Here is a 55,634-nt window from a genome sequence, read left to right on the forward strand (position 1 = left end):
TACTCCCGGATGCGCGCCGCCGCCCAGGCCGCGGCGACGGGCGCCGAGTGGTACCAGGAGTACGTCGACGAGCTCGGCGTCCTCCCCGCCCACCGCCGCGCCTCGCTCTACACCGACGAGTACCGCTCGCTGATCGCGGGCACCGACGCCATCCCGGCGGACGCGCTCACCCGGCTCCGCTCGGGCGAGGGCACGGTGCTGGAGCGCATCACCGAGTTCGAGCTCGGCCAACGGCTGCCCGCCTACCACCTGCGCCGCGTCGACCACTTGAGCATGGCCAGCTCCGTCGAGGCCCGGCTGCCGTTCTGCCAGCGCAGCGTCATCGCGCCGGGCCGGGCCCTGCCGGACGCGCTGCGCATCCGCGACGGCAAGGTCAAGCGGTCCCTGTACGCGGCGGCGGCCGGTCTCGTCCCCGACGACGTCCTCAACCGTCCCAAGCAGCCCTTCACCCTCCCCATCACGGCGATGCTGGCGCCCGGTTCCGCGCTGTGGGAGTACGCGCGGGACATGCTCAGCCCGGGCCGGCTCAAGGACGCGGGCCAGCTGGACGTCCAGGCCGTCGAGCGGCTGTTCGCCGTCCAGGCGGAGCGGCCGGACGACACCACGTCGCTGACCCTGTGGGCGCTGCTGGTGCACGAGGTGTGGCGCGAGCTGTTCCGCCGCGCGGCCCTGGGGCCGGTGGCGGCGGCCGGGCGCACGGCGGTCCCCGCATGATCGGCCATCTCGCCTACGCCTCGGGCAGCCCCTGCCCGACGGTCGTCCTCGACGCGGGCCTGCTGGGCCCGGACGAGGAGGCCATGCGGCGGGACCTCACCGCGGTCCGGCGCTATCTGACGGAGGCGGGCGGCGCCCACGTCCTGAAGATCGCGCTCGTCCGGCCCTCCGAGCACCCGATGTTCGACCTGGACTACCGCTTCGTGCAGGCGCTGCCCGGCGGCCCGGACCGCTTCGACTTCCGTGGCTCCTGCGGGCATTCGATCCTCTCGGCGGTCGTGGCGGCCTCCCGTTCGGGGATGCTGCCGAAGCTGACGCCGGGCGGCCGGGTCCGGGTGAACGTCCTCAACAACGGGGACAGCGTGGTGTGCGAGGTGGACGCCGTCGACCGGGACGAGGTCCGCTTCACCGTCTACTTCGTCCAGCCGGGCGGTGTCGCGGTCTCGCGGCTGCTGCTCACCGGCGAGGCCCGCACCGAGCTCGCGGTGGACGACGGGAACGTCACGGTGTCCCTGGTGTCCTCCGGCAACGCCTACGCGTTCGTGGACGCGCGGCAGTTGGGGATCGCCGACCACACCGCGCTGTTCTCCGCCGGGAGCGAGCTGTTCGACCGGATGGCGCGGATCCGCGCGGCGGCCGCCGCCCATCTGGGCTGGTCCCCCGAGGGCGCGTTCCCCAAGATCGCGGCGATCGTGCCCATGGAGCCGGGCCGGCTCGCGGCGCGCGCCATCTCGGTGCCGTCCTGGCATCCGACGATCGCCCTGACCGGGGCGGTCTGTCTCGGCGCCGCCACCCGGGTGCCCGGCACGATCCCCTGGGCCATGGCCCGGGAGCAGGGCCGCGCCGACGGACTGATCGACATCACCACACCCGGCGGTGACACGGCCGTCACCGCCACCACGCTCGAGACCGCCGGGGAGCCGGCGCTCACCTGGGTGGGCGTGGGACGCAAGCGGGTCGTCTTCCAAGGCTCGTTCGTGCTCGAACCTCTCGCCCATCTGCAATTCGAGGAGATTGCCCAATGCCTGGCACTGTCAGCGACGTCCGCATGAGGACGGAGATCACCCCGGCCCTGCGGGCGCGGCTTCGCGAGTCCGCGGAGCAGACCGCGCTGAGCGGGGCCCCCGACCACGAGGTGCTCGCCGAGCTGCGGGCCTCGGGCCTGCTGGCCACGGCGGTCCCCGCCGAGTACGGCGGCGCGGGCGCCGACGCCCGGGAGATCAACCGGGTCGTCGAGGAGATCGCGACCGTCAACCCCTCGGTGTCCATCATCGCCTTCCAGCACTTCGCGGTGAGCGCCCGGATCGCCGAGTGGGGCACCGAGGAGCAGAAGCGGGAGCTGCTGCCGCGGCTCGCCGACGGCACGTACCTGGCCGCCTCCGCGTGGAGCGAGACGGGCGCGGGCGCCGCGAAGCAGAAGCTCGCGAGCACCGGCACCCGCCGCCCGGACGGCACGTGGGTGCTGAACGGCGCGAAGTCCTTCACCACCGGCGCCTCGGTCGCCGACATCTACCTCGTGCTGGTGCAGACCGAGGAGCCGGAGGCGGACACCACCCGGGTGTACGGCTCGGTGGGCCAGACCTTCTTCCTCGTCATGGGCGACAACCCGGGCCTGGTGCCGGACCTGAGCCTGGACCTGGTGGGCATGCGCGGCTCGGCGACGGGCTTCGTGTCGCTGGTGGACTGCGTGGTCGGTGCGACGGACATGCTGGGCCCCGAGGGCCGGGCGCCGGAGATCATCGCCGGGGTGCGGGAGTCCGGGGCCACCCTGGGCGCCGTGGCCGTGGGCACCGCCCGGGCCGCCCTCGACCTGGTCGTCGACCACGTCGAGCGGCGCGGCCTGCTGGAGAAGGCGACCGTGCGGCACCGGCTGGTGGGCCTGGCCACCCGGCTGGAGTCGGCGCGCGCCATCGTCGAGCGCGCCGGCGCCCGGACGTCGCAGACCCCGGGCCTGACGACGCTCCACAGCAAGCTCCACGCGTCCACCGAGGCGGAGGAGATCTGCCTGGAGGTGGCCCGGATGCTCAGCTCCGCCGGCTACGTCACCGGCTCGCGGCTGAACCGGCTGCTGGCCGACGCGCGCGCGGTGGCGCTGATGGGACCGACGAACGACCTCGCCCGAGAGCTGGTGGCTGTGTCATGGCAGAACTGAACGAGGCAGCGCTGAACACGAACGTGGAGCTGGTCGTCACCGCTCGTCGGCTGGTCACCCCCGAGGGCGTCCGCCCGGGCCGGGTGCTGATCGCGGGCGGCCGCGTCCTGGCCGTCCAGGGCCTCGACGAGGCCGACACCGTGCCGGCGTCCGTGCCCCGGATGGACGCCGGGGACCACTACGTCCTGCCCGGCCTCATCGACTCCCACGTGCACTTCCGCACCCCCGGTCTGACGCACAAGGAGGACTGGGAGCACGGCAGCCGGGCCGCCGTCGCCGGCGGCTTCACCACCGTGATGGACATGCCCAACACGGTCCCGCCGACCCTGACCGAGGAGGCCGTCCGCGAGAAGGCCGCGATGGTCGCGGGCCACTCGCTGGTCGACCACCGCTTCCACATCGGCCTCGACCCCGAGCGCCCCGAGCTGCTGGCCACACTGGACCCCGAGGTCGCCACGAGCGCCAAGGTGTTCATGGCCGGGCACCACACGGCCCCGACCGTGGTCCGCGACCCCGTCGCCCTGGAGAAGGCGTTCGTCGCCGCCGCCGAGGGCGGGGTGCAGCTGGTCCTCCACGCCGAGGACGACCTGCTCTTCCAGCTCCTCGACGGCTGGTGGGGCGACCCGGAGAACTACCGCGAGTACGAGGCCCGCCGGCCGCGCAGCGGTGGCATCGCCGCCGTGGCCCGCGTCATCGAGCTCGTCCGCCGCCACGGCACGAAGGCCCACATCCTCCACCTGTCCAGCGCGGAGGAGGCCGACCTGGTGAGCGCCGCCCGGGCGGCCGGGCTGCCGGTCAGCTTCGAGGTCACCGGCCACCACCTGTCGTTCACCGACGAGGACACCAAGCGGCTCGGCGCCCGCACCCGGCTGTCGCCGTCCATCCGTCAGCAGTCCGACCAGGACCGGCTGTGGGAGGCGCTGCGCTCCGGGCACTCCGCCACGATCGGCAGCGACCACGCCCCGCACACCGTCGAGGAGAAGACGCAGACGGTCCAGAAGTCGCCGCCCGGCCTGCCGGGCGTGCAGGAGCTGGCCGTCGGCGTGTGGACGGGCATGCGCCGCCGCTGGCCGGACGAGGACCCCGACGTGGCGGTCGCCCGCCTCGTGCGGCACCTCGCCGAGGGCCCGGCGGACCTGTTCCGCCTGCCGGGCAAGGGCCGGATCGTCCCGGGCGCCGACGCCGACCTGGTGTTCTTCGCGCCGGACGCCACCTGGATGCTCTCCGCCCACGACGTCCGCGCCAAGTGCGGCTGGTCCGCGTACGAGGGCTGGACGATGACCGGCCGTGTCGAGCGCACCCTGCGCGCCGGCAAGGTCGTCTGGGACGCCGCCACCGGCGAGTTCGGCGACTACGACGGCCGCTGGCTGTCCTGCGCCCCCGCCCCCGCCGCCACGGAAGGAGCGTGACGAGCATGGAGCGCAAGCGCACAGTGATCGTCGCCGGCGGTGGCATCGGCGGTCTCGCCGCCGCCGCGGCCCTGGCGGGCGCCGGTCTGGACGTCACGGTCGTCGAGCGTGCCGCGCACATCGGCGACGTCGGCTCCGGGCTGATGGTCTACGCCAACGGCGTCCGGGCGCTCGACGCGATCAGCCCGAGCCTGGGAGAGCGCGTCCGCGCGACCGGTCACCCGACGGTCCCCGGCGACGTCCGCCTGCTGATGGACTCCGCCGGGAACACCCTCTCCGAGGAGCCCATCGGCGACATGGGCGAGCGCCTCGGCGCCCCGCAGATCCCGATCCTGCGCACGGCCCTCCAGACGGCCCTGCTCGACGAGGCGCTCGCCGCCGGAACGGTCCTGCGGCTCGGCACCACCGTAGAGGGCCACACCGGCCGCGCGGACGGGGTGAGCGTACGGCTGTCGGACGGCAACACCCTGGAGGCGGACCTCCTGGTGGCGGCCGACGGCATCAAGTCCGTCATCCGGCAGGCGATGCTGGGCGACGGCGCCCCGACGTACCGCGGCTACACCTCCGTCCGGGGCCGGACGACCGGATCGCCGCTCTACCCGCGGCCGTTCGTGGCCAACGGGCGGGGCATCCAGCTCTTCGTCGCCCCCGTCGGCGCCGACACGATGTACTGGGCGGCGAAGATCACCGCCGAGCCGGGGGTGTGGCCCGCGAAGGGCCGCGACGTGGCCCTGAAGGAGCTGGTGGCGGCCCTCGACGGCTGGCACGAGCCGTTCAGGCGGCTGATCCTGGACGCCGACCCGCAGGACGTCGCGGTCACCGACATCCACGACCGCGACCCGGCCCCCTACTGGGTCGACGGGCGGGTCGCCCTCCTCGGCGACGCCGCGCACCCCATGGTCCCGGCCATGGGCCAGGGCGCCAACATGGCGCTGGAGGACGCGGTCACGCTGGCCGCCGCGCTCGGCGCCCACCAGGACGTGGACACCGCCCTGAGCGTCTACCAGGAGCAGCGCCTGGAGCGGACCTCCGCCGTCGTGCTCCACTCGCGCCGCCAGGGCGCCCTCGACCAGGGCGCCAGCCGGGACGAGGAGCGCGCGCGGAACGACTTCATGCGGTCCCACGGCCGCAAGGACGAGGCGATCTTCGACGTCGTCGCTTGGCGTCCCGAGGACATCCGGCTCGAAGCCACCCAGCCCCTGCCGGCAGCCGGCTGAGGGACACAGCACACACTTCATGGAAGGTTGCCGCAGCGTGCAGACGCCACACATCGTACTGATCAGCGGGTCGCTCCGGGCCGGGTCGACCTCCGACCGCATCGCCGACTGGTGCGCGCGGGAGTGCCGGGAACAGGGCGCCACCGCCCGGACGTTCACCGGCGGGGAGATCGACTTCCCGTTCTACCGGCCGGGGATCTCCGGGGACCACGAGGGGATCACCGAGTTCCTCGACGAGCTCGGCCGGGCCGACGGCGTGATCCTGGTCTCGCCGACCTACCACGGCACGCTGTCGGGCCTGCTGAAGAACGCCCTGGACTTCGTCAACGACCTCGCCGGGCCCCGGCCGTTCCTCGACGGCCGCGCCATCGGCTGTGTCGCCGTCGGCGCCGGCACCCAGGGCGCGGTGACCACCCTGGAGACGCTGCGCACCATCGGCCACTCGCTGCGCGCCTGGCCGACCCCGCTCGGGGTGGTCCTGCCGAACGCGGGCTCGCTGAGCGCCGAGGGCACCCCGGGCGAGCCGCACCACCGGGAGAAGATGATCGAAATGATCTCCCAGGTGCTGACGGTGAGCCGGGCCCGGGCGATGGACCAGGACCGCGTCCCGGCAACGGCCGCGGCCTGAGCCTGACAGCACTTCACCGCCTTTCCACCACTTACCACTTGAGATTCAGGGAGACAGAACATGTCCGCAGCCGACGCCCCCGCACAGCCCTACTCCATCGGCCCGATCTGGCGCGACTCGAACGTCCGCTCCGGCCCGTCCCTGGAGAGCCCCGTCCAGAAGCTGCTGCTGCCCGGTGACGGCGTGAGCTACGACGCGGTCGGCTGGGTGACCGGCGACGAGGTCGTCGAGGGCGAGAACCCCAAGGGCGTGATCATCAGCGACATCTGGTTCGAGCTCGCGATGGGCGGCTGGTGCAGCGCCGTGAACTTCGACCAGGAGACCGTCGCCCGGGTCGTCGCCGAGCACTGAGGCGCCGCCTGACCTCGACGAACAGCGCGTGTCGCCGCGCCGCCCCCGTGCGCGGCCGCACGCGCTGTTCGCGCACCCTTTAATTGGACTCTCAAACTCGCATTAACTAGGGTGAGCGATGTGCGACTGACCAAGAGCACCGACATCGCCCTGCGCATCGCCATGCGCCTGGCCGTGACGGATGACGCGGGGGACTCCGCGGCGCCCACCACCCGCGAGGTGGCCGGGGCCGTCGGCGTGCCGTACACCCACGCCGCCAAGGTGGTCAGCCGCCTCCAGCACCTGGGCGTCGTCGAGGCCCGCCGGGGTCGCGGCGGCGGGCTCGCCCTCACCCCCGCCGGGCGCGGGTGGTCGGTCGGCCGCCTGCTGCGCGAGCTGGAGGGCACGGGCGACGTCGTCGGCTGCGAGGACGACCCGCCGTGCCCGCTGCGCGGGGCCTGCCGGCTGCGCGGAGCGCTGCGCGAGGCCCAGGAGGCGTTCTTCGCGACGCTGGACCCCCTGACCATCGAGGAACTGACGGCCCCGCCGACGGGCCCGCTCCTCCTCTCCCTCACCACCCGCCCGGAGCAGTAGAGCCCCGAGCCCGCACCACCCCCCCCTCACACCCTCGCCCCCTCACACCCACCCCCTCGCCCCCTCACACCCAAAAATACGAATCTCAGATACCAATTCAAGGATCGCAGGAGGAGCCCCAGATGCTGTCCCCGAAGTCGACCGAGATCGTCCGTGCCACCCTGCCCGCCGTCGGCGGCGCGATCGGTGACATCACCACGCTCTTCTACGACAAGCTCTTCACCGCCCACCCGGCCCTCCTGCGCGACCTGTTCAACCGCGGCAACCAGGCCGAGGGCAGCCAGCAGCAGGCCCTCGCGGGCGCCGTCGCCGCCTTCGCCACGGCCCTGGTCGAGCGCCCGGACACCCGCCCCGACGCGATGCTCTCCCGCATCGCCCACAAGCACGCCTCCCTGGGCATCACCCCGGACCAGTACCCGATCGTCCAGCGGCACCTCTTCGCCGCCATCGCCGAGGTCCTGGGCGACGCGGTCACCGCGGAGGTCGCCGCCGCCTGGGACGAGGTCTACTGGCTGATGGCGAACGCCCTCATCGCCCTGGAGGCCCGCCTCTACGAGCAGGCCGGCACCCCGGACGCCGACGTCTTCGTCCCCTGCCACGTGGTCGCCCGCCGGGCGGAGACGCCGGAGGTCACCACCTTCCTCGTCCGCCCGTCCGACCACCGCCCGCTCCCGGCCGCGCGCCCCGGCCAGTACGTCTCCGTCCAGGTGACCCTCCCCGACGGCGCCCGGCAGATACGCCAGTACAGCCTCTCGGGCCACCCGGACAACGCCCTCCAGTTCTCCGTCAAGCGCGTGACCGGCGACCCCGCGGGCGAGGTCTCCAACCACCTCCACGACCACGTCGCCGTGGGCGACACCCTCACCGTCAGCGTCCCCTTCGGCGACGTGACCCTGGCCGACGGCGACTCCCCCGTCCTGCTGGCCTCGGCGGGCATCGGCTGCACCCCGATGATCGGCATGCTCTCCCACCTGGCCGCGACCGGCGCCACCCGCCGCGTCCTCGCCGTCCACGCCGACCGCAGCGAGTCCACCCACGCCTTCCGCGCCGACCTCCACCAGCTCGTCGCCAAGCTCCCGGACGCCGCCGCCCACGTCTGGTACGAGCACCCGGAGGCCACCCACCCCGCCGACCGCACGGGCCGCGCGGACCTCACCACCCTCGACATCCCCACCGGCACCGTCGCCTACCTCTGCGGCCCCCTCCCCTTCCTGAAGACGACCCGCGCCCAGCTCCTCACGGCGGGCGTGGCCCCGGCCGACATCCACTACGAGGTCTTCGGCCCGGACCTGTGGCTGGGAGCGGACGCCTAGGGCGACAGCCCCTAGGGGTGCGCCCCCGTGCCCGGCATCATGGTGACCGGTTCCGCGGGGGCGACCTCGACGGCCTCCGTCTTGGGGCTGCGGCGCTGGCGCTTGGCGGCCCAGGTGGCGAGCCAGGAGAGCAGCATGCACATCCCGATGTAGATCGGGGAGATGATCATCACGACGGGGATGAACGGCAGGTCGTAGTCGAGATTGCTGGCGATCAGTTTGCCGGCGTGAAGGAACTCCTCGTAGGTGATGAGGAAGCCCAGCGAGGTGTCCTTCAGGGCGACGACCAGCTGGCTGATGATCGTGGGCAGCATGGCGCGCAGCGCCTGGGGGACGAGGACGTGGGTCATCACCTGGGTCTTGTACATGCCCAGGGAGTACGCGGCCTCCCGCTGGCCGCGGTCGACGGCGTTGACGCCGGTGCGGAAGACCTCGGCGAGCACCGAGCCGTTGTAGAGGGTCAGGCCGGTGACCAGGGCGGGCAGGGGCTGGACCTTGAGGGCGACGAAGACGAAGAAGATCATCACCAGGACGGGCATCGCCCGGAAGAACTCCACGACGAGCGTGGCGGCCCAGCGCAGCGGCCGGTGCTCGGAGAGCCGGCCGCAGGCGAGGAGGCCGCCGAGGGCGAGGGAGAGGACGGCGGCGTAGCCGAAGGCGCGCAGGGTGTTGGCGAGACCGCGCAGCAGGAGCTCCTGGACGCCCTTGTACTCGAAGGGGGCCCACTTCGCGGCCGTGAACTGGTGGGTGTCGACGAGGAGGACGACGCCCCAGGCGACGATCCCGATGATGACGGCGGTGGCGGCCAGCCCGTAGAGCAGGTGGCGGCGGCGGGCGTGGGGGCCGGGGACGTCGTAGAGGGCGGTGGCGGCCGGCGCGTGCGCGGTCATCGGGCGACTCCCCAGCGCTTCTCCAGCACGTTGAACAGCGCGCTGATGGACAGGGTGATGATGAGGTAGCCGACGGCGATCCAGATGAACGACCAGACGATGCTGTAGCCGAGCTCGTTGAGCGTCTTGTAGGTGCCGAGGAGCTCGGTGACGCTGAACGAGCCGGCGATTGCGGAGTTCTTGGCGAGGGCGATGAGCGTGGAGCCGACCGGCGGGATGACCGAGCGGAAGGCCTGGGGCAGGACGACGGCGCCGAGGGTCTGGCCGAAGGTCATGCCGAGACTGCGGGCCGCCTCGCCCTGCCCGGTCGGCACGGTGTTGATACCGGAGCGCAGCGCCTCGCAGATGAAGGCGGAGGTGTAGCAGCCCAGGGCGAGGACCGCGAAGAGCTGGAAGGGCAGGACGATCCCGAAGCGCGGCAGGCCCAGCAGGACGGCGAAGAAGAGCAGGGTGAGCGGGGTGTTGCGCAGCACCGTCACCCACACCGTGCCGAAGACGCGCAGCGAGCCGACGGGGGCGACGCGGAAGGAGGCCATGAGGAAGCCGAGGACGAGCGCGAGCAGCGAGGCGTAGACGGTGAGCTCGACGGTGCCGAGGAAGCCCTTGCCGTAGAGGGCGAAGTTGTCGGTGAGTACGTTCATACCGGTTCTCGTCCTCCTCAGCCCGCCGGGTAGCGGTCGACGGCGGGCGGCCGCGGGGCGGGGTGCCCGGACAGGCCGAGGGTGGCGTCGTAGGCCTTCGTCCAGTCGCCGTTCTTCTCGTGGGCCACGAGGGCGTCGTCGAGGGCGAGGCGCAGGGCCGTGTCGTTGCGGGGGACGCCGATGCCGTAGGGCTCCTGGGAGAAGGGCCGGCCCACGACCTTCAGCTCCTCGGGGGCCTTGGCGGCGTACCCCAGGAGGATGGTGTTGTCGGTGGTGACGGCGTCCACCTGGAGGCTGAGGAGATTGTCCACGCAGATCGAGTACGTGTCGTAGGCGACGGCGTGGGCCTTGGGGTAGTCGGTCTCGATGCGCCGGAGCGGGGTGGAGCCGGCCGCCGAGCAGACACGCTTGCCGGCCAGGTCCTGGGGGCCGTCGATGCCCTTCTCGTCCTTGCGGATCAGCAGGTCCTGCCCGGCGATGAAGTACGGCCCGGCGAAGCCCACCTGCTTCTTGCGCAGGGCGTTGATGGTGTAGGTGCCGACGTAGTAGTCGATCTGGCCGTTCTGGAGGGCGGTCTCGCGGTTGGCGGAGGCGATGGTCCGGAAGGCGAGGGTCTTCGGGTCGAAGCCGAGGGAGGCGGACATCATCCTGGCGATCTCGATGTCGAAGCCGGAGTAGACGCCGGACGACGGGTCCTTCTGGCCCAGGTAGGGCTGGTCCTCCTTGACGCCGGCGACGAGGTGGCCGCGGCGCTCGGCGGCCCGCCAGGTGGCGGAGTCCGGCAGCCGGAACCCCTGCGCGACGTGGTAGACGGGCAGCGCCGCCGGCTTGGGCCCCTTGACGGGCGGGCTGCCCTCCTTGCCGCAGGCGGCGGAGAGGAGGGCGGCGAGGCCCGTGACGGCGAGGGCGGCGGAGGCGGTGAGGCGACGTCCCATGGTCGGCCGGCCCCCTCAGTGCTTGAGGATCTTGGACAGGAAGTCCTTGGCGCGCTCGCTCTCGGGCGCGGTGAAGAACTCCTCCGGCGTGCGGTCCTCGACGATGCGGCCGTCCGCCATGAAGACGACGCGGTTGGCGGCGTAGCGGGCGAAGCCCATCTCATGGGTGACGACGACCATCGTCCGGCCCTCCCGGGCGAGCTGCCGCATGACCTCCAGCACCTCGTTGATCATCTCGGGGTCCAGGGCCGAGGTCGGCTCGTCGAAGAGGAGCGCCTTGGGGTCCATGGCCAGCGCGCGGGCGATGGCGACGCGCTGCTGCTGGCCGCCGGAGAGCTGGGCGGGGTACTTCTCGGCATGGGCCAGCAGCCCCACCCGCTCCAGGAGTTCGCGCGAGCGCCGGTCGGCCTCCTCCTTGCCGCGCTTGCGCACCTTGACCTGGGCGAGGGAGACATTGGCGAGGACGGTCCTGTGCGCGAAGAGGTTGAAGGACTGGAAGACCATGCCGACCTCGGCGCGGAGCCGGGCGAGATCCCGGCCCTCCTCCGGCAGCGGCTGCCCGTCGAGGGTGATGGTGCCGGACTCCACCGGCTCCAGGCGGTTGATGGTCCGGCACAGGGTGGACTTCCCCGAGCCCGAGGGGCCGATGACCACCACCACCTCGCCGCGGCCGACGGTGAGGTTGACGTCCTTCAGCACGTGCAGTTTCCCGTAGTGCTTGTTGACGTCACGCAGCTCGATCAACGGCTCGTTCAGCGGCTCGTTCAATGGCTCGGCGGCCATACCAGTCCTACCCACTCGCTCTCGGCGCTCCGGCGGTCGCCGCACCGTATTCCGCCGGGAATCGGCGCCCCGGCGGTGACACACGGCCGGGGCGGGGATGGCACCGGAACGGGTCGGCGCGAGCCGCCATTTGCCCTAGGTACCGCCCGGTACCTCCTAGGTACACAGACCCAGCCTGGGTACCTAGCCTGTGGGGTCCGGACGGGGGAACCGAGGGGGAAGGGAGCCCCACGTGGGCGACAGCAGGCCCGTATATCTGCGCATCGCGGACGACCTGCGGCGGCGGATCGACGAGGGTGGGCTCGCCGTGGGCGACCGCATCCCGTCCCGCTCCGAGCTCAAACGCGCGTACGAGGCCAGCGATCAGACCGTGGACCGGGCGGTACGGGTGCTGAAGGCGGCCGGCTACGCGGAGGGGCAGTTCGGGCGGGGGGTGTTCGTCACCGACCGGGCGCCCCTGGGCACGCTGCTGCGCTCGACCGGGGCGGTCGACTCGCCCTTCGCGGCGCAGATCCGCTGCTACGGCTACGGCGGCAGGGGCGCGCCGGGCGCGCCCGTCCCGGGCCCGGGCGACGACAGCACGCCGAGCCGGGACACCACGCTGACGTGGGAGGCGACCTCCAGCGAGACGCCCGCCCCGGCCCCGATCGCCGAACGACTGGGCATCGGCACCGGCGAACCCGTGCTGTGCACCCAGTACGAGTACCTGGCAAACCGGCACCCCGTACAGCTCGCCACCAGCTGGGAGCCGCTGACCATCACCGAGGGCACCGACGTGGCCCTCCCCGAGCGCGGCCCCTACGCCCGGCGCGGGGTGCGCGGCAGGCTCGCCGCCATCGGCGTCCGCGTCGTCAGGGCCCGTGAGCTGGTGGGCTCCCGCCCGGCCACCACGCCGGAGGCGGAGGCACTGGGGTGCGCGGCGGGCCAGTGCGTCACCGTCGTGGAGCGCACCCACTTCGACGGCGACGACCGGGCCGTGGAGACGTCGGACATCGTGGTCCGCGCGGACCGCTGGCGACTGGAGTACACCATCGCGTTCACGAGCTGACGGACGTTCACGGGGACGCCTTCGGCGGGCGTCAGGTCTGGCTTCGGTGGGCGCACCAGATCTCGCTTCGGTGGGCGTCAGGTCTCGGCGAGCTCCGCGTAGAGCTGCGACAGCTCCGGCGCGCCCTCGGCCGCCCACGCCTGACCGGCCGCCACCACGTCGATCTCCCGGCCGCCGGCCAGCCGCACCACCGGCTGGCCGTCCTGCCGCAGCCACCAGCCGGCGCCCCGGACCGTACGGACGACGACGGTGCCCAGGTAGAGCCCCGCGTCGTTGCCCAGCCAGGGCAGCAGTTCGGGGTCGTCGCGCCAGCGCGGCTGGAGCTGGTCCAGCGCCTCCAGGGACGACGGCGCGTCGTCGAGCGCGACACCGGCCGACTTCGCTTGGGCGCGCAGCAGTTCGCACTCGGCCAGCAGCTCGGCCAGGCCCTCCGGGTCCCTGTCCGCGACCTCGGGCGGCACCGCACCGTGCGACTGACCGTGCCGCTTGCGCCAGCCGTCCAAGAAGGGAATGTTCATACCGCGCAGGATCTCACTCGCACGGATGGCCCCACCACCGGCACGCGGTGAACGACGTGGCCGGGCGGCTTCCTTGACGTTCCCCAGCCGTCTCCTTAGCTTCATCCCGCCACACGACCCTGCCACACGATCCCGCCCCACGCGGAGCGGGTAACGCTGGGAGGCATGACGCGCATGCTCCGGACCTCGAAGCGCGGGGCGTCCACCGGGACGCCCGGCAGGACACGTCACAGACCGGCCGGACCGGTCGGACCGGTCGCCGCCGCCCGCCGGACGGTCGCGACGGGTGTCGTCGCGGCGGCCGCGGCCTGGGCCCTGGGCCTGGGCGCGCTCCCCGCGACCGCGGACCCGGGCCCGGACCGCGCCGAAACGGCGGCGGACACCGCCGGACCGGACACCAGCCGGCCGGACGCCACCAGGCCCGACGGCCCCGCGCTGGATCCCGCACCGGACCCCGCACCGGACCCGGTGCCCGATCCCGTCCTCCTCGGCGACGCCGCGCCGGACGGCGAGCCGCTCCCCCTGGAGCGGCTCTTCGACAACCGGGGCGTCAGCGACGACGCCCACCCAGGGGCCGCGGACTTCGACGGGCGGGGCGACTCCTTCTCCGCCCAGGAGCTCAGGGCCGCCGGCTGGACCCCCGGCCGGACGATCGCCGTGGACGGCGCCGCGCTGCGCTGGCCCGCGACGGCACCGGGCCGCCCCGACAACGTCCTGGCGGACGGCCAGGCCGTACGGCTGACCGGGCGCGGCGAGGCCCTGACGTTCCTGGTGGCGGGCGGCGGCCCGGGCGCGCGAACGCGTGATGGCGCGGCCGGGACGGGCCTCGTCCGCTACCGCGACGGCTCCCGGAGCACGTACCGGCTGCGCGCCCCGGACTGGCGCACCGGACCGCTCCCCACCAAGCTCCTGGGCCTCCCCCACCGCAACACGCCCGACGGCCGGCGGGCGGGGACCGTCCGGCTGTACGCGGTGACCGTGCCCGTCGACCGCGGCCGCGAGGTCTCCTCCGTGATCCTGCCGAAGGCCGGCCGCGAGGCGGGGCTGCACGTCTTCTCCCTCGCCCTGCGCGGTCCCTCGAACGGGTGGACCGGTACCTGGGCGGCGTCCACGTCCGGGTACACCACGGTGGGCCCGTGGACCGACCGGACACTCCGGCTGGTCGTGCACAGCAGCGCGGGCGGGCCGCGCGCCCGGATCCGGCTGGAGAACACCTTCTCCCCCGCCCCCGTCCGGATCGGGCACACGACGGTGGCGTTGCGGGGCAAGGGCGCGGCGACGGCCGGGCGGCCGGTGCCGCTGACCTTCGGGGGCCGCTCGGGGGCGGAACTCCCGGCCGGGGCCCAGCAGTTCAGCGACCCGGTGGGCTTCCGGGTGCCGCCGGACACCGACCTCCTGGTGAGCATCCACCTGCCGGGGACCGTCCGGGCCCTGCCCGTGCACAGCTACACCAGCCAGACCTCCTACCTCAGCGCCGACGGCGCGGGCGACCGCACGGCCGAGCGGGGCGGGGATGCCTACGGCACCGCGCTGCCCAGCTGGCCCCTGCTGACCGGGGTGGACGTGGCCGGGGGCCCCGGCTCGGTGGTCGCCCTGGGCGACTCCATCACCGACGGCGAGCGTTCCACGCCGGGGGCGAACAGGCGCTGGCCGGACCTCCTGGCCCGGCGGCTGCGCGCCCAGCGGGACGTGCCCCGCTTCGGCGTCCTCAACCACGGCATCTCCGGCAACCGCGTCGTGACCGACCGCTACCCGGGCACCGGGGCCAGCTCGGTGCTGAGCGGGGTGAGCGCGGAGCACCGGCTGGAGCGCGACGTGCTGGCGCAGACCGGCGCCCGGACCGTCGTGGTCTTCGAGGGCGTCAACGACATCCGCGCCGGGACGACGGGCGACGAGGTCATCGCCACCCTGAAGAGGATCGCGGCGACCGCCCACGAGCGGGGCATGCGCGTGGCGGTGGCCACCATCGCGCCGTGCGGCGGCTTCTTCGACTGCACGGCCGAGGCGGAGTCGTACCGCGTCGCCGTCAACCGGCACATCCGGGCGGGGCTGGGGCTCTACGACGCCGTCTTCGACTTCGACGCGGCGATCCGCGACCCGGACCGGCCCGACCGCATGCTGCCGCGCTTCGACGGCGGCGACCACCTCCACCCCAACGACGCGGGGATGCGGGCGTTCAGCGAGGCGATCGATTTGAGGGAACTGATCTGAACCGAGGGCCGGGGGCGGCCCGGGCCCACGGGGGGGCGGCCCGGCCCTCGGCGGGGGGGGCGTCCCTCGGAAGGGGGCGTCCCTCAGACGTCCAGATCGACGACGACCGGGGCGTGGTCGGAGGCGCCCTTGCCCTTGCGCTCCTCGCGGTCGACGTAGGCGTCCTTGACGGCGCCGGTGAAGGACGCGTTGGCGTAGGCGAGATCGATGCGCATGCCGCGGTTCTTCGGGAAGCAGAGCTGGCGGTAGTCCCAGTAGGTGTACGGGCGGTCGTACTTCAGGGGGCGGGGGACGACGTCCGACAGGCCCGCGTCGCGCAGGGCGGCGAGCGCGGCGCGCTCCGCGGGCGTCACGTGCGTGGCGCCCTCGAAGACGGCCGGGTCGAAGACGTCGTCATCGGTCGGGGCGATGTTGAAGTCGCCGAGGACGGCGAACGGCCGCTCCCCCGTGGCGTCGGCCACGACCGCGTCGCGCAGGGCCTCCAGCCAGCGGAGCTTGTACGCGTAGTGGTCGTGGCCGACCTCGCGGCCGTTGGGCACGTAGACCGACCAGACGCGGACGCCGCCGCACGTCGCCGAGATCGCGCGGGGCTCCTGCGCGCCGTCGTACTCCGGGCCGCCGGGCAGACCGGAGACGACCTCCTCCAGGCCGACGCGGGAGAGCAGGGCCACGCCGTTCCACCGGCCGTCGGCGTTGACCGCGGACTCGTAGCCCAGGGCGCGCAGCTCGTCGGCGGGGAACTGCTCGGCGGAGCACTTGGTCTCCTGGATGCACAGCACGTCCGTGCCGCTGCTCTCCAGCCAGGCCAGGAGCCTCGGCAGTCGGGCGGTGATCGAGTTCACGTTCCAGGTGGCGATGCGCATGCGGCCACCCTAACGGCCGGGTGTGACAGCGCGGGGTGCGAGCGGATCCGCGCAGGTCAGAGGCCCGTCGGAGCCCCTCGTCAGAGCCGGACGCTCTGGCCGGCGGCGAGCCGGGAGTGCTCCGCCCCGGCGACGCCGGGGCCGTCCGGGCCGAGCATCCGGTCGTACACCGGCCGGGCGAGGTCGGTGAGGAGCGCGTCGTGGATGTCGATGGCGCGGCGCGGCTTGACCTCGCGGATGTAGTCGATGACGTCGGCGACCTTGTTCCAGGGGGCCATGACGGGGACCATCAGCGTCTCGACCGGCTGCCCGGGGAGGGTCAGCGCGTCGCCGGGGTGGAAGAGCGCGCCGTCGACGAGGTAGCCGACGTTGGTGATCCTCGGGATGTCCGGGTGGATCACGGCGTGCAGCTGCCCGTGCACCTGGACGTCGAAGCCGGCGGCGCTGAACGCGTCGCCTTCCCCGACCGTGTGCACCCGGCCGGGGAAGGCCGCCGAGACCTGCTCCGCGACGCTGCGCAGCGTCCACAGCTCGGCGGCCGGGTTGGCGTCCAGGGCGGCGCGCAGCCGGCCCTCGTCGAAGTGGTCCGGGTGCTCGTGGGTGACGAGGATCGCGTCCGCCCCGACGGCGGCGTCCGCCTCGCTGAACCCTCCCGGGTCGATGACGAGGGTGCGGCCGTCGTCCTTCTCCAGCCGGATGCAGGCGTGGCTCTGCTTGGTCAGCTTCATGCCCACCATCTTGCTACGCGCCTCTTACTACACGCCTGTCACTACACGCCTGTTACTACGCGTCCGTTTCCTCGGCGACGACGCGGCGGGCGACCTCGAAGGCCCGGCCGACGGCGGGCAGACCGCAGTAGAGGGACGCGTGCAGCAACGTTTCCTTTATCTCGTCCGGGCTCACGCCGCCGCGCAGGGCGGCACGGGTGTGCGTGGCGAGTTCGTCAAGGTGGCCGCCGACGGTCAGCGCGGTGAGCGTGAGGAGGAACCGGGTCCGCCGGTCGAGCCCGGGGCGCGACCAGACGTCGCCCCAGGCGACGCGGGTGACGAGGTCCTCGTAGTCGGCGGAGAAGTCGCCGGGGTCGAGGTGCCGCGCGAGCGCGTCGCCCGCCCCGAGCACCTCGCGGCGCAGCCGCAGGCCGCGCGCGTGCGGGCCGCCTCCGGCGGGGTCGGCATGGCGTGCCGGGTCCGGCCCGCCGCTTCCGCCAGCGCGGCCCACGCTCGACACGGCGTCCGCGTACGGATTTCCGCCGTCGACCGCACGTGGCGGCCCGGCCGGGGTATCCCCCTCACCGGGGGCCCGATCGCCGGAGCCACCGACTCCGCCAGCGCGATTCCCGTCCGGGGTGGCGGAGCGCTGCGGGTCGCCGCCGGCGGACGGGCGGGCCGCGTCAGGGCCGGTGACGGGCCCCTCGTCACGGGCCGACCCTCCGGCGGCACCGACGCCATCGGCGGCACCGGCGCCACGGGCACCGATGCGCACGGTGTCGGCGTACGACGCCCCACCGCCCCCGGCCCGACCGCTTCCGACAGCGCGTTCCGTGATCCGGACGGTGTCGTTGTACGGGTTTCCGCTGTCGACCGCACGAGCCGCGCCCCCGTGGGTATCCCCCTCACCGGGGGCCCCATCACCGGAGCGACCAACTCCGCCAGCGCGATCCTCACCGCGCCCACCGCCCGTGGACGGACTCCCGCTACCGCCGCCAGGGGCTCCCTCGCCGGTCCGACCGCCTCCGGCAGCGCCTTCCCCGCCGGGCTCGCCGTCCGCGTACGGGCTTGCGCTGCCGACCGGGGCACCGACGCCCGGCAGGACGCCGTCGCCGGACCTGCTGTCTCCGCCAGCGCGGCCCATCCCACGCCCGCCGTCCACGTACGGATTCCCGCTGCCGGGTGCGCCAGCAGCCCCCGTCGGGCCCACTGTGCGGTACGGGTTCGCCCCAGGGCTCTCCGCCGGGGCAGGCTCGGACAAGGCCGGGGCCGCAGCCCGGACGGAGGCAGGGGCGGAGACGGGGCCCGAAGCCGGCCGGGCTACCGGGCCCTGGGGACCCTGCGCGCCGCCCTGCGGGCCCGGCACCCCCTGTGGGCCCGGCAAGTGTCGGGCCAGAAGGTCCGTCACGGCCGTGGGCTGTTCCACCGGGGCGAGGTGGCGGGCTCCCGGGACGACGGCGAGGCGGGCGTCGTGGATGCCCGCGACGAGAACACGGGCGTCGGCGGCCGGGGTCACCTGGTCGTCCGCGCCGACGATGACCAGCGCCGGCAGGTCGATGCGGCCCAGCTCGGCGCGGACGTCGAAAGCGGCGAGCGCCTCGCACGCCGCCTCGTAGCAGGCCATGTCGGTGGTCCGGACCATCTGGACGGCCCAGTCGACGATCGCCGGCTGGGCGCCCGCGAACGCGGGCGTGAACCAGCGTTCGGGTGCCGTCCGAGCCACCGGTTCGAGGCCACCGGCCCGGACGTCGGCGGCGCGCATCCCGCCGCGCGGCGCGGCCTCGAAGTGCGCGGCGGAACCGACGACGGCGAGCGAGAGGAGCCGCCGCGGGTGGCGCAGGGCGAGGTCGATGCCGATGGCGCCGGAGACGCAGCAGCCCACGTACGCGAAGCGGTCGACACCGAGCGCGTCGAGCGTCGCCAGCAGCCGGTCGGTGAGCTCACCGATCGTGGCGGCGGGTTGCGCGAGGGCGCCACCGTGTCCCGGCAGGTCGAAGCGGATGACGCGCCGACGGCGGGTCAGCTCGGGTACCTGGCGGTCCCACATGTGCCATGTGGTACCGAGGGCCGGGCCCAGGACCAGGACCGGGGCGTCTTCCGGCCCGTCAGAGCGGTATTGCAGGGTGTTCGCCGGTGTCTCACTCACCCGCCAGACCCTCTCATCTGTCACGACAGCCCCTATGAGCGGGGTCCTGGCTGTAGCTGTCTATCCAGGGAAAGACCACTCGGGTCGCATAGCGCTTGAGGCAACGGACGATTTCGCGACGGGTCTTACCATCCTTGATCCGACGCTCGTGATACTCCTGAGTGCGCGGGTCGACCCGCAGCCGGGTGAATACGATGTGATGGAGCGCGGCATTCGCCTGACGGTCGCCACCACGGTTGAGGCGACGGTACTGCCGGCGTCCCGGATTGTCCCCCACCGTGATCAGCAAAGCGACGGCCGCGACCGGACCGATCCCCACCACATCAAGCAGCTGCGGAGCATGACATTCCACGAGCCGTTGCGCCGGGCCGGGGCCCCTGCGGGGCGCTGCGCGCCCGCTCCCCGATCGCCGCGTACGAGCGCGCGCCCGCCACAACGACGGACGTGGCGATCAACAGCACCGCCACGAACGGGGGACGCAGGCCACGGCGATGGCATGGGTCTGGGAGCCCGACCAGACGCTCAGCCAATCGGCGTCCCCGCGGTACGAGTTCAGCAGGCGCCGCATCCCTCGCGACCCCTTGTCGCCGACCGCTTCCGCCAGCGTCCAGCCGTTCTTCCGTTGCGCTCCTACCGGGCCTGACCTGCGTAAACGCTCTCTCAACACAGGGAAAGACCCGTGTTGTCCTGGTAGGAGGGCGACCCTTGATCAGGCGTCACTGTGCGCCTATGCTTGGGCCAACACCCAATGGCATGAACCACATTGACTTCGCGGAGGCCGTCAAGCGTGCAGCGAAGCCGGCTTGGGACGACTCCCCGCGCCCACCCCATTCGATTGGGGCATGCTCATTGGTGATTACGCAGCGGCACCAATAACCCCCCTCCGCTTCAGCCATCGCCGCCTGAAGCTCCTCCGGTTGACCACGCAGGCCCTCCGTCCCGGCCGGCGTCACCCGCTCGCGCTCCTCCAACACCCCCTGCACCGACGGCGACCGCCACCTCCGCGCATCCCGTAACCGAACCGACGGAAACCTGATCACATGGATACGAATCGATCATACGTTCTTCTCTTAGGGCTCGGTACGAGCCAGTTCTTACGCGAGCGCTCCTTCTCGGGCGCCAAGGACGCGAGTTCCATGCCTGTGTGGATAACAGGACTCGATCCGCTGCGTAGCCCGCAGCGCTTCTTCGACCGAGTGATAGCGGCGGATGACGGCTACGCCGATTCCGTGCTCGCGGCGGTGGCCGAGTGGAAGCAGCGCGGCTGGGATCTTGCGGCAGTCGTACCGATCAACGACTGGGGTGTGCCGTCGGCGAGTGCCGTCGCGAAGGAGTACGGGCTGCCTGGCCTCTCGGCCGATTCGGCACATGTCACACGCGACAAGTACGCGATGAAGGCACGTTTCGAGGCGGCGGATCTGCCGACCCCGCGCTCCATTTCCGTCACGTCTGAGGCAGAGATGCTCGCGGCGGCCGAGGAGATCGGGTTCCCCGTCGTGCTGAAGCCCGCCGACTTCAGTGGCAGCGGCGGGGTCAGCCTCGCTCATACACGCGCTGAGGCGATTGCCGCATTCGCGGCCTCGGTGGAGCACATCGAGCGCTACCGCGACGATTTCCCCATCGACGGCACCCGCTACCTGGTTGAGCAATACGTGGACTCCCAGGAGGAAGTCTCCGTCGAGGTGCTGTGCCACGGCGATCGGCGCAAGACGCTCACGGTCACCGAAAAATATCTTTCGGCACCTCCTGTCTTCGCCGAGGTGGGGCACCTCGTGCCCAGCCATCGTACGGGCGACCCGGCGTTGACGACTTTGGCGGAGAAGGCATGCGAGACCCTCGGAATCGATCGCGGGATCGCGCACGTCGAGATCAAATTCGACAGCAAGGGTGATCCGTGGCTCATCGAGGCGGCGGCTCGTCCCGGCGGTGACGGCATCATGGACCAGGTGGAGCGTGCCTACGGGTACAACCCCTACACCCTGCACGTGGCCTCCTACTTGGGAGTCGACCCTTTCCCGCTGGTGCAGAGCGAACCCGTCCGCAGCAGTGCCGTGGCATTCCTCAAGGCACAGCCAGGGGAGATCACCTCGGTAAGGATTCCGGAGAAGCTCCCCGAGAGCGTGGTCTCCGTCTTCGTGTCCAAGAAGCCTGGTGATGTCGTGAAGCCTGTCGCCGACTGGAGCACCCGGGACGGCGTGGCCGAAATGGTGTGGGACGAAATCTTCACCGAGCGCACCACGTTGCCCGTCGAGATCGCGGACAAACTGTCCGACGAAATCTTCGGGTGATCAGAAATTAGCGAAATGAGGAAGGTCTCGCCGGGACATCTATGATCCGCTATACCATTGCTTCAACTCTGTACCGCTTCTTTGCTGGCACTTTCCTCATGGTGATCAACTGGCAGATCGCGACGGCGGAAGGTGGCGGCTACTGGCGGCTGGCCATTTCGACGCTGCTGTCGTACGTGCCGGCGCTGGCGGTGCCGCTCGTGACCCGCCGCATAACGATGTCGGGGCAGCGCCTCACTGTGCTGTCGCTGCTTTATGTGGCCTTGGTGTCGCTCGTGGTCAGTTTTCTCATGGAGAACACCACCGTGCTGGTCGTTGCAAACTTCTTCATGTGGATCGGCTTCTTCGCCCTGGAGGCGAGTTGGGAAAGCTGGTTCAACGAGGAGAAGCGGCGGCAGGATGTGTCGTGGGCCAGCTCCGTCACCATGTCGGGCAATCAGGCGGCCCTGATGATCGGGCCGCTGCTGGCCCCCGCGATCATCGAAGTGGTGGGCACCCGCGGCATCGTGCGGGCGTTGACGGCAGGCTTTCTGCTGGTTGCTGCGCTCAGCTGGGCGGGCGTACGTGCCGCTGTGGTCGCCGGCACAGATGACGAGGCTGCGGCCGCTCCCCCGGCGAAACCTGCGGCTCCGCTGCGTCTGATCGCCACGTTCGCGCTCGTCTGGCCAGTGCTCGGCGCGTTCAATCTGATGCTGCCGCTCCAGGTCAGTGACCGCGGTGCCGGCCTTGTCGCGGTCGGCATCGTCGACGCCTTCCTGGGAATCGGTGTCATCGTCGCAGGTGTCGTGTCGGCCCGCGCGAAGCTGCCTTCCGCAAGGCTCTCGACGCTGGTGACTGCCTGCACCCTGGTCGGTGGGGTCCTGTGGGCGCTGCCGACGGGTGGAGCCGCCGTGGTCACGATGGCGCTCTCCACCTTCGCGTTGGGGGCCGGCTTCGGCGCGCTGCGCATTGCGCTGCGGGAGCACACCGCCACCCACTACGACTCCGCCGTTACCAGTCAGGCGGTCGCCCTCGGCAATGCCGCGGCGATTCCCATCCTGACTGTCGTCTTCCTCGTCTCCGGCGCGGCCCAACCGCTGGTGTGGGTTGCGCCGTTCCTGCTTGTCATCGTCATGTCCTATTCGTTTCAAGGGATTCGGATATGGAAAACATCGTTGAAGACCTAGTGGCCCTGCGCCTCGACCCCCGCACCATTCGAGACGCCGATCCGTTCCACGGACTCGTCGTCGCCGCCGAAGGCGTCACCAATATGGAGGCAGAGCGATGTCGTAAGGCAATCGAAATCCTTGAAGGTATTGCGCCCGGCGCCCTCGCCCCCGAGTTCCGCACCACTCGCGAAGCGGTGTTGAGCTGGGCACGTGGGGATTTGCTGAGCGCTCGCGAGATGCTGGCGAGCAGTCTGCAGAACTCCCGTGGAGAGCATGCGCTGCTCACCGGCTTTCTCGCCCATATGGCCGATTTCTCCCTGGGCGACAACGAGGGACTTCTTGAGACGGGCCGCGTCCTCACCGAGCTGAGACCCACGATGTCTCGCCGCGCCGCCGGCCTCAGCGACGGCCTTTTCGCCTTCGCTCTGGAGGAATGCGGGCACTATTCTGACGCGATCTCCTCCGCGGAGCGCGCGATGAGCATCAACCATGATGACGTCTACGCACTGCATGCCAAAGTGCATGTCCTGCAAAGGCTGCGCGAGAACGCGGCGGCGAAAGAATCCATCTCCCGCTACTCCAACGGCTGGGGAGCGGCAGAACCGATGCGCATCCACATGTGGTGGCACTTCGCCATAGGGCTGCTCGGTGAGGGTGAACTGGATGAGGCCCTGCGCTGCTACCAGTTGGAGGTGCGCCGCAAGACGAGGGCGGGAGCCTGGGAAGACCTCGATGCGGTCGCGCTGCTGTGGCGGCTGGAGATTCTGGGAGGGCAGGAGCTCTCCGAGATGCTGGTGCCCCATTGGTCCTCGCTTGCGGCGGCATGGGCTGCCTATGCGGAAGGCCCCAATTACATCTTCAACGATCTGCACGCTGCGATGGCGTTCGCGAAGGCCGGAGACTACCGCCTCTTCGACAGGATCGTGGCTTCCTGCCGCGCTCGAGAGTCGCCGGAGTTCTTCCACTCGGTGTGCCGACCGCTCTTCGATGGCATCGCAGCCTTCGCGCAGCGCGACTACGCGACCTCCGCGCGGGTCATGCGCTCGGCCCTGAAGCAGAAGCAGTTGCGTATCGGCGGCAGCAAGCTACAGCAAAGCGTCTTTCATTGGACCCGAGATGCAGCCGATACCCATCTCCGCGGCAGCAACCCCCGCGACCTCCTCAGTTCTCACACCCACGCACGAACGCATGGAGGAATGAACAATGAATCAGAAACTCACCGTCCTCAAGGACGCGCAGGAATTGGTGCAGCTCGACTTTCCGGAGCCGGCATCGCTGACGGTTAAGCGAGGCAGGCTCGGCTTCTTCCGTCTGCCCGATGATGGTTATTCCGAGGAGGAGTTGCGCGAAGGCGTGGCGGTCATCGGAGTCGGCGAGAAGATCAATATTACGGCGGGGGAGAAGCTCTTACTGACGGCCATTCAGCCGCATACGGAGTACATGCTCGACGGCACAGTGGAGCCACAGCGATGTACCATCCCGGCCGACTACCCGGTTGTCTCCGCGATGCTGAAGTACGCTGCGGAGAAGGGTTACTACTTCGGCTATGAAGACCGCTACGCAAAGGTTTACGAGCACGGCGCGACATCTTGGGAGGCACTCTCCGAGAACACGAGCCTGCGCGAGATCCTTGCACGGCACCCGGAGATATTCGAGGGCGACATTCTGGACTTGGGCACAGGCGAAGGGCGCGACAGCCTCTTTCTCCTGCGCAACCAAATCGGTCGCAGCGTAACGTCTTTTGACGTTTCACACAGTGCCCTGGAAAAGGCGCGCGGACGGGCGCGGGAGGAGGGGCTTCCCGCCGATGGATTCATCGAGAAGGACATAATCTTCCTGCGTGATGTGGCGGCGGCGTCCTTCGATCTGGCCCTCAACATGGGTGCGCTGCACATGCTCGACCGGGCGGAGGACCGGGCGCGTCACATCGCCCGTGTCTTCGACGTGCTGCGTCCTGGTGGCCACTTCATTGTTGACCACTGTGCCTCGGAATGGGGCCGTGGCTTCCACACCATCAAGAACTACGATGCCATCGCTGCCGACCTGGTGCCGGGGCGCACCATCACGCGCTACGTCGAGATCGATGGCGAGCGCAAGTCCATCGACCTTGAGGTGTTGCACTACTCCGAGCGTTCCCCGGAATCGCTGCTCTCCGAGTTGACCGCCGCGGGCTTTGAAGAGTTCGCACGCCTCGACACCGACACGGAAGCCTTCGGCAACTCGACATTGCAGGTCGTGCGGAAGCCCGTAAAGGGGGCCAGGTAAATGACACCCGAAAACCCTGGCACCGCATCGGCCAAGGAAAGTGTGCTGGCGGTGGCGAAAAGCCTGGCCGAGGGCACGATTACGCGTGATCTCAACCGAGAGCTGCCGCGAGAGCAGGTGCGTGCCGTAGCCGACGCAGGTTTCAGCCGGCTGCGCATACCGAAGGAATGTGGCGGTGACGGACTCACGATTCCCGAGTGGGGAGACGTGCTCGTCGAGCTGGCTGCGGCCGATTCCAACATTCCGCAGATCTTTCGCGGCCACATCGCGTTCGTCGAGGACATGGTGCACCGACCCGACGACGATTATCGCAAGCTGTGGCTCGGCCGGCTACTTGATGGGGAGGTGGTGGGCAACGCCTGGGCAGAAGCGGGGCCGACCACGATGGGGCAGAAGAACACGCTCTTCACCTGGAAAGGCGATGAGCTGACGGTCTCCGGCAAGAAGCATTACACGACCGGCTCCATCTTCGCGGATTGGGCGGATGTATCGGGAATCCACGAGGGACAGAGCGTGGCTGGATTCGTCTCGATGCATCAAAAGGGCGTCACGGTTCATGACGATTGGGACGGATTCGGCCAGCGCACTACGGGTACGGGCACGTTGCTCCTTGACGAGGCGAGTGTCGACCCTCGGGATGTCGCCCCCTTCGAGAAGCGCATCCGCTATCAAGCAGCGCTCTACCAGTGGATATTGCTCGTCGTGCAAGCGGGCATAGCAGTCGCCGTTGAGCGAGAAGTTACAGAGGCGGTGCGAAATCGCAAACGCAACTATTCGCACAGCTCCGCCGAGCTCGCCAAGGACGACCCGAATATCCAATCGCTCGTGGGGGAGATTTCGTCCATAGCCTATACGGCGCGGGCTCTGACCCGAGGCGTGGCGGAGGCCTTGCAGTGGGCCTCGGAGACGGGCGTTGCCGGACGTGATTCAGAGGAGGATCGCGAGGCGAATCTTGTGGCGGAAATCCGCTCCGAGCAGGCGCAGGTGATGCTTTCCGAGTTGGTACCGCGCTCGGCGACCCTGCTGTTCAACGCGCTTGGCGCCTCGGCGACGAGTACCGGTAGCGATCTCGACCGGCACTGGCGCAACTCAAGGACGGTCGCCAGCCACAACCCTGTGATATTCAAGCAGCGGGCCATTGGCGACTGGCTTCTCAACGGTACTCTGCCGCCCGTTGACTGGCAGGTGGGAATCCCCACCACCACCAAGACGGCGACTGCGTAGGGGACATCGACGCCGGTGACGCCCGACGGGCGTCACCGGTCGGCCCGTGCGCCGATCTCTACGCCCGAGTTTCGCAGCTCGTGGACCACGGCGTTCCAAGGTGTCGCGGGATGCCGCAGAAATGCTCCCGGTCGCCGACAAGCTGACCATCCAGTACGTGGTCGAGGAGGCCGTCGCGGCCGGCCTGACCGACGCCCTGATGGTGACCCGGCCACAACGAACGCCCCCCCCCCCCCGGAAGTCCACTTCGATCGCCACTACGAACGGGACTCCGCCCTGCACAAGAAGGGCGACGCCTGGGACGGGGCGGCTTCCATCGGCGCGACGTTGCTGCCGCCGTACCGGGGCGCGAAGCCGCGTGATCCAGTTGAGCAAAGACTCACGGCGGCGGGGAGATCCAACTCACCGTCGCCGTGCAGAGCCTGGCCGAGGGCCCTGGGCCCGGCGGCCCGGTTCAACGGCGTGGTCTTCTCCGGCTGCCGCTACGACACCGGGGACCGCATCGGCTACCTTCGGGCCGTCATCCGGCTCGCCGCCGAACACGAGGGCCTGGGGGCCGGGTTCAGATCCTGGCTGAGAGCCTTCGTGCGCCAGGAGATGCCGCCCTGAGCGCCCGTCCCTGGCCGACGACGCCCCGCGGCTCGCCACCTGCTACTCGAGCAGGGGTTGCGGGTGAGGGCGATACGCGGGTGCGCGCGCCCGTCAGCAGGAAGGTGCCGTCCGTCCGTGGTGCGGGCGGACGTGTCATTGCTGGAGGCGCCCGAAGGGAGATGAGAACAACGCCGTTGCGCTGACGCGTAAGGCCGCAGGTCAAGCAGGTTGAACGAGGCAACGGGACGCCTCTCTCCATGTGACGTTCCCAGGCGTGCGTGGTTGCTGGTGGGCGACGTGGTGGCCGTGGTGTGCCGTTACCGGGCGGCGAGGCCGTCCACCAGGGCTCGGAGCCCGTCCGAATAGGTGTCCTGGGCGGTCAGCGCCTCCCATCGGTCGGCGACTTGTGCCAACCGGGGAACCTCGTCGGGGTCGAGGTCGGCGAAGACGCTCTCCCGGTGGATGGGCCGGTCGGCTTCCGCCCGTCGCCGGGCCGCTGCCGCCCGGACCGTGATCTCTCCGGCTGTGTAGTACCAGACCGCGCGGTAACCGTGCACGGCCTGATCGAGGGGCAGCCCGCAGTCGACGAACCCATCCACGATTTGCTCGACAAACCACAGCGCGGGCTTGGAGAGCAGGTCGTCAGCGGTCAGTACCGTCACGATCCAGGGGCAGGCTGCCAGTACCTCGTGGATCGCCTCCGCGGCGACGATGACCCGCTCGCGGGGCCGGGCGGGCAGTTCGGGCCGGCGCAGCGTCCGTGTCGCGTAGTCGTCCAGCAGCAGCACGAGCAGCTCGTCCTTGTTGCGGACGTGATGGTAGAGCGCCATGGGCGTACTGCCGATCTCCGTGGCCAGCCGACGCATCGTCAACCGGTCCACGCCTTCCTCGTCCAGGATCCGAAAGGCCGCCCCGATGATCTCGTCGCGGGAGATCCGAGGAGGTCGGCCGGGAGTCTTGCGCGGTGCGGGCGGTTGCGGCATGCCCCCATCATCCCCTGGGTGTCGACACCGGGACGCACCAGGCGCTACTTTTCTTACATGTACAGAAACTTACGAAGGCGTCCCGGAGCCGTGCTGGCCGCGGCTGCCGTCGCGCAGTTCGTCGTCGCCCTGGACATGTCGGTGGTCAACGTCGCGCTGCCCGCGATCCGCCTCGCGCTGGGATTCACCCCGCTCGGCCTCTCCTGGGTCGTCCACATCTACGCGCTCACACTCGGCGGACTTCTGCTGCTGGGTGGCCGGGCCTGCGACCTCTACGGTCGGCGTCGGCTCTTCACGCTGGGCCTGGCGGTCTTCGGGCTGTGCTCACTGGCGGGCGGGCTGGCCCAGGCGCCCTGGCAACTGGTCGCCGCCCGGGCCGGCCAGGGCCTGGGTGCCGCAGCGGCCGCTCCGGCCGCGTTGGCCATGCTGACCGCCACGTTCCCCGAGGGGCCTCGGCGCACCCGGGCGCTCGGGGTGTGGAGCGCGGTGAACGCGGCGGGCGGCGCACTGGGTGTGCTCGCGGGCGGGCTGCTGACGCAGTACGCGGGCTGGCGGTGGGTCATGCTGATCAACCTGCCCATCGTCGCGGCGGCTCTCGCGCTGGTCCCCGCGGGCGTGCCCGCCGACGCACCTCCCACCCGGCGCGAGGCTCCGGACATGCTCGGCGCCATCCTGGCGACCTGCGGAATCGGGCTGCTGGTGTTCGGGGTCGTCCGCACCGACACGGTCGGGTGGGGCTCCCCCGCCACGCTGGTGGCCCTCGCCGCCTCGGCCGTACTGCTGGCCGCCTTCGTCGTCACCGAATCCCGGGCCCCGGCACCGCTGCTGCGCCTCGGGCTGCTGCGCAGCCGCTGGGTCGCCGGCGCCAACGTCCTGGTGTTCCTCGCGGCGGCCGGGCAGTTCACCGCCTTCTACTTCGTGTCCCTGTATCTGCAACAGGTCCTGGGCATGGGCGCCGCTGCCACCGGTGCCGCCTTCCTGCCCTTCTCCGTCGGTCTGGTCGCGGGCACCGTCGCCGCGACCCGCATCACCTCCTCCCGCTCCCCGCGCGCGGCTCTGGTGCCCGGCGCGCTGCTGGCCGCCGCAGGGCTGGCCTGGTTCGCCACCATCGATCCGGACGGCGGCTTCCTCGCCGACGTACTCGGCCCGTCCATCCTCACCAGCATCGGCACCGGACTGATCCTGGCTCCGGTCGCCGCCGCCGCGACCACAGGCGTCACCCCCCGCGAGGCCGGCATGGCATCAGGCGTCTTCAACAGCTCCCGCCAGCTCGGCGGCTGCATCGGCCTGGCCGTCCTCGCAACCGTCGCTGCGCACCGCACCGGCGCGGCCACCGACCCCGCCGCTCTGAACGACGGCTACGCCCTGGGCCTGGCGGTCACCGCCGCGCTCTTCCTGCTGGCCGCGGCCGTAGCGACCGCCGTACTGCCCCGCCACCGCGCTGCGCCGACCACCCCGCACACCGCCGCCCCCACAGAGAATCAACTGGAAGGAACACCGTCATGACGACGACACCCATCGACCTGTTCGCCTCGGCACTGCTGTTCCACCCCGACGGCGACGTCCGGGCCGCCGAACGCCGGATGGCGAGCAGCGACTCGGGCGCATGGCAGATCGCGACCTTCCACGTGGAGACCGACGCCGACGTCCACGCCGACCACTGGGAAATGCACCCGGAGGCGGACGAGGCGGTGTGCTGCCTGGCAGGCGGCGCCCGGATCTACTTCCGCCCCACCGGACCCGGCGAATCCAGCGAGGCAGTGCAGTTGCCGGCGGGTGCCGCCGTGATCGTTCCCCGAGGTCGCTGGCACCGCCTGGAACTGGACTCTCCGAGCGACCTCATGTCGATCACCCTTCGCCGCGGCACCCGCCTCGAAAGGCGCACCGACATCCACTGAATCACCGAGCATGCTCGGTCCCATTTGTTCAGGGCGGCGCTGCCCGCGGCGGGCACTCAAGGTGATCGCGGACGCCACAGCCTGGACGTCCTCGGTCTCGCCGGCGAAAGCGGCACGTCGTCCACCCGGCCGTCGGGCTGAGGTGTCCCCCGTCACGGTGCACGGTGCAGGCGGCCCGGCACCTTGTGGTTCCGGAACGGCGACGAGGACGGGCGGGCGGGCGCCGGATTGCTGGTGAGGCGCTTGCCTTCGGCAGGATGGATCATCGGCCACCACAAGACGGCCGGCCACCGTCCCCGCGCCCCCGGGCGCGTTGATCGCGACGGGACGGATCGAGGCGAGCGCGGGCGTCTTCTCGTCGGCCGTGTGCCGAGCGGTCGTCAGTTGAGGGTGGTGTCGCCCAGGGCCTCCAGTACCGGCCGGAGGGCCTCGGCGGCGTTGTCGACCAGGTCGCGGTCCACGTCGGCGAGCAGCCGCGCGTAGTTCGCCAGGTGGTCGGTGAAGACGGCCCGTGCGACCTCGTGCCCGTGCTCGGTGAGGTGGATCTTGACGGTGCGCCGGTCCTCTCCGTCGCGCACTCGTTTCACGAGGCCCTTGGCCTCCATCTTGTCGATGCGGTTGGTGATCGTGCCGGAGGACACCATGGACGCCTTGAGGAAGGTCCCGGCGGTGAGGGCGTAGGGCGGCCCGGAGCGCTGCAGCGTGGTGAGGACGTCGAACTCACCGACGTCCAGGCCGTGTTTGGTGGCGTTCGCCTTGACCGCCTTCTCCACCACCACGGCCAGCCGCTGGATGCGCCCGAAGAGCTGCACCGGCCAGAGGTCGTCCTCCACCTCGGCGCGCTCCTCGATCCACTGGCCGATGATCGCGTCCACAGCGTCGCTCATCGCGGCCGCTCCTCTCGATACAGACTCTCTCGACGGAGACTCTACCAGCGCTGATTCTCTTAGATTCGAGATACTTGACCCTAAGAGAGTCGAGGTGCTCTTATCTCACTGCCGAGATTCCCAAGGTTGAACGACAGGCAGGAGCGCACGATGTCGTACCCGCAGCACCCCCAGTACCCCGCTCCCCGTTACCACGGAGACCGGGGCGAGGTGAACGCGTCCTTCCGCACCGCCGACACCCCGCCGGAGCTCACCTCGCCCCGCGGCGACGCCTACCACTACCTCGCCACCCACGAGTCGACCGGCGGCGAGTACGGCCTGTACAAGGTGGACCTGGCAGCGCGGGCCGCCGGCGCCAAGACCCATTTCCACAAGGCGATGTCGGAGTCCTTCTACGTCCTCTCCGGGCAACTGGAGCTCTTCAACGGCGAGAAGTGGGTGACGGGCCGCGCCGGTGACTTCCTGTACGTGCCCGTCGGCGGCCTCCACGCCTTCAAGAACGTGACGGACGAGCCCATGTCGATGCTCATGCTCTTCTCCCCGGGCGCCCCGCGCGAGGAGTTCTTCGAAAGGATCGCGGAGATGTCACAGCGCGGCGGCGAGGAACTCAAGGAGTTCCGTGTCCGGCACGACAGCTACTTCGAGGAGGACTTCTAGGCGCGGACGGTGTAGCGGACCACCGCCGACGGCCTCGGGGGCATCCCCCACGTCCGGTCCCGGAGTCGCGGCCGAGCTCGGGGGAAAACAGATGCCGCGGACCGCATGGCGACGTAATGTGTGATCTCGACTGCTGCCTATTACCTGGCCGTTGGTACGGCCACCGCTTCGGGAGGGCTTGATGGTTGCGGACATGGTCAGGACTTGGGTGGCGGGCTGGGCCGTGTCCCGGCGGACGCCCCCGCCCGTCGAGAAGCCCTGGGGGTTCTATGTAGAGGTGGTCGGCAACCCCGACGAAGTGGGACGCCATGTCCTGCCCGAGGCCGAGGAGTCGTTGGTCCGCAGCGCCGCGGCCTCGGTGTCCGCGCCGCGGACGTGGATGAAGATGCCCGCCGAGCCGGAGGAGATCGAGTCCTGGCTGCCCCAGGGGTGGGCCTGGGAGGAGAGCGGCCATCTGATGGCCGTTGACCTGATGGCCACGCACCCGGTCGCGCCCGAGGGGTACACCGCGACCGTGGAGACCCTCGGAGCCGTCACCTACGCTCGTGTGCTGGATGCGGCGGGCAAGCAGGCGGCCCAGGGGCAGATGGCGCTCCTCGGGGAAGCCGTGGTCGTGGACCGGGTGACGACCGATGAGGCCCATCGGCGGCGCGGGCTGGGCAATTTCGTGATGCGTACGCTCACCGACCACGCCCTGGAGACGGGCGCGGTCCTCGGCGTTCTCGGTGCGACCGACGCCGGGCGCGCGCTGTACGAGACGCTGGGCTGGAAGAAGCACGCGACACTGGCGGAGTGCGTCTACCGGCCCTGAAGCAGGAACACCGGCCGTACGCCGGGGGGGTAGCCGGTTTGCTCGGAAGGGCCTGCGGGGCCGCCCCTCTCGCCCCCGGCAGGGCACACCATGCGGGTCAATCACGTCTACGGCCGGCCGTAGCGGCGCCCTGGCCACCAGGAACCACCGTCCCGCTCAGAGCCGGCAGTGCATCACGTGCAGCCCGACGAGGACGCCGGCCTGTTGGCTTCCACGACCGCGTTGAACTGGATCCCCCGGAAGCCCTCCGCGCGGCTCCAGTCGATGACGTGTTCGCCAAGAGCCCGCCCGATGCCCTTGCCCTGGTGGGCCGGGTCGACCACGGCCGCGCCTCTTCGAGGGTCTGGCCCTCGGCTCACGGAGTAGAACCGGTAGATGCCCGGCCAGTCCTCGTCGGAGGCTGTGCGGATCTCCATGCGCGGCAGCATACGTGCTCATCCGCAAAGGAACCGGTCCTCCAGCTGAGGTACGAAGCCGTCACTACGGAGTCGTCGTGGAGATCACATACGCGCGGGGGCGGTTGGGGTTGTCCCAGTTGACGACGATCTCGAAGTTCGGCTCGGGCTTGTCGTGGGAGACGGCCGTGCCCCGCCAGTGGTGGTCTTCGGGGCCGAACTTCCAGCCGACGACGTCCGCCTCGTCCTTGTCGATGGTGACCTTGCCGGGCTGGAGTTCGGCGGCGGAGGTGCCGAGTTGCTCCAGCCAGTGGTCGAGCCTGTCGCCGGTGGTGGTGAACTGGAGGTACAGCGAGCTGGACTTCCACGAGTTGGTCTCGTAGTGGGCGACGTACGCGGCGCCCGGCGGCACCGTCATCCCGTAGATGCGGCGCTGCAGCCGGGACGGCCAGCCGGACTCCAGCCCCGTCTGGGCCGCTTCCTCGCGCTTGGACTCGCTGCCACTGCGGCTCTGCATCGCGGAGATGTAGAGGTACCCGGCGGGGATGGCGACGAGCAGGAAGACGATCAGGGGTTTGACCCAGCGGGGGGCGCGCCGGGGCGGGACCGGCGGTTCGCCGGGGGTGGTGAGCTGTTCGGGCTGCACGGCGGTCACCCCCGGCCCGCCCGCGCGTAGCGCTCGTAGCGCTCCACCCGGCGGCGGTTGGCGCGGCGGAAGCGGCGGGCGACGAGGCGGGCGAGGTCGGCGGCGCCGACCATGCCGGCCTCGGGGCCGAGCTGGGCCTTGACGATGCGGGCCTCGGGGCGGTAACCGCGGCCGGTGAGGTGGCGGCGGAAGGCGTCGCGGGCGGGGCCGATCAGCAGGTCGTCGGCGGCGCTGACGCCACCGCCGATGACGAAGCACGAGGGGTCGAGGGCGGCGGCGAGGTTGGCGATGCCGACGCCGAGCCACTGGCCGATGTCCTGGAGGAGCTCGACGCACATGGCGTCCCCGGAGCGGGCCAGCTCGGTGATCAGCGGGCCGGTGATCTCCTTGACGTTGCCGCCGACGCGGTCCATGATCCCGTACGCCACCGGGGACTCGGCCGCGGCGAGCTCGCGGGCCTCGCGGACGAGCGCGTTGCCGGAGCTGTACTGCTCCCAGCAGCCGCGGTTGCCGCAGGGGCAGCGGTGGCCGCCGGGGACGACCTGCATATGGCCGAATTCGCCGGCGACGCCGAACTTGCCGCGCTTGACCTGGCCGTCCTCGAGGATGGCGCCGCCGATGCCCGTACCGAGGGTGATCATGACGAGGTGGTCCTCGCCCCGGCCGGCGCCGAAGCGCCACTCGGCCCAGGCGGCGGTGTTGGCGTCGTTGTCGACCATGACGGGCACGGCGAGACGGCCGGCGAGGCGGTCGCGCAGCGGTTCGTTGCGCCAGGACAGGTGGGGGGCGAAGAGGACCCGGTTGCGGTCGGCGTCGACCCAGCCGGCGGCACCGATGCCCACGGCGTGGACGTCGTGGCGGTCGGAGAGGTCGAGTACGAGCTCGACGATGGTGTCCTCGACGACCTTGGGGCTCTTGGACTTGTCCGGGGTCTCGGTGCGGAGCTTCTCCAGGATGTTGCCGTCGGCGTCCACGACACCCGCCATCACCTTGGTGCCGCCGATGTCGATGCCGACCGTGGGGACGCGCGGGGCGGTGAGGTGCGAGCGCCGCTCGCGTGTGCCGACCGTGCGGAGCACGGTCGCTGTGGCGCTGCCCCGGTGTACCCGCTCGCGGTACATGCTCATCGCGGTCGTAGCCCCTGCGGTGGTCTCGTGAGGCCGTGGGCCTCGTGGATGCGGTCATGCGGTCGTGGCCGATTGTGCCTCACTGACGGGTCACGACGCACAACGGCGCTGGTCACCCGGTTGTGGGCAATCGTCCCGTAAGGACGGAGGGCGGGCGCGTACGGTTCCCGCCGTCCGCGCCCGCCCGGTGTTCCACGAGGGGGTCAGCCGTCCTTCTCCGGCTCGTCCACCCTCTCCGACTTGCCCGGCTTGTCCGACTCCTCCGGTTCCGGCTCGATCCTTCTGCCGCCGATCACGTCCGGGCCCGGGGCCCGCTCCAGTTCGTGGCTGAGCTGGTCGAGCTCGCTGCCGCCCGCCATCTGCCGGGTGAGCTCGTCGAGCGCGATCCCGGACTTCGGGTGGCTGCCCGCCATGGCGCCCCGCTTGAGGAGGACGAAACGGTCGCCGACGAGGTAGGCGTGGTGGGGGTTGTGCGTGATCAAGACCACGCCGAGGCCGGCGTCCCGCGCGGCCGCGACGTACTTGAGGACGACGCCGGACTGCTTGACGCCGAGCGCCGCCGTCGGCTCGTCCAGGACGAGGACCTTCGCGCCGAAGTACACGGCGCGGGCGATGGCCACGCACTGGCGCTCGCCGCCGGAGAGGGTGCCGATCGGCTGGTCGACGTCGCGCAGGTCGATGCCCATGCGCAGGAGCTCCGCGCGGGTGGTCTCGCGCATCTTCCGCACGTCGAGGCGCTTGAAGGGGCCCGCGCCCGTCGTCGGCTCGGAGCCGAGGAAGAAGTTGCGCCAGACCGGCATCAGGGGGACGACGGCGAGGTCCTGGTAGACCGTGGCGATGCCGCGGTCGAGGGCCTCGCGGGGGGAGGCCAGCCGGGTCTCCTCGCCGTCGATCTCGAAGGTGCCGGTGTCGTGCTGGTGGAGGCCCGCGATGATCTTGATGAGCGTCGACTTGCCGGCGCCGTTGTCACCGAGGACGCAGGTGATCTCGCCCGGGTGGACCTCCAGGGAGACGCCCTCGAGCGCCCGGATGTTGCCGTAGAACTTGCTCACGTCGGTGAGCTTGACGAGTGCGGTCACTTGCTCGCCTCCGCGCGCTTGCGGACCCATGCGTTGAGCAGGGTCGCGAGGAGCAGCATCGCGCCGAGGAAGAACTTGAACCAGTCCGGGTTCCACTGCGCGTACACGATGCCCTTGCTGGTCATGCCGAAGATGAAGGCGCCGACCGCCGAGCCGATGGCGGAGCCGTAGCCGCCGGTCATCAGGCAGCCGCCGATGACGGCCGCGATGATGTAGAGGAACTCGTTGCCGACGCCCTCGCCGGACTGCACCACGTCGTAGGACATCAGGAGGTGCTGGCCGGAGATCCAGGCGCAGAAGGCGACGGCCATATAGAGGCCGATCTTGGTCTTGTTGACCGGGACGCCGACGGCCCGGGCGGCGTCGGAGCCGCCGCCGACGGCGAAGATCCAGTTGCCGACGCGGGTGCGCAGCAGGATCCAGGTGGCCAGGGCGACGAGGCCGAACCACCAGAGGATCGTCACCTGCAGGTCGACACCGCCGACGGTGAGGTGGGAGGCGAAGACGGCGTGGGCGGAGCCGAAGCCTTCCATGTCACCGATGGTCTTGGTGGAGACGGTGCCGCTGATGAGCTTGGTGAAGCCCAGATTCAGGCCGGTGAGCATGAGGAACGTGCCGAGCGTGATGATGAAGCTCGGCAGTTTGGTGCGGGTGAGCATGAAGCCGTTGAAGAAGCCGATGGCCAGGGTCGTCAGCAGGGAGACCCCGACGCCGACCCAGACGTTCGCCGTCATCTGGTAGCTGAACATCGACGAGACCAGGGCGGAGGTCGTGACCATCACACCGGTCGACAGGTCGAACTCGCCGCCGATCATCAGCAGGGCGACGGGGACCGCCATGATGCCGATCGTCGAGGACGCGTACAGCACCGTGGAGAGGCTGGACGCGCGCAGGAAGCTGTCGGCGACGAACGAGAAGAAGAGGAAGACCGCCGCCGCGCCGACGACCGCGCCCAGCTCGGGGCGGCCGAGCATCCGGCGGAGCACGCCGCGGTGGACGAGCCGCTCGTCGGCCCGTGCGGTTGTCGCTGTACTCATCGGGTGCCCCGCTTCGTGTACTCGGCGAGGGTCTTCGCGTCGTCCTTGGTGACGATCTGCGGGCCGGTGAGGACCGGGCGGCCACCGCCGAGCATGTCGCGGTTGTACCGGTAGAGCCAGAGCAGGTCGACGGCCTCGTAGCCCTGGAGGTACGGGTCCTGGTCGACGGCGAAGCCGAGGGAGCCGTTCTGGAGGGCCTCGGCGACCTTGGCGTTGAGGTCGAAGGTGTCGACCTCGACCTTGCTGCCGGCCTGCTGGGCGGCCTTCACGGCGGTGGGGGCGAAGGGGGCGCCGAGGGTGACGACGGCGTCGATGTCCTTGTCGGACTGGAGCTTCGCCTCGATGGAGGACTGCACGCTGGGCATGTTGGTGCCCTCGACGTAGAGGTTCTGCACCTCGCCCTTGAATGCCTTCTTCACGCCTTCGCAGCGCTGCTCGTGGCCGACGTTGCCCTGCTCGTGGAGGACGCAGACGGCCTTCTTCTTGCCGCGCTGGTTGAGCTGCTCGCCGACGGCCTCGCCGGCGATGACCTCGTCCTGGCCGATGTGGGTGAGCGCGCCGAACTCCTTGGACTTGTCGGAGCCCGAGTTCACGGTGATCACCGGGATGCCGGCCTTCACCGCCTTGGCGACGACGTCCTTCATGGCGTCGGGCTTGGCGAGCGTGACGATCAGGCCGTCGACCTTCTGGTCGATCATGGCCTGGACGTTCTGCGCCTGCTTGTTGCCCTCGACGTCGTGGGCGTAGAGGAATTTGATGTTGTCCTTGGCCGCCGCCTGCTTGGCACCGTTCTGCACGATGTCCCAGAAGGTGTCGCCATCGCCCGAGTGGGTGACCATCGCGAAGGTCCACCGGGGGGTGTCGACCGCGGCCCGCCCCTGGGCGGCCTTGGCGGCCCGCTCCTCGGCGCGCTTGCCGCCCGTGCTGCTGCATCCAGCGAGTGTGGCGCCGAGCACCGCTGCCAGCACGGCACTCACCGCGCGTACGCCTGTCCGAACCCTTGCCACGAGGACTTGCCCTTCTCACTGTCTGTCACGGTGCGGCCGGACCCCTATCCCACGGGCCCGGCCGCCCAAGTATCCGTCACCATCCGTCACCGCTGTCGGCGGGGGCGCCGGGGCTGCTCTTTGTGGGTGGAGTTCTAGTGGCGTTCACCACACTCCGTCAAGACTTTGTCAGAACATTCTTACGACAGGACAGGGCGGGGGCGGCTACGACCGCGCCAGGAGCTGGAAGTCGAACGCGTAGCGTGACGCCCGGTAGAGGTGCGAGGCGAACTCGACCGCGCGGCCGGTGTCGTCGAAGGTCGTCCGCTCCATCGTCAGCAGCGGCGCCCCCTCCGGCTCGGCCAGCAGCTCGCCCTCGGCGGGGCTCGCGGCGCGCGCCCCGATCGTCTGCCGGGCGCTGTGGAGGGTGATGCCGGCCATGCGCATCAGCCGGTAGAGCCCGGTGCGCTCCAGCGCCTCGTCGTCGAGGTCGAGCAGCCCGACGGGCAGGTGGTTGCGCAGGGCGGCCATCGGCTCGCCGTGCGCCAGGCGCAGCCGCTCCACCAGGAGGACGTCGGCCCCCTCGGCGACGCCGAGGGCGGCGGCGACCCGGGCCGTGGCGGGCTCGACGACGCGGCGCAGCACCCGGGTGGCGGGCTTCTGGCCGGCCTCCTCGAGGTCGTCGTAGAGGCTGCTGAGCTCCAGGGGGCGTTTGACCTGGCTGTGGACGACCTGGGTGCCCACGCCCCGGCGGCGGACGAGCAGGCCCTTGTCGACGAGCGACTGGATGGCCTGGCGGACGGTGGGCCGGGACAGGCCCAGCCGTCCCGCGAGCTCGATCTCGTTGCCGAGCAGGCTGCCGGGGGCGAGCTCGCCCCGCTCGATGGCGGCCTCCAACTGCTGGGAGAGCTGGAAGTAGAGCGGGACCGGGCTGCCCCGGTCGAGGGTGAACTGGAGGGGTTGGTGCGTGGCCACGGGGGGAGCGTAGTCGTGTGGCCTGATGTCGGGTAGTCCGGTGGTCCGGATGTCCGGACATCCGGACCACCGGGCCCTCTGGCGGGGCGCCCCGTAAGGGGCGCCCTCCTCAGAAGCGCACCGGCAAGTGGTGTGGGCCTCGCATCAGTAGGCCCTCGCGCCAGGTGAGCGCGTCGGGGTGGCTGTCGAGGGCCAGGTCGGGGCAGCGCTCCAGCAGGGAGCGGATGGCGATCCTCGCCTCCAGCCTCGCCAGGGGCGCGCCCACGCAGTAGTGGATGCCGTGGCCGAAGGCGACGTGGCCGCGGGCGTCGCGGTGGATGTCGAAACGGCCGGATTCCTCGAAGCGGGCCGGGTCGCGGTCGGCGTCGGACAGGGCGGCGAGGACGAGCTCACCGCCGCCGGGGATGACGGTGCCGCCGATCTCCAGGGGCTCGGTGGTGAAGCGGAAGGTGGAGGTCTCGACGGGGCCGTCGTAGCGCAGCATCTCCTCGACGGCGCCTTCGAGGAGCCCGAAGTCGGCGCGCAGGTCGGCGAGCTGGTCGGGGTGGCGCAGCAGGGCGAGGACGCCGTTCGATATGAGGTTGACGGTCGTCTCGTGGCCGGCGACCAGCAGGATCCAGGCCATGCCGAGGAGCTCCTCGGACGAGAGCCGGTCGCCGTCCTCGTCGGTGGTGCGGATCAGGGCGCTGAGCAGGTCGTCGCCGGGCTTCTCCCGCTTGGCGGCGACGAGGTCCCGCAGATAGGCGCCGACCTCCTCGGCGGCCTTGAGCTTCGCCTGGGGCGGCTCCGCGCCGATGGCGGTGTTCGACCAGCGGCGGAAGGCCGCCCGGTCGAGGTCGGGCACGCCGAGCAGCTCGCAGATGACGCTCATGGGCAGCGGGAAGGACAGCGCCTCGACGAGGTCGGCGCGGCGGTCCGGGGCGGCCAGCATCGTGTCGAGGAGCTCGTCGGTGAGCTGCTGGACGCGCGGGGCCATGGCCTCGACGCGGCGCGCGGTGAACTCCTTGGCGACCAGCTTCCGCAGCCGGGTGTGGTTCGGCTGGTCGGTGATGAGCATGTGCGGGCCGGCGGCGACGGGCGGCAGGGCCATGTCGGGCGCCGCGTTCCTCCAGTCCTTGGAGAGGGTGGGGTCGTTGAGGGCGGCGCGTACCTCGTCGTAGCCGACGACGAGCCAGCAGACCGCCCCCTCCGGCATCCGTACCCGGTGGACGGGGCCCCGCTCGCGCAGGGCGGCGTAGACCCGGTAGGGGTCCCGGGCCAGTTCCGCGCCCATCGCCGCCAGATCGACCGTCCCGTCCCGCTCTTCCGCCACTGCTGTCACGACTACCCCCCGACGCGTCGGCATGTTGTTCGACTCGCTCACCCTACGCGCGGGTAAGGCCGACCGCCATCGGCCGTGCGGACGAGTCCGGCACACCGTCAAGCGGGGTCGGCACGAAGGGGGTTGGCCTCCGTCCGACGGGCCGTCACCAGTGGCGGCCCTCGGGGAGCTCGGCCAGGTGGGGGTGCGACAGGTGCAGCACCTCGTAGCGCTCGGCGCGCTCGTCCTCGCCCGGCGGAACGGAGTGCTCCCACAGCGTGAAGCGCAGCAGCTGCCAGTGGCGGGGGTCGAAGGCCAGCGCGGTGGTGTGCGCCCCGGCCCGGCCCGCGAGCCCGTCCAGTTCGCCGAGCGCGTCCGCCATCACGGTCGCGGGGTCGGCGGCGGCGGGCATCGGGGTCAGCAGCCGGGAGGCCGCGCGCGGCGCGGCGGAGCGGGCCGGGCCCGCCTGGCAGGCGATGCCGGTCCAGTGGTGGACGGCCGGGCGGCCGAAGGAGGCGACGATGCCCTGGAATCCCCCGCCGCCGACCAGGAACTCGCCCATCGCGCCGACGCCGTCCCACAGGTAGAAGGGGGCGTACTGGTTGACCGGCGAGCCGTCGACTCCGCGTTCCCGGATGACGTAGGCCTTCAGCCCCAGCCCCGCGCGGTCGTCGAGGACGTGGGCCCGGGCCGCCACCCGCTCCCGGATGGTGGTCATGTCGTAGTCGGCGGGCAGGGTGATCTCGTACTGCATGGCGTACATGGCGGCTCTTTCCCTCAGTCGGTTCGGCGCCCGGTGGTGGTGTGCGCTGCGAGCAGTCCCAGGACGCCGTCGACGGCCCGCCGGAAGGGCTCCTCCGATCCGGCGGCGCGGGCGAGGACGTAGCCGCCCTGGAGGACGGCCACCACGGTCGAGGCGGTGTCGGCGGGGTCGAGCCCGGCGTCGAGCTCACCGCGGTCCCGGCCCTCGGCCAGCACGTCCGCGATCCGGCCCCGCAGCCAGGCGAAGGTCTCGTCGACGGGTGCGCGCAGCACGGGGTCGGCCATGACGTCGGGGTCCTGGGTGAGCCGGCCGATGGGGCAACCCTTGAGGACCTCCCGCTCGCGCCGCAGATACGCCGTGACCCGCTCGACGGCCGTGCCGGGCGCGGCGAACCGCTCCTCGGCGGCGGCCCGGAGCTCCTCGGCGGTGCGCCGGATCGCGGCGAGGGCGAGGTCGGGCTTGCCGGAGAAGTGGTGGTACATGCTGCCCTGGCCGGCGCCTGCGCGCTGCTGGATCGCCTTGGGGCTCGTACCGACGTAGCCGCGCTCCCACAGGAGTTCACGGGTGCTCTCGATGAGGCGTTCCGGGGTGCTCATGATCCCAGTGTACATACCAGTAGGTACAACTGATCTTGAGGGAACGCCGGAGCCCCGTCACCGCGCATCGGTGACGGGGCTCCTTGACGCGAGCGAAAAACGAAGGCGAAGGGATCAGCAGGAGAAGTCGACGAGGTCGAAGCTCCGGTAGTGGTCGGCCGTGTAGTAGTCCTCGTGCGCGTTCCTGCCGGTGATGACACGGCGCGCGCCGCGGTCCGGGGAGCCCGGGGTGATGACGGTGTACTCGTGGTAGTAGCCGCTCGACTGCTTGGGGAGGACGCCCTCGCGGTTGGAGAAGACGATCCCGTCCCGCGGGTACGGGAAGGGGCCGCCCTGGTCGATCAGCCGGATGGTGTCGTGGGCCTGGGCGGGCAGCTCCGAGTAGCAGATGTCGCCGACGGACTGCACGCCCATCACCGAGGGAGCGGCCGACGGGGCGGCCACGGCGGGGGTGCCGAAGAGCAGGGTGCCGGCGACGGCGGCGAGGGCGCCGAAGCGCACGAGACGATGGGGGGTTGTCATGGACATCAGGATGGCCGTGCGGCGGTATGACATGTCAACGCCAATCTTCTGATGTTTCCTTGACGTTCATCACGTTGACGGGGGCAGATCGCCTGTGTCCACGCCGCCACGCACGGAGACGAAAAAAGAGGGATTTTGCCTTTGGGGCAAAAATTTTGCCCAGTAGGCAAGAGCGGGTCTATACCGGAACCATGAGTTCGCTGCCCGACCCCCAAGAGGGCCCCCACGAGGGCCCCCACGAGGTGACCGAACTGCCCGCCGTGGCCCCGCGACTGCGCGCGCTGCGCAGGCGGAGCGGGCTGACCCTGGAGGCCGCCGCGGCCCGGGTGGGCCTGTCCCCCGCGCATCTGTCGCGGCTGGAGACCGGACGGCGCACGCCGTCCCTCCCCATGCTGCTGGCGCTGGCACGGACCTACGGTACGACCGTATCCGACCTCCTGGGCGAGGTGCCCGCCGAGCTCGACCCGATCGTCCGCGCCGACCGCATGGAGCCGCAGGAGGCGGGCGGCTGGACCTACTGGCGGGCCGGCGGCTCGGGCCGCGCCATGCAGGCGCTGCGGCTGCACGTGCCGCAGGGCCGGGACAGCCAGGAGGAGCTGGTCCGAGTCCACCCGGGCGAGGAATGGCTCTACGTCACCCGGGGACGGCTCCGGCTGTCGCTGGGCGGGACCACCCACCTGCTCGACGCCGGGGACGCCGCCCACTTCGACTCCCTCACCCCCCACCGCATCGCCGCCGCGTCACCCGGCGGGGTGGACCTGCTGTTCCTCCACACACTGCTCCAGAGCGGCGCCGCCGAGCTGTGCCTCGGCGCCGCGTCACCGAACCAGAGGGGAATCCGATGAGCGACAACGCGACCGGCTCGAAGCAGTTCCGCGAGGAGGACCGGGCCCCGATGGGCATGACGTTCCGGGTCTTCATCTACCTCGTCGCCGTCCACTTCATCGTGGCCTTCTTCTTCCTCCTCTTCTATCTCGGCGGGGCGAAGTAGCCCTGGCTACCCTGGTCCCATGGCCCGTACAGCCCGGCAAGTCCTCGACGAAGCGACGCGCGAGCTGGCACCGGAGGCGGGGGCGAACCGCCTGGTCCCGCTGATCGCGGCGGGCGACGCCCCCTTGGCCGCCGTCGCCGCCTTCACCCTCGAACAGCACCACGTCATCGCCTCCGACGCCCGCAGCTTCCTCCACCTCGCCGAACGGGCCGCCTTGCTGCGGCAGCCCGCCGTCGCCGCCTTCTTCGACCACCTCGCCCGGGACGAGTCCCGGGCGCTGGACCGCCTCGGCCCGCTCGCGGCCGCCTGCCGGCTGGACGAGGAGGCGGTGCGGGAGCACGAGCCGCGCGCCGGCTGCCAGGCGTATCCGGCGTACGTGGCCTGGCTGGCGCTGGGCGCCGAGCCCGTCGACGTGGTCGTGGCCCTGTGCGCCAACTTCACGGCGTGGGGCGACTACTGCGCCACGGTGGGCCGGGCCCTGCGCGAGCACTACGGCTTCGACGACGAGGCGTGCGGCTTCTTCGACCTGTTCGCCGCGCCCGACCCCGAGGGCGCCGAGCGCGCGCTGGCGGCCGTGGGCACCGGCCTGGTGGACGGCCGGCTCACGGAACGGCCGGCGCGCCGTTACGGTCGTCTGCTCCAGGACTATGAACTGATGTTCTGGGCTACGCTCGCGGCATGCTGAACTACCGTTCGGCGCAAGCCGACGAGCTGGCCCGTGTCGACGCGCTCGACAACTCCTTCACCACTGACTCCATCATCGTGGTCACCGCCTCGGACGACGGCTTCCGCCTGCGCACGGTGCGGGTGAGCCCCCCGCTGCGCAAGGTCTACCCGGACGACGAGGACGAGGACGACCGCCCCCGCGAGACCGTCGTCGCCCAGGACGGCGCGGAGCTGTGCGGCGCGATCACCTTCGCGTACGAGTCCTGGAACCGCAGGCTGTTCGTCGCCGACGTCCGGGTCGCCCCCGGCCGCCGGGGGCAGGGCATAGGCCGCGGCCTGATGGACCGCGCCCTCGCGCGCGGCCGTGAACTGGGCGCCCGGACGGCCTGGCTGGAGGTGACGAGCGTCAACGCGCCCGCGATCCAGGCGTACCGCCGCATGGGGTTCGCGGTGTGCGGGCTGGACACCACCCTCTACCGGGGGACGGCGGCGGAGGGCGAGACGGCGCTGTTCATGAGCCGCACGCTGGCCTGACCCCCTAGCGAGTGGAGGCCCTCCTCCGTCAGCGAGCCGTGGACGCGCAGCCGCGCGATGCCCCCGTCGGGGAAGATGTCCACCCGGACGTGGGTGGCGACGGCGGGCCGGTCCAGGACGAAGCGGTGCACGGTGTCCGGCTCCAGCCGGGTCCTGGGCAGCAGTTCCCGCCAGCCGGTGGTGTGGTCGGCGGGGTCGGCGCCCGTGGCGGCGTCCAGGACGGACAGGGCCGCCCACCCGGCCGCGTTGCCCTTGTAGCAGCCGGTGTCGATCTCCACGGCCCGGAGGGACGCCTGCCCGGTGAGCCGGTAGCGCACCCAGTCGTGGCCGCGGTCGCGGCGGCGGCGGGTCTCCCAGCCGTCGTCCATCTTGCGGGAGCGGCCCGGGTGGATGGCGTTCGCCGGGGAGGAGTAGAAGCGGTCGGAGGCGTCCTCGGCGTGCCCGCCGTTCTCCAGCGCGGCGAGGTCGAAGGTGCCCAGCGCCGCCAGCCATGCGGGGTCGGGGGCGGCCTCGCCGTGGACCCTCAGCCGGGCTATGCCCCCGTCGGGGAACTGACTGAGTCTCAGGTGGGTGAAGCGCTCCCCGCCCCCGACGGCGAAGCCGTTGGCGGCGTGCCCGCCGACGGGGGTGCGGGGGACGAGGACCGTCCACTTCACGTCGTCGGCGAGCAGGTCGGCCGGGGACGGCGAGCCGGGCAGCGAGGCGCCCTCCACACCGACGGCGTGCGGGTGGTTGCCGCGGAAGTGGGCGGTGTCGACGATCACGCCCCGGACGACGCCGGGCACGCCGAGCCGGACGATCGCCCAGTCGTGGTCCTCGTCCGAGGGGTGCGGCTCGCCGGCCGTGGCGCCGCGCCGGCGGCGGGTCTCCCAGCCGTCCATCACCTTGCCCTTGTGGCCGAAGAGCGCGGGGTCGAAGTGCGGTGCCTCCGGTTTGATCAGGTTCTCGCGCTCGGCGAAGAACTCGTCGTTGGCGGCGATCACCGAGCCGCCCAGCCGGCGGTCGGCGAGGTCGGGGAGGTGGGTGAAGGGGAAGTCGGCGGTCCGGTAGTCGGCGTAGGGGTCGCCGCCGGTGTACGGGGCGGCGCCGCCGGCGAAGGAGGGAATGCTCATCAGCGCTCCAGGAGTCGGCCGGTGGATGCGGTGAGGGAAGTGGGGGTGCCGTGGTCGGTCACCTTGCGGCCGCGCAGCCAGGTGGACCGGACGACGCCGGTCAGGGTCCGGCCCGCGTAGGCGGTGACGGGGTTGCGGTGGTGGAGTGCGGCCGCGTCGACGGTGAAGGTCTCGTCGGGGGCGAGGACGGCGAAGTCGGCGTCCCGGCCCGCCTCGACGGCGCCCTTGGCGGACAGGCCGGCGAGGGCGGCGGGAGCGGTGGACATCCAGCGGGCGACGTCGGCCAGGGTGCGGCCGCGCCGCCGGGCCTCGGTCCAGACGGCGGGCAGGCCCAGCTGGAGGGAGGAGATCCCGCCCCAGGCTTCCGCGAAGTCGGGGACCTTGAGGTCGGCCGTGCAGGGCGAGTGGTCGGAGACGACGCAGTCGATGACCCCGTCGGCCAGCCCGGCCCACAGGGCGTCCCGGTTGGCGGCCTCGCGGATCGGCGGGCAGCACTTGAACTCGGTGGCCCCGTCCGGCACTTCCTCGGCGGTCAGGGTCAGGAAGTGCGGACAGGTCTCGGCGGTGATCCGTACGCCCTCGGCGCGGGCGGCGGCGATCAGGGGCAGGGCGTCGGCGGAGGACAGGTGCAGTACATGGACGCGGGTGCCCCGGCGGCGCGCGACGTCGACGAGCGCGGCGATCGCCTCGTGCTCGGCGGCGCGCGGCCGGGAGGCGAGGAAGTCGGCGTAGCGCGGGCCGCCGCGCTGCGGGGCCCCGGCCAGCCGGTCCGGGTCCTCGGCGTGGACGATCAGCAGGGCGTCGAGCTCGGCGATCCGGGTCGCGACGGCGTCCAGGTCGTGGCGGTCCAGGTGGGGGAACTCGTCGACGCCGGACGGGGAGAGGAATGCCTTGAAGCCGAGGACACCGGCGTCGTGCAGGGGGCGCAGGTCGTCCGGGTTGCCGGGCAGCGCACCGCCCCAGAAGCCCACGTCGATGTGGGCCCGGCCCCGGGCCACGGCCTGTTTGGCGCGCAGGTGGGGCACGGTGGTGGTGGGCGGGATGCTGTTGAGCGGCATGTCGACGAGCGTGGTGACCCCGCCGGCGGCGGCCGCCCTGGTGGCGGTCGCGAAACCCTCCCACTCGGCCCGGCCGGGGTCGTTCACGTGCACATGGGTGTCGACGAGACCGGGCAGGATGACGTCGTCGCCCAGTTCCTCGACGGGGGTTCCCGGGGGCGGCTCGGTCCCGTGGGGCAGGACCTCGGCGATCCGGCCGCCGGTCACGGCGACGGCGGCGGCGCACACGCCCTCCGGGGTCACCACTCGTGTCGAACGCAGCAGCAGGTCCACCGTCCGCCCCTCGACGAATCGTCAACGGTTTGTTGAACAGCGCTGCCCGCAGTCTTCAGCCGCCCCGCGACCCCGTCAAGAGTCCTTTCGTTATATGGAATCCTGATTTCACCTGGTAGAAACCAGCATGTGACAGAGCCCGTAACACGTGGGGTGGCCGGTAGGCTGCTGCCACCCATCCCGGAAGGAGCGCCGTGCCCCCGTCCGCCGAGCCCCGAACCGCCTCCGCCAGCGGCGGCGTCCAGTCCCTCGAGCGCGCATTCGACCTGCTGGAGCGGATGGCCGACGCCGGCGGCGAGGTCGGGCTGAGCGAACTGTCCACGAGCAGCGGGCTGCCGCTGCCCACCATCCACCGGCTGATGCGCACGCTGGTGGCCTGTGGATACGTCCGGCAGCAGCCCAACCGGCGCTACGCGCTGGGCCCCCGGCTGATCCGCCTCGGCGAGAGCTCCTCACGGCTGCTCGGCACCTGGGCCCGCCCCCACCTCGCGCGGCTGGTGGACGAGACCGGCGAGACGGCCAACATGGCGCTGCTCGACGGGGACGAGGTCGTCTATGTGGCCCAGGTGCCCTCGCGGCACTCGATGCGGATGTTCACGGAGGTCGGCCGGCGGGTGCTGCCGCACTCCACGGGTGTGGGCAAGGCGCTGCTGGCCCAGGCCCCGGACGACGAGGTGCGGGCGCTGTTGCTGCGGACGGGCATGCCGGCCGCGACGGAGAAGACGATCACGTCGCCGGAGGACTTCCTGACGGAGCTCGCCCGGGTGCGCGAGTCGGGCTTCGCGATGGACGACAACGAGCAGGAGATCGGCGTCCGCTGCCTCGCGGTGCCGGTGCCCGACTCCCCCACGTCGGCGGCCATCTCCATCTCGGGCCCGGCGGGCCGCGTCACGGAGGCCGCGACGGAACGGATCGTGCCGCTGCTGCGGGAGGTCGCGGCGGAACTGTCGGAGACGCTCGCGGGCTGAATTCAGCCCGTCCGGCGCCCCCGGCCGGGGTCCGGGGCAGAGCCCCGGGAAACGGAGAAAGGGCGGGACCGGGGCACCCCACCCGGCGGACGCGCCGACGCCGCTCAGCCACCTTCGCGGGGGCTCGGCACCCCTTCCGGGGCGCCCGGAACGTCCCCGAACCGGTCGACCGCGGCCCGCACTTCACCGAGCGCCGACCCCAGCGCGCTCACGGATCCCACCGCTCCCGCCACCAACAGCAGCGAGCGCCGCAACCGGGAGACGTCCGGGTGCCCCGTGCGCGCCATCGCGTCGAGCGCGGCCAGTTCGTCCTCGGCGGCGTCCCTGTCGGGTAAGGGCGCGGGGTGCCCGGCCAGCGCCCGGCGGAGCCTGGCCACCGCGGCGCCCAGGTCACCGGCTCTCGGGTCCGGCTCCTCGCCGGATCGTCCCGTCCGCTCCTCTTCCACCACCACGGCGCCTTCCGCCACGACTGTCCCCCTCCCGCACGCCCGCCCGCGCGGATCAGTTAACGCCACTTCACGTGTGACGCGCCACACTCACAGCGAAATTCAGGCCGCGCGTTCACGTACGAGTGACGAACTCCCGTACGACGCACACGCGGTCGCCCATACGGTATGCAGGGGCCATGGCTTGGATGACGGACGGCGGACCGGTCGCGGGGCTGCTGCTGGCGGCCGGCGGCGGCCGGCGGCTCGGTGGGCGGCCCAAGGCGTTGCTGGAGTTCCGGGGCGGCCTGCTGGTGGAGCACGCGGTGCGGGTGCTGCGCGAGGGCGGCTGCGCCCCGGTGTACGTGGTCGTGGGCGCGGGAGCGGCGGAGGTACGCGCCCGGCTCGGCACGGCGGCGGACGTCGCCCTCGTGGACAACCCCGACTGGGCCCTGGGCATGGGCACGTCCCTGCGGGCCGGGCTGGCGGCGCCGGCCACCGCCGCGGACCCGGCGACGGCGGCGCTGGTGACGCTCGTCGACCAGCCGCGCGTCGGCTCCGAGGCGGTGGCCCGGGTGCTGGCCGCGCACCGGGCGGGGGCGAGGCTCGCGGCGGCGACGTACGGGGGCGAGCGGGGGCACCCGGTGCTGCTCGCCCGGGAGCACTGGGCGGGCGCGGCCCGGGCGGCCGGCGGGGACATGGGCGCGCGGGCCTATCTGCGGCAACACGCCGCCGCCGTACGGCTCGTGGAGTGCGCGGACGTCGCCTCGCCCGACGACGTCGACACTCCGGACGATCTCGGCCTCCTGCGCTGAGCCGCGCCGACACCCCATTGAACTTCCACAATGAGAAAACTATTCTCCACTAGCCGAGGCGGCACCGCGTGCCGCACCGCCCGCTGAAGGAGTGACAGCCCATGTCCGCGCCTGCTCCGTCCTCGCCGGCAGCCGTCGAAGCCCCCTACGTGGAGCGGCAGGAGGAGGTGCTCACGGAAGCGGCGCTCGCGTTCGTCGCGGCGCTGCACCGCCGGTTCACCCCGCGCCGTGACGAGCTGCTGGCCCGCCGCGCCGAGCGGCGCGCGGATCTCGCCCGGACCGGCCGGCCGGACTTCCTGGCGGAGACCGCCGCCGTCCGCGAGGACCCCGACTGGCGGGTGGCGCCCGCCCCCGCCGCGCTGGAGGACCGCCGCGTGGAGATCACCGGCCCCGCCGACGACCGCAAGATGACGATCAACGCCCTCAACTCCGGCGCCCGCGTCTGGCTCGCCGACATGGAGGACGCCTCCTCCCCCACCTGGCGCAACGTCGTCAACGGCCAGCTCAACCTCATGGACGCCTTTGCCCGCCGCGTCGACTTCACCAGCCCCGAGGGCAAGACCTATGCCCTGGGGCCCGCCGAGCGGCTCGCCACCGTCGTGATGCGCCCCCGTGGCTGGCACCTCGACGAGCGCCACCTCACCGTCGACGGCCGCCCCGTCCCCGGCGCCCTGGCCGACTTCGGCCTCTACTTCTTCCACAACGCCCGGCGGCTGCTCGACCTCGGCAAGGGGCCGTACTTCTACCTCCCCAAGACCGAGTCGCACCTGGAGGCCCGGCTGTGGAACGACGTCTTCGTCTTCGCCCAGGAGCGGCTGGGCATCCCCCGGGGGACGATCCGCGCGACCGTCCTGATCGAGACGATCACGGCGGCGTTCGAGATGGAGGAGATCCTCCACGAGCTGCGCGAGCACGCCTCGGGCCTCAACGCCGGCCGCTGGGACTACCTCTTCTCCATCATCAAGAACTTCCGTGACGCGGGCGAGGCGTTCGTCCTCCCCGACCGCAACGCCGTCACCATGACGGCCCCGTTCATGCGCGCCTACACGGAACTGCTGGTGCGCACCTGCCACAAGCGCGGCGCGCATGCCATCGGCGGCATGGCCGCCTTCATCCCGTCCCGCCGGGACCCGGAGATCAACGAGGTCGCGCTGGAGAAGGTCCGGGCCGACAAGGACCGCGAGGCCGGCGACGGCTTCGACGGCTCCTGGGTCGCCCACCCCGACCTGGTCCCGGTCGCCCGCGCCTCCTTCGACGCCGTCCTCGGCGACCGCCCGCACCAGAAGCACCGCCTGCGCGAGGACGTACGGGTCACCGCCGACCAGCTCGTCGCCGTCGGGTCCCTGGAGGCGAAGCCGACGGTCGACGGGCTGCGCAACGCGGTGCAGGTGGGCCTGCGGTACATCGAGGCGTGGCTGCGGGGGCTGGGCGCGGTCGCCATCTTCAACCTCATGGAGGACGCGGCCACGGCGGAGATCTCCCGCTCGCAGATCTGGCAGTGGGTGGCAGCGGGGGTCGTCCTCGACAACGGGGAGAAGGTGACGGCGGCGCTCGTCCGGGAGGTGGCGGCGGAGGAACTGGCGTCCGCGCCGGAGGCGTCGGAGACGTGGCGGCAGGCCCACGACCTGTTCCTGCGGGTGGCGCTCAGCGAGGAGTACGTGGACTTCCTGACGCTGCCGGCGTACGAGCTGCTGGACTGAAGGGCGCGCCCCGGCGGTGGGGGCCGGGGGCACCCTACGAAACGACCGACCCTACGAAATGACCGCCCCTAGGAAATGACCGCCCCCACCGCCACGAACGCACACACCAGCACCGCCAGGATCACCAACAGCGGCCACACGAACCGCAAGTACCGGTCGTAGCCGACCTTGGCCAGCGACACCCCGCCCACCACCACGGCCGTGGTCGGCACCCAGAGGTTCATCCAGCCGCTGGCCGACTGCCAGGCCGTCACGACGAGCGCGCGGGAGACGCCGGCGAACTCGGCGAGGGGCGCGAGGATCGGCATGGCGAGCGTCGCGTGCCCGGACGTCGACGGGATCAGGAACGCGAGCGGCAGGTTCACCACGAAGACCATGACGCCGAAGAGCGCCTCCGGCGTGCCCCGGACCGTGCCCTCGATGGCGTGGAGCACCGTGTCGATGATCTTCGCGTTCGTCATGATGACGGTGATGCCGCGCGCGAGCACGATCACCAGCGCCGGCGCCACGAAGTCCGCCACGCCCTGCACGATCGTGGCGCTCAGCTTCTGCTCGCCCAGCCGGGCGACGAGCCCGACGAGCACCGCCGCGACGATGAACAGGGCGGCCAGCTGGGCGAAGCCCCAGCCCAGTTCCCAGCCGTAGGGCGTCGCGTCGGCCTTGCCGCTGAGCGCGCTCGCCCAGGGGATCACCGAGAAGATCATGAAGGCGAAGACCAGGGCGACGAGCACCAGCACGCCCTTCTGGAGGCCCGTCAGCTCCGGTGGGTGGACCGCCTGCTCGGCGAGCTCCCGGTCGCCCTCCCGGAAGCCGACCAGGGAGCGGGCCGGGTCCGCCCGCACCCGGTGGGCGTAGCGGACGACGTAGGCGATGGTGACGGCCGTGAGCACCAGCCACATCGCGAATCTCAAGGCGATGCCGTCGCCGAGTGAGATTCCCGCTGCCGAGGAAGCGACGCCGGTGGCGAACGGGTTGACCGTCGAGGCCAGCACACCGATGCCCGCGCCGAGGATGATCGTGCCGGTCGCGACCATGCGGTCGTAGCCGAGCGCCAGCATCAGCGGCACCAGCAGTCCGTAGAACCCCAGGGTCTCCTCGGCGAACCCCTCGACCGTCCCCAGGAGGGAGAAGACGGTCATCACCCCGGCGATGAGCAGCGCCCCGCGCTCCCGGAGCCGGTGGGCGAGGCGTTCGATGCCGCGGTCCAGGGCGCCGGTGGCGAAGACGACGGTGATGAACGCGCCGATGGCGAGGACGAAGAGGAACACCCCGGCGCTGCCGTAGAGCGTGCCGACCGCGTCGGGCGCGACCTCGCCGGTCTTGAGGTCGCGGACGCCGTAGAGGCCGTTGACGGGCGCCAGGAAGAGCTGGCCGAGGCGGTGGACGAAGCCGCCCCGGGCGGGTTCGTGGTGGTAGGTGCCCTGGAGGGGGTTGCCGTCGGGGCCTCGGTCGTAGGTGCCGGAGGGGATGAAGAAGGCGACGATCCAGACGGCGACCGTCACGGCCGCGAGGACGGTCAGCGCGCTGGGGAAGACGAAGCGGTGCGCGGTCCGCGCCGCCTCCGGGTCCGCCCCCTGCGGTTGCTCCTCCACGACGGCACACCAATCGGTCCTTGGGGTCTTTGTCGGGATTGTGACGTACGGCCGCGTCCGGGTGGCTGAGGCGCGCAGACCTCACGGTGTCCGTCGGCCGCGCCCCACGTGGTTGAACGCGAGGTTCAGCAGCACCGCCGTCAGGCAGCCGGCACTGACCCCCGAGTTCAGGATGATCTTCAGGGTCTCGGGGATCGCGGTGTTGCCGTAGAAGGCCCGGGAGACGACCGGGATCAGGCCCATGCCGAGGGAGGCGGCGGCGATCAGCAGGTTGTCGCCCTGGTCGAGGCCCGCCGTGCGCAGGACCTCGATGCCGCTGGCGGCGACGGTGCCGAAGAGCACGATGCCCGCGCCGCCGAGGACCGGCTGGGGCACGAGGGCGATGAGGGAGGCGAAGACGGGGCTCAGCCCGAGCAGCACGAAGAACAGCCCGCAGGCCGCCACGGTGTGGCGGCTGCGGACGCGGGTGATGGCGACCAGGCCGATGTTCTGGGCGAACGCGCTGTTGGCGAAGCCGTTGAAGAACGGGCTGACGGCGCTGCCCAGGGTGTCGGCCCGCAGGCCCGCGGCGATGACCTTCTCGTCGGCCCGGCGGCCGACGATCGCGCCGAGCGCGAGCATGTCGGCGGTGCTCTCGGTCATGCAGACCAGCATCACGACGCACATGGAGACGATCGCCGGCACCTCGAAGACGGGGTGGCCGAAGTAGAAGGGGGTGGGGAAGCCGACGAGGGCGGCGTGCCGGGTGGCGGTGGTGTCGACGATGCCGGTGGGGACGGCGATCAGCGTGCCCGCGACGATCCCCAGCAGGATGGCGATCTGGCGCAGGAAACCGCTGAGAAGACGGCGCAGGACGAGCACGGTCACCAGCGTCGCCCCGGCCAGGGCCAGATTGGTCAGCGAGGCGGGCCGGTCGGGGCGGCCGCCCTGGATCCAGCCGAAGGAGACGGGCAGCAGGGTGATCCCGATGAGGGTGATGACCGTGCCGCTGACGACGGGTGGGAAGAACCGCACGAGCCGGCAGAAGGAGGGGGCCAGCAGAAAGCCCAGGACTCCGGCGACGATGACGGCGCCGTGGATGACGGGCAGCGCGTCCCCGTGGCCGGCGCGGGCGTCGGCGACGGCGAGCATGGGGGCGACGCCCGCGAACGAGACGCCGTTGACGAACGGCATTCTCGCCCCGACCTTCCAGAAGCCGATCGTCTGGAGGAGCGTCGCGATGCCGGCCGTGAAGAGGGCCGCCCCCACCAGGAAGGTGATCTCCTTCGGCGGGAGGCGCAGGGCCGCGCCGAGGACGAGCGGCGGGGCGACCACCCCGGCGTAGCTGGCGGCCACGTGCTGGAAGCCGCCGGCCAGCAGCCGGCCGGGGGCGGGGACCTGGTCGACGGGGTGCACGGGGTGGACGGGTGGGGCGGGGTGGACGCCCGTGCCCGCTCCGCCCCGCTCGGGGTCGTCGTCCTCCGGTTCCCGGTCGGGCCGCTCGGTGGCGCCGGGCTCTGCGGTCACGGCTGTTCCTCCGGTGTGGTGGGGGATGAAGAAGGACCGGGGCGCGGGGCGTGCCCCGCGCCCCGGTCCGGCCCGCCGAGGGCCGTCCCCCTCGGCGGGCGGCTCGGCGGGCGGCTCGCGCGAGCGGTCCTCGCCGGGCCCGGGCCGTCAGGCGTCGGCCGCGATGCGGGCCAGGCGGCGGGCCTCGTCCCGGGCCTCGCGGGCGATGGTGTCCTCGTCGGCGGTGACCAGGCGGCCGTCCTCGACGACCGGCCTGCCGTCCACGAGCGAGAGGGTGACGGGCGCGGGCGCCCCGAGCACGAGCGCGGCGACCGGGTCGGCGATGGTGGAGTGGCCGAGGCCGTCGAGCTTCCACAGGACGAGGTCGGCGAGCTTGCCCGGCTCCAGCGAGCCGATCTCCGCCGCCCGGCCCAGCACCTGGGCGCCGCCGTAGGTGCCCAGCCGCAGCGCCTGCCGGACGTTCAGGGCGTTCTCGCCGCCCGCGAGCCGGTGGACGAGGAGGGCGTTGCGCAGCTCCGTGTGGAGTTCGCCGGTCTCGTTGGAGGCCGTGCCGTCCACGCCGAGGCCGACGGGGACGCCGGCCCTCAGCAGGGCGGGGACGGGGGCGGTGCCGGCGGCGATCCGGGCGTTGGAGGAGGGGCAGTGCGCCACGCCGGTGCCGGTGCGGGCGAAGGCGGCGATGTCGGCGTCGTTCATGTGGATGCAGTGGGCCATCCACACGTCCTCGCCGAGCCAGCCCGTGGACGCGAGGTAGTCCGTGGGGCCCATGCCGAACTTCTCCTTGCAGAACCGCTCCTCCTCCACGGTCTCCGAGCCGTGGGTGTGGAGGCGCACCCCCTTGCGGCGGGCGAGCTCGGCGGCCTCGCGGAGGAGTTCGGTGGAGACGGAGAACGGGGAGCAGGGGGCGACGCCGACGCGCAGCATCGAGCCGAACGACGGGTCGTGGTGGGCGTCGATGGCCTCCTCGGTGGCGCGGAGCGCCGCCTCGGTGGTCTCGACGGCGAAGTCGGGCGGCAGTCCGCCCGCCGACTCGCCGAGGTCCATGGAGCCCCGGGTGGGGCTGAACCGCACGCCCATCTCGCGGGCGGCGCGGATCTCCGCGCCGAGGAGGTCGCCCGCGCCGCGCGGGAAGACGTAGTGGTGGTCCATGGCGGTGGTGACGCCGCCGCGGACCATCATGGCCAGCGAACCGCGCGCGGCGGCGTGGACCATGGGCTCGTCGATGCGCGCCCAGACGGGGTAGAGGGTGACGAGCCAGTCGAAGAGGTTGGAGTTCTGGGCGAGGCCCCGGGTGAGCCACTGGTAGAAGTGGTGGTGGGTGTTGACCAGGCCGGGGGTGGCCAGGTGGCCGGTGCCGTCGACGCGGCGGACGACGCGGGCCAGCCCGGCGGGGGCCGGTCCGGGGCCGACGGCCTCGATGAGGTTGCCGGCGACGACGATGTGGCCGGAGGCGTATTCGGTGTCGTCGGCGTCGACGGTCGCGACGGCGCAGTTCTCGATGACGACGCGTGACTCGGGGCCGGGGGATACGGAGGGCGGGGGTTCCGTCATGAGCGCATGTCCTTACGGGTCCTGGGCCTTACGGGTCCTGGGCCTTACGGGCGGGTCCTAGAGGTTCGTCATGTCCACCGGTATCCGGGGCTCGGCGCCGTCACGCAGGATGGTCGCCTCGATGAGACCGTACGGGCGGTCGGCCGCGTAGTAGACCTCGTTGTCGTTCTTGAGGCCGAAGGGTTCGAGGTCGACGAGGAAGTGGTGCCGGTTGGGGAGGGACAGCCGGATCTCCTCGATGCCGGGGCACTTCTCGATGACACGGGAGCCCATGCGGTAGAGGGTCTGCTGGAGGGAGAGCGAGTACGTGTCGGCGAAGGCCGCCAGGAGGTGCTCGCGGGCCTGCCGGTAGGAGTGATCCCAGTCCGCTTCGGGGGTGGAGTGAGTGGAGTGGCCGGAGTGGCGCCAGCGGGCGTGCACCTGGGTGGCGAGGACGCGGTCGCGGGTCTCGGGGAGGGTGGTGTAGCGGTCCTTGACGTAGCCCGTGAACTCGGAGTCGGTGGAGTTCAGGACGGTCAGGTCCTTGAGGCCGGAGACGATCTCCCAGGCGGTGCCGTCGAAGCGGATCTGGGCGGTACGGGTCTCCCGGCCCTCACGGACGAAGGAGTGCCGCTTCGGGCCGGGGGTCTCTATCCGTTCCCACGCGTATTCCTCGATACGGATCCGGGCGCTGTGGATCGTGGACAGGCCGGTGACGAAGTGACGGGCGAGGAGGATGCCGAACTCCTCGGCCGAGGCGATGCCGTGCTCCTTGGCGAAGGCGAAGACGGTGTTCTTGGTGGTGTCGGTGGTCAGGACGTTGGCGTTGGAGCCGGAGAGGTGGACGTCCGTCATGTCGCCGGTGAGCGCGACCGAGACGTTGAGGTCCTTGATGTGGTGGGTGCTTCCCTCGCGGGTGATCCGTACGATGCGGTTCTCGGCCTTGCCGTACTGGTTCTGACCCAGGATCACGGGCTAACTCCCTCGGTATACGGAGTATCCGAACGGGCTGAGCAGCAGCGGTACGTGGTGGTGCTCGCCGGGCGACACCGCGAAGGCGACCGTCACCTCGGGGAAGAACGCCGCGCCGGCGGCGGAACCGGCGGACAGGTGCGGTGCCACGTCGAAGCGCAGCCGGACGTGCGCGGCGGCGGGCGGCAGCGCGGGGAGGGCGGCGCAGCGCCCGT

General features: G+C 71.5%; 55 protein-coding genes and 3 pseudogenes (2 of these 58 cut by a window edge). 28 read left to right on the forward strand and 30 right to left on the reverse strand.

Annotated elements, in window-relative coordinates; genetic code table 11:
* The 9 genes from asnB to IE096_RS04720 all read left to right on the forward strand — a co-directional run.
* A protein-coding gene (gene asnB / locus IE096_RS04685) for an asparagine synthase (glutamine-hydrolyzing) (protein WP_189448621.1) crosses the window boundary here: on the forward strand, positions 1 to 714 show its 3' portion. It extends 1,110 nt beyond the left edge of the window; 714 of the gene's 1,824 nt are visible here — the last part of the coding sequence; its start codon lies off the left edge, out of view; it ends in the stop codon at positions 712 to 714.
* The gene (locus IE096_RS04690) at positions 711 to 1,766 is read left to right on the forward strand and encodes a PrpF domain-containing protein (protein ID WP_189448622.1); all 1,056 of its coding nucleotides are present in this window, start codon (positions 711 to 713) and stop codon (positions 1,764 to 1,766) included. Before asnB ends, IE096_RS04690 begins: the two co-directional genes overlap by 4 nt.
* Complete coding sequence (locus IE096_RS04695) at positions 1,736 to 2,866, forward strand: acyl-CoA dehydrogenase family protein (RefSeq protein ID WP_229819911.1); 1,131 nt, start codon at positions 1,736 to 1,738, stop codon at positions 2,864 to 2,866. Before IE096_RS04690 ends, IE096_RS04695 begins: the two co-directional genes overlap by 31 nt.
* Positions 2,854 to 4,275 (forward strand): dihydroorotase, encoded by a 1,422-nt coding sequence (locus IE096_RS04700; protein ID WP_189448624.1) that lies wholly within the window; start codon positions 2,854 to 2,856, stop codon positions 4,273 to 4,275. The genes IE096_RS04695 and IE096_RS04700 overlap by 13 nt, the downstream gene beginning before the upstream one ends.
* A gap of 5 nt (positions 4,276 to 4,280) precedes the next feature.
* Positions 4,281 to 5,492 carry an FAD-dependent oxidoreductase gene (locus tag IE096_RS04705; RefSeq protein ID WP_229819912.1) on the forward strand — a complete coding sequence of 404 codons (1,212 nt, stop codon included), beginning with the start codon at positions 4,281 to 4,283 and terminating at the stop codon, positions 5,490 to 5,492.
* Between the two features lie 37 nt (positions 5,493 to 5,529).
* A complete protein-coding gene (locus tag IE096_RS31205) occupies positions 5,530 to 6,120 on the forward strand; it encodes an NADPH-dependent FMN reductase (protein ID WP_229819913.1) in 591 nt (196 codons plus the stop codon).
* Positions 6,121 to 6,180: 60 nt separating this feature from the next.
* The gene (locus tag IE096_RS04710; protein WP_189448626.1) at positions 6,181 to 6,471 is read left to right on the forward strand and encodes an SH3 domain-containing protein; all 291 of its coding nucleotides are present in this window, start codon (positions 6,181 to 6,183) and stop codon (positions 6,469 to 6,471) included.
* A gap of 120 nt (positions 6,472 to 6,591) precedes the next feature.
* Positions 6,592 to 7,044 carry an RrF2 family transcriptional regulator gene (locus tag IE096_RS04715; RefSeq protein ID WP_189448627.1) on the forward strand — a complete coding sequence of 151 codons (453 nt, stop codon included), beginning with the start codon at positions 6,592 to 6,594 and terminating at the stop codon, positions 7,042 to 7,044.
* A 122-nt stretch (positions 7,045 to 7,166) separates the two neighbouring features.
* Positions 7,167 to 8,357 (forward strand): globin domain-containing protein, encoded by a 1,191-nt coding sequence (locus tag IE096_RS04720; RefSeq protein ID WP_189448629.1) that lies wholly within the window; start codon positions 7,167 to 7,169, stop codon positions 8,355 to 8,357.
* 11 nt (positions 8,358 to 8,368) lie between these two features.
* On the opposite strand, the gene IE096_RS04725 is transcribed toward IE096_RS04720, so the two are convergent.
* From IE096_RS04725 to IE096_RS04740, 4 genes are read right to left on the reverse strand one after another with little or no spacing between them, the layout of a single operon-like run.
* Entirely contained in the window at positions 8,369 to 9,247 is an 879-nt protein-coding gene (locus IE096_RS04725; RefSeq protein ID WP_189448630.1) for an amino acid ABC transporter permease, read from the reverse strand.
* Complete coding sequence (locus IE096_RS04730; RefSeq protein ID WP_189448632.1) at positions 9,244 to 9,888, reverse strand: amino acid ABC transporter permease; 645 nt, start codon at positions 9,886 to 9,888, stop codon at positions 9,244 to 9,246. Before IE096_RS04730 ends, IE096_RS04725 begins: the two co-directional genes overlap by 4 nt.
* A 17-nt stretch (positions 9,889 to 9,905) precedes the next feature.
* Complete coding sequence (locus IE096_RS04735; protein WP_189448634.1) at positions 9,906 to 10,823, reverse strand: glutamate ABC transporter substrate-binding protein; 918 nt, start codon at positions 10,821 to 10,823, stop codon at positions 9,906 to 9,908.
* Between the two features lie 15 nt (positions 10,824 to 10,838).
* Positions 10,839 to 11,606, reverse strand: coding sequence for an amino acid ABC transporter ATP-binding protein (locus IE096_RS04740; RefSeq protein WP_189448636.1), 768 nt, complete (start codon positions 11,604 to 11,606; stop codon positions 10,839 to 10,841).
* Between the two features lie 232 nt (positions 11,607 to 11,838).
* Here IE096_RS04740 and IE096_RS04745 point away from each other — a divergent pair, with 232 nt between their 5' ends.
* A complete protein-coding gene (locus IE096_RS04745; protein WP_189448638.1) occupies positions 11,839 to 12,654 on the forward strand; it encodes a GntR family transcriptional regulator in 816 nt (271 codons plus the stop codon).
* A gap of 77 nt (positions 12,655 to 12,731) precedes the next feature.
* On the opposite strand, the gene IE096_RS04750 is transcribed toward IE096_RS04745, so the two are convergent.
* Entirely contained in the window at positions 12,732 to 13,172 is a 441-nt protein-coding gene (locus IE096_RS04750) for a DUF6278 family protein (protein WP_189448640.1), read from the reverse strand.
* 165 nt (positions 13,173 to 13,337) lie between these two features.
* On the opposite strand from IE096_RS04750, the gene IE096_RS04755 reads away from it, so the two are divergent.
* Positions 13,338 to 15,383, forward strand: a complete 2,046-nt coding sequence (locus IE096_RS04755; RefSeq protein WP_229819914.1) for an SGNH/GDSL hydrolase family protein — start codon at positions 13,338 to 13,340, stop codon at positions 15,381 to 15,383.
* Between the two features lie 83 nt (positions 15,384 to 15,466).
* On the opposite strand, the gene IE096_RS04760 is transcribed toward IE096_RS04755, so the two are convergent.
* The 4 genes and pseudogenes from IE096_RS04760 to IE096_RS04775 form a co-directional block, all read right to left on the reverse strand.
* Positions 15,467 to 16,246: an exodeoxyribonuclease III gene (locus tag IE096_RS04760; protein ID WP_189448641.1), complete on the reverse strand. Its 780-nt coding sequence runs from the start codon at positions 16,244 to 16,246 to the stop codon at positions 15,467 to 15,469.
* Positions 16,247 to 16,326: 80 nt separating this feature from the next.
* A complete protein-coding gene (locus tag IE096_RS04765; protein WP_189448643.1) occupies positions 16,327 to 16,974 on the reverse strand; it encodes an MBL fold metallo-hydrolase in 648 nt (215 codons plus the stop codon).
* A gap of 55 nt (positions 16,975 to 17,029) precedes the next feature.
* A complete protein-coding gene (locus IE096_RS31960; protein WP_308430321.1) occupies positions 17,030 to 18,097 on the reverse strand; it encodes a carboxymuconolactone decarboxylase family protein in 1,068 nt (355 codons plus the stop codon).
* An 87-nt stretch (positions 18,098 to 18,184) separates the two neighbouring features.
* A pseudogene (locus tag IE096_RS04775) lies at positions 18,185 to 19,099 on the reverse strand (alpha/beta fold hydrolase); the annotation flags it as partial.
* 1,040 nt (positions 19,100 to 20,139) lie between these two features.
* Here IE096_RS04775 and IE096_RS04780 point away from each other — a divergent pair.
* The 6 genes and pseudogenes from IE096_RS04780 to IE096_RS31225 all read left to right on the forward strand — a co-directional run.
* Positions 20,140 to 21,387, forward strand: a complete 1,248-nt coding sequence (locus tag IE096_RS04780) for an ATP-grasp domain-containing protein (RefSeq protein WP_189448645.1) — start codon at positions 20,140 to 20,142, stop codon at positions 21,385 to 21,387.
* Positions 21,388 to 21,428: 41 nt separating this feature from the next.
* The gene (locus tag IE096_RS04785) at positions 21,429 to 22,553 is read left to right on the forward strand and encodes an MFS transporter (protein WP_189448647.1); all 1,125 of its coding nucleotides are present in this window, start codon (positions 21,429 to 21,431) and stop codon (positions 22,551 to 22,553) included.
* A complete protein-coding gene (locus IE096_RS04790; protein WP_189448649.1) occupies positions 22,529 to 23,821 on the forward strand; it encodes a tetratricopeptide repeat protein in 1,293 nt (430 codons plus the stop codon). Before IE096_RS04785 ends, IE096_RS04790 begins: the two co-directional genes overlap by 25 nt.
* Positions 23,739 to 24,800 carry a class I SAM-dependent methyltransferase gene (locus IE096_RS04795; RefSeq protein WP_229819915.1) on the forward strand — a complete coding sequence of 354 codons (1,062 nt, stop codon included), beginning with the start codon at positions 23,739 to 23,741 and terminating at the stop codon, positions 24,798 to 24,800. Before IE096_RS04790 ends, IE096_RS04795 begins: the two co-directional genes overlap by 83 nt.
* Positions 24,801 to 26,024 (forward strand): acyl-CoA dehydrogenase family protein, encoded by a 1,224-nt coding sequence (locus tag IE096_RS04800; protein WP_189448650.1) that lies wholly within the window; start codon positions 24,801 to 24,803, stop codon positions 26,022 to 26,024. It begins immediately after the preceding gene.
* Positions 26,025 to 26,410: 386 nt separating this feature from the next.
* A pseudogene (locus IE096_RS31225) lies at positions 26,411 to 26,633 on the forward strand (UTP--glucose-1-phosphate uridylyltransferase); the annotation flags it as partial.
* A 299-nt stretch (positions 26,634 to 26,932) separates the two neighbouring features.
* Here IE096_RS31225 and IE096_RS04810 read toward each other — a convergent pair.
* Positions 26,933 to 27,598 carry a TetR/AcrR family transcriptional regulator gene (locus IE096_RS04810; RefSeq protein ID WP_189448652.1) on the reverse strand — a complete coding sequence of 222 codons (666 nt, stop codon included), beginning with the start codon at positions 27,596 to 27,598 and terminating at the stop codon, positions 26,933 to 26,935.
* A gap of 57 nt (positions 27,599 to 27,655) precedes the next feature.
* Between IE096_RS04810 and IE096_RS04815 the strand changes: the two genes are divergently transcribed.
* Entirely contained in the window at positions 27,656 to 29,104 is a 1,449-nt protein-coding gene (locus IE096_RS04815; RefSeq protein ID WP_189448654.1) for an MFS transporter, read from the forward strand.
* Positions 29,101 to 29,496, forward strand: a complete 396-nt coding sequence (locus IE096_RS04820) for a cupin domain-containing protein (RefSeq protein WP_189448655.1) — start codon at positions 29,101 to 29,103, stop codon at positions 29,494 to 29,496. Before IE096_RS04815 ends, IE096_RS04820 begins: the two co-directional genes overlap by 4 nt.
* 380 nt (positions 29,497 to 29,876) lie before the next feature.
* Here IE096_RS04820 and IE096_RS04825 read toward each other — a convergent pair whose 3' ends face one another.
* Complete coding sequence (locus IE096_RS04825) at positions 29,877 to 30,383, reverse strand: MarR family winged helix-turn-helix transcriptional regulator (protein ID WP_189448657.1); 507 nt, start codon at positions 30,381 to 30,383, stop codon at positions 29,877 to 29,879.
* A 150-nt stretch (positions 30,384 to 30,533) separates the two neighbouring features.
* Here IE096_RS04825 and IE096_RS04830 point away from each other — a divergent pair, with 150 nt between their 5' ends.
* Both IE096_RS04830 and IE096_RS04835 read left to right on the forward strand, forming a co-directional pair.
* On the forward strand, positions 30,534 to 31,040 hold the full coding sequence (locus tag IE096_RS04830) for a cupin domain-containing protein (RefSeq protein ID WP_189448658.1): 507 nt from the start codon (positions 30,534 to 30,536) through the stop codon (positions 31,038 to 31,040).
* Between the two features lie 193 nt (positions 31,041 to 31,233).
* Entirely contained in the window at positions 31,234 to 31,851 is a 618-nt protein-coding gene (locus tag IE096_RS04835) for a GNAT family N-acetyltransferase (RefSeq protein WP_229819916.1), read from the forward strand.
* Between the two features lie 194 nt (positions 31,852 to 32,045).
* Here the strand turns inward: IE096_RS04835 and IE096_RS32060 are convergent.
* From IE096_RS32060 to IE096_RS04890, 11 genes and pseudogenes are all read right to left on the reverse strand, one after another.
* Positions 32,046 to 32,174, reverse strand: a pseudogene (locus tag IE096_RS32060) (GNAT family N-acetyltransferase); the annotation flags it as partial.
* 157 nt (positions 32,175 to 32,331) lie between these two features.
* Positions 32,332 to 32,892: a hypothetical protein gene (locus tag IE096_RS04845; protein ID WP_229819917.1), complete on the reverse strand. Its 561-nt coding sequence runs from the start codon at positions 32,890 to 32,892 to the stop codon at positions 32,332 to 32,334.
* A gap of 5 nt (positions 32,893 to 32,897) precedes the next feature.
* Positions 32,898 to 34,019 carry an ROK family glucokinase gene (locus tag IE096_RS04850; protein ID WP_126916654.1) on the reverse strand — a complete coding sequence of 374 codons (1,122 nt, stop codon included), beginning with the start codon at positions 34,017 to 34,019 and terminating at the stop codon, positions 32,898 to 32,900.
* A 203-nt stretch (positions 34,020 to 34,222) separates the two neighbouring features.
* Complete coding sequence (locus IE096_RS04855) at positions 34,223 to 35,128, reverse strand: ATP-binding cassette domain-containing protein (protein ID WP_229819918.1); 906 nt, start codon at positions 35,126 to 35,128, stop codon at positions 34,223 to 34,225.
* Positions 35,095 to 36,135, reverse strand: a complete 1,041-nt coding sequence (locus IE096_RS04860) for an ABC transporter permease (protein ID WP_189448666.1) — start codon at positions 36,133 to 36,135, stop codon at positions 35,095 to 35,097. Before IE096_RS04860 ends, IE096_RS04855 begins: the two co-directional genes overlap by 34 nt.
* A complete protein-coding gene (locus IE096_RS04865) occupies positions 36,132 to 37,142 on the reverse strand; it encodes a sugar ABC transporter substrate-binding protein (protein ID WP_444544779.1) in 1,011 nt (336 codons plus the stop codon). Before IE096_RS04865 ends, IE096_RS04860 begins: the two co-directional genes overlap by 4 nt.
* Before the next feature lie 204 nt (positions 37,143 to 37,346).
* The gene (locus IE096_RS04870; RefSeq protein ID WP_189448668.1) at positions 37,347 to 38,096 is read right to left on the reverse strand and encodes a GntR family transcriptional regulator; all 750 of its coding nucleotides are present in this window, start codon (positions 38,094 to 38,096) and stop codon (positions 37,347 to 37,349) included.
* A gap of 109 nt (positions 38,097 to 38,205) precedes the next feature.
* Positions 38,206 to 39,441 carry a cytochrome P450 family protein gene (locus IE096_RS04875; RefSeq protein WP_373298009.1) on the reverse strand — a complete coding sequence of 412 codons (1,236 nt, stop codon included), beginning with the start codon at positions 39,439 to 39,441 and terminating at the stop codon, positions 38,206 to 38,208.
* Between the two features lie 121 nt (positions 39,442 to 39,562).
* On the reverse strand, positions 39,563 to 40,159 hold the full coding sequence (locus IE096_RS04880; protein WP_189448669.1) for a DUF4865 family protein: 597 nt from the start codon (positions 40,157 to 40,159) through the stop codon (positions 39,563 to 39,565).
* 14 nt (positions 40,160 to 40,173) lie between these two features.
* On the reverse strand, positions 40,174 to 40,755 hold the full coding sequence (locus IE096_RS04885) for a TetR/AcrR family transcriptional regulator (RefSeq protein ID WP_189448670.1): 582 nt from the start codon (positions 40,753 to 40,755) through the stop codon (positions 40,174 to 40,176).
* 114 nt (positions 40,756 to 40,869) lie between these two features.
* Positions 40,870 to 41,277, reverse strand: coding sequence for a guanyl-specific ribonuclease (locus IE096_RS04890; RefSeq protein ID WP_189448671.1), 408 nt, complete (start codon positions 41,275 to 41,277; stop codon positions 40,870 to 40,872).
* Positions 41,278 to 41,468: 191 nt separating this feature from the next.
* Here IE096_RS04890 and IE096_RS04895 point away from each other — a divergent pair, with 191 nt between their 5' ends.
* The 4 genes from IE096_RS04895 to IE096_RS04910 are packed head-to-tail and all read left to right on the forward strand — an operon-like array spanning position 41,469 to position 43,468.
* Entirely contained in the window at positions 41,469 to 42,122 is a 654-nt protein-coding gene (locus tag IE096_RS04895; RefSeq protein WP_189448672.1) for a helix-turn-helix domain-containing protein, read from the forward strand.
* Entirely contained in the window at positions 42,119 to 42,268 is a 150-nt protein-coding gene (locus IE096_RS04900) for a DUF6126 family protein (protein WP_189449725.1), read from the forward strand. The genes IE096_RS04895 and IE096_RS04900 overlap by 4 nt, the downstream gene beginning before the upstream one ends.
* 19 nt (positions 42,269 to 42,287) lie before the next feature.
* Positions 42,288 to 42,953, forward strand: coding sequence for a TenA family protein (locus IE096_RS04905; RefSeq protein WP_189448673.1), 666 nt, complete (start codon positions 42,288 to 42,290; stop codon positions 42,951 to 42,953).
* Positions 42,947 to 43,468, forward strand: coding sequence for a GNAT family N-acetyltransferase (locus tag IE096_RS04910; protein ID WP_189448674.1), 522 nt, complete (start codon positions 42,947 to 42,949; stop codon positions 43,466 to 43,468). Before IE096_RS04905 ends, IE096_RS04910 begins: the two co-directional genes overlap by 7 nt.
* Here the strand turns inward: IE096_RS04910 and alc are convergent.
* Entirely contained in the window at positions 43,408 to 44,580 is a 1,173-nt protein-coding gene (alc, locus tag IE096_RS04915) for an allantoicase (RefSeq protein WP_189448676.1), read from the reverse strand. The genes IE096_RS04910 and alc overlap by 61 nt on opposite strands.
* Positions 44,580 to 45,911 (reverse strand): allantoinase AllB, encoded by a 1,332-nt coding sequence (gene allB / locus IE096_RS04920; protein ID WP_189448678.1) that lies wholly within the window; start codon positions 45,909 to 45,911, stop codon positions 44,580 to 44,582. Before allB ends, alc begins: the two co-directional genes overlap by 1 nt.
* A 194-nt stretch (positions 45,912 to 46,105) precedes the next feature.
* Between allB and IE096_RS04925 the strand changes: the two genes are divergently transcribed.
* On the forward strand, positions 46,106 to 46,879 hold the full coding sequence (locus IE096_RS04925) for an IclR family transcriptional regulator (protein ID WP_189448679.1): 774 nt from the start codon (positions 46,106 to 46,108) through the stop codon (positions 46,877 to 46,879).
* Between the two features lie 104 nt (positions 46,880 to 46,983).
* Here IE096_RS04925 and IE096_RS04930 read toward each other — a convergent pair whose 3' ends face one another.
* The gene (locus IE096_RS04930) at positions 46,984 to 47,346 is read right to left on the reverse strand and encodes a DUF5955 family protein (protein WP_189448681.1); all 363 of its coding nucleotides are present in this window, start codon (positions 47,344 to 47,346) and stop codon (positions 46,984 to 46,986) included.
* Positions 47,347 to 47,504: 158 nt separating this feature from the next.
* Between IE096_RS04930 and IE096_RS04935 the strand changes: the two genes are divergently transcribed.
* Positions 47,505 to 48,119: a nucleotidyltransferase family protein gene (locus tag IE096_RS04935; RefSeq protein WP_229819919.1), complete on the forward strand. Its 615-nt coding sequence runs from the start codon at positions 47,505 to 47,507 to the stop codon at positions 48,117 to 48,119.
* A 101-nt stretch (positions 48,120 to 48,220) separates the two neighbouring features.
* Positions 48,221 to 49,819, forward strand: coding sequence for a malate synthase A (aceB, locus tag IE096_RS04940; protein WP_189448682.1), 1,599 nt, complete (start codon positions 48,221 to 48,223; stop codon positions 49,817 to 49,819).
* Between the two features lie 68 nt (positions 49,820 to 49,887).
* Here the strand turns inward: aceB and IE096_RS04945 are convergent, their stop codons facing one another.
* The 5 genes from IE096_RS04945 to uraH all read right to left on the reverse strand — a co-directional run.
* Positions 49,888 to 51,411 (reverse strand): YfcC family protein, encoded by a 1,524-nt coding sequence (locus IE096_RS04945; protein ID WP_189448684.1) that lies wholly within the window; start codon positions 51,409 to 51,411, stop codon positions 49,888 to 49,890.
* 81 nt (positions 51,412 to 51,492) lie between these two features.
* Entirely contained in the window at positions 51,493 to 52,917 is a 1,425-nt protein-coding gene (locus tag IE096_RS04950) for a nucleobase:cation symporter-2 family protein (RefSeq protein ID WP_189448686.1), read from the reverse strand.
* A gap of 147 nt (positions 52,918 to 53,064) precedes the next feature.
* The gene (locus tag IE096_RS04955; protein ID WP_189448687.1) at positions 53,065 to 54,468 is read right to left on the reverse strand and encodes an 8-oxoguanine deaminase; all 1,404 of its coding nucleotides are present in this window, start codon (positions 54,466 to 54,468) and stop codon (positions 53,065 to 53,067) included.
* Between the two features lie 57 nt (positions 54,469 to 54,525).
* On the reverse strand, positions 54,526 to 55,419 hold the full coding sequence (pucL, locus tag IE096_RS04960) for a factor-independent urate hydroxylase (protein WP_189448689.1): 894 nt from the start codon (positions 55,417 to 55,419) through the stop codon (positions 54,526 to 54,528).
* Between the two features lie 3 nt (positions 55,420 to 55,422).
* On the reverse strand, positions 55,423 to 55,634 hold the 3' portion of the coding sequence (gene uraH / locus IE096_RS04965) for a hydroxyisourate hydrolase (RefSeq protein ID WP_189448697.1). It continues 139 nt past the right edge of the window; 212 of the gene's 351 nt are visible here — the last part of the coding sequence; its start codon lies beyond the right edge, outside the window — the gene reads right to left on this strand; it ends in the stop codon at positions 55,423 to 55,425.

This window comes from Streptomyces abikoensis, from assembly GCF_014648775.1.
Lineage (GTDB): Bacteria > Actinomycetota > Actinomycetes > Streptomycetales > Streptomycetaceae > Streptomyces > Streptomyces abikoensis.

Coding starts and splice junctions, on each gene's coding strand:
- IE096_RS04695 (WP_229819911.1), top strand. CDS start 1,736: ATGCCTGGCACTGTCAGCGACGTCCGCATGAGGACGGAGATCACCCCG.
- aceB (WP_189448682.1), top strand. CDS start 48,221: ATGTCCGCGCCTGCTCCGTCCTCGCCGGCAGCCGTCGAAGCCCCCTAC.
- IE096_RS04765 (WP_189448643.1), bottom strand. CDS start 16,974: ATGAAGCTGACCAAGCAGAGCCACGCCTGCATCCGGCTGGAGAAGGAC.
- IE096_RS04760 (WP_189448641.1), bottom strand. CDS start 16,246: ATGCGCATCGCCACCTGGAACGTGAACTCGATCACCGCCCGACTGCCG.
- IE096_RS04895 (WP_189448672.1), top strand. CDS start 41,469: ATGAGTTCGCTGCCCGACCCCCAAGAGGGCCCCCACGAGGGCCCCCAC.
- IE096_RS04810 (WP_189448652.1), bottom strand. CDS start 27,598: ATGCCGCAACCGCCCGCACCGCGCAAGACTCCCGGCCGACCTCCTCGG.
- IE096_RS04855 (WP_229819918.1), bottom strand. CDS start 35,128: ATGGGTCCGCAAGCGCGCGGAGGCGAGCAAGTGACCGCACTCGTCAAG.
- IE096_RS04860 (WP_189448666.1), bottom strand. CDS start 36,135: ATGAGTACAGCGACAACCGCACGGGCCGACGAGCGGCTCGTCCACCGC.
- IE096_RS04795 (WP_229819915.1), top strand. CDS start 23,739: ATGAATCAGAAACTCACCGTCCTCAAGGACGCGCAGGAATTGGTGCAG.
- IE096_RS04905 (WP_189448673.1), top strand. CDS start 42,288: ATGGCCCGTACAGCCCGGCAAGTCCTCGACGAAGCGACGCGCGAGCTG.
- IE096_RS04900 (WP_189449725.1), top strand. CDS start 42,119: ATGAGCGACAACGCGACCGGCTCGAAGCAGTTCCGCGAGGAGGACCGG.
- IE096_RS04815 (WP_189448654.1), top strand. CDS start 27,656: ATGTACAGAAACTTACGAAGGCGTCCCGGAGCCGTGCTGGCCGCGGCT.
- IE096_RS04705 (WP_229819912.1), top strand. CDS start 4,281: ATGGAGCGCAAGCGCACAGTGATCGTCGCCGGCGGTGGCATCGGCGGT.
- IE096_RS04790 (WP_189448649.1), top strand. CDS start 22,529: ATGGAAAACATCGTTGAAGACCTAGTGGCCCTGCGCCTCGACCCCCGC.
- IE096_RS04725 (WP_189448630.1), bottom strand. CDS start 9,247: ATGACCGCGCACGCGCCGGCCGCCACCGCCCTCTACGACGTCCCCGGC.
- IE096_RS04710 (WP_189448626.1), top strand. CDS start 6,181: ATGTCCGCAGCCGACGCCCCCGCACAGCCCTACTCCATCGGCCCGATC.
- IE096_RS04750 (WP_189448640.1), bottom strand. CDS start 13,172: ATGAACATTCCCTTCTTGGACGGCTGGCGCAAGCGGCACGGTCAGTCG.
- IE096_RS04820 (WP_189448655.1), top strand. CDS start 29,101: ATGACGACGACACCCATCGACCTGTTCGCCTCGGCACTGCTGTTCCAC.
- IE096_RS04910 (WP_189448674.1), top strand. CDS start 42,947: ATGCTGAACTACCGTTCGGCGCAAGCCGACGAGCTGGCCCGTGTCGAC.
- IE096_RS04880 (WP_189448669.1), bottom strand. CDS start 40,159: ATGTACGCCATGCAGTACGAGATCACCCTGCCCGCCGACTACGACATG.
- IE096_RS04785 (WP_189448647.1), top strand. CDS start 21,429: ATGATCCGCTATACCATTGCTTCAACTCTGTACCGCTTCTTTGCTGGC.
- IE096_RS04755 (WP_229819914.1), top strand. CDS start 13,338: ATGACGCGCATGCTCCGGACCTCGAAGCGCGGGGCGTCCACCGGGACG.
- IE096_RS04885 (WP_189448670.1), bottom strand. CDS start 40,755: ATGAGCACCCCGGAACGCCTCATCGAGAGCACCCGTGAACTCCTGTGG.
- IE096_RS04955 (WP_189448687.1), bottom strand. CDS start 54,468: ATGACGGAACCCCCGCCCTCCGTATCCCCCGGCCCCGAGTCACGCGTC.
- IE096_RS04740 (WP_189448636.1), bottom strand. CDS start 11,606: ATGGCCGCCGAGCCATTGAACGAGCCGCTGAACGAGCCGTTGATCGAG.
- IE096_RS04720 (WP_189448629.1), top strand. CDS start 7,167: ATGCTGTCCCCGAAGTCGACCGAGATCGTCCGTGCCACCCTGCCCGCC.
- IE096_RS04780 (WP_189448645.1), top strand. CDS start 20,140: ATGGATACGAATCGATCATACGTTCTTCTCTTAGGGCTCGGTACGAGC.
- IE096_RS04830 (WP_189448658.1), top strand. CDS start 30,534: ATGTCGTACCCGCAGCACCCCCAGTACCCCGCTCCCCGTTACCACGGA.
- IE096_RS04825 (WP_189448657.1), bottom strand. CDS start 30,383: ATGAGCGACGCTGTGGACGCGATCATCGGCCAGTGGATCGAGGAGCGC.
- alc (WP_189448676.1), bottom strand. CDS start 44,580: ATGAGCATTCCCTCCTTCGCCGGCGGCGCCGCCCCGTACACCGGCGGC.
- IE096_RS04890 (WP_189448671.1), bottom strand. CDS start 41,277: ATGACAACCCCCCATCGTCTCGTGCGCTTCGGCGCCCTCGCCGCCGTC.
- IE096_RS04730 (WP_189448632.1), bottom strand. CDS start 9,888: ATGAACGTACTCACCGACAACTTCGCCCTCTACGGCAAGGGCTTCCTC.
- IE096_RS04690 (WP_189448622.1), top strand. CDS start 711: ATGATCGGCCATCTCGCCTACGCCTCGGGCAGCCCCTGCCCGACGGTC.
- IE096_RS31960 (WP_308430321.1), bottom strand. CDS start 18,097: ATGGGCCGCGCTGGCGGAGACAGCAGGTCCGGCGACGGCGTCCTGCCG.
- IE096_RS04850 (WP_126916654.1), bottom strand. CDS start 34,019: ATGAGCATGTACCGCGAGCGGGTACACCGGGGCAGCGCCACAGCGACC.
- IE096_RS04875 (WP_373298009.1), bottom strand. CDS start 39,441: ATGCCGACGCGTCGGGGGGTAGTCGTGACAGCAGTGGCGGAAGAGCGG.
- IE096_RS04735 (WP_189448634.1), bottom strand. CDS start 10,823: ATGGGACGTCGCCTCACCGCCTCCGCCGCCCTCGCCGTCACGGGCCTC.
- IE096_RS04700 (WP_189448624.1), top strand. CDS start 2,854: ATGGCAGAACTGAACGAGGCAGCGCTGAACACGAACGTGGAGCTGGTC.
- IE096_RS04935 (WP_229819919.1), top strand. CDS start 47,505: ATGGCTTGGATGACGGACGGCGGACCGGTCGCGGGGCTGCTGCTGGCG.
- IE096_RS04835 (WP_229819916.1), top strand. CDS start 31,234: ATGGTCAGGACTTGGGTGGCGGGCTGGGCCGTGTCCCGGCGGACGCCC.
- IE096_RS04800 (WP_189448650.1), top strand. CDS start 24,801: ATGACACCCGAAAACCCTGGCACCGCATCGGCCAAGGAAAGTGTGCTG.